Below are 57671 nucleotides of genomic sequence, written 5' to 3'. Positions count from 1 at the left end.
CCGGACACGGCCACGGTCATGGCCCCTGCCAGGGCGTCTGAAACGACCCCGGACGCCGAAACCGCGGACGGACCGGCCACGGCAAACGAAACAACCACCACGGACACCGAGACCGGCGATCCGGACGCCGCGGCCGCAGACGCCGACCCGGCGGACGGCGCCAAACCCGGCGCGGGACCCGGTGCGGGATCCGGCGGGGTTCCCGGTGGCGGTCCCGAGGTGTGCGAACTGGCCGGATACGGCCCGATCGACCCCGCCGCCGCCCTGCACCTGGCCCGGCTTGCCGCGACGTGGGCGACGCTCTACGCCTCCCCCGACGGCACCGCGATCGTCGCCATGGGACGGGCCCGCTACCGACCCACCGAACCGATGCGCCGGATGCTCACCGCCCGGGACCCCTACTGCACCCACATCGGCTGCGCGCGCGTGGACTCCGAAAACGACCACATCACCGAATGGCAGGACGGCGGAACCACCGACCTGGACAACCTCGCCCCGCGCTGCCCCAAACACCACAAGATGAAAACCGTCGGACTCTGGCAAACCCTCACCACCGGAAACGGCTCCGTCACCCACACCTCGCCGGCCGGATTCACCTACAACACCGACACCGAAATCCCCTGGCAAACCACCAAACCACCGCCGCCGCCCGGCGGCCGAAGCGATCGTGGCCCGGACCCCCACAACGGCGGAATCCGAACCGAGCACCAAGCCGAAGCCGAAGCCGAAGAATCCTGGCGACGATCACTGGCCGAACTCCGCCAAAAAACCGACACCAGCCAACCCCAACCACCGGACCCAGAACCGGACCCGGGGCCCGGGCAACCCAACGGCGCCGTCAACGACGACGGACCACCATTTTAGCGCGCGGTCGTTTCAGCACGGCCCCTATCAGAACCGTTAACGGGGACGAGCGACGCGAACCAAAGCGCTCGAACTAGGGCAAGTCCGCGGTGTCCACGATGAGCGTGAAGGGCCCGCTGTTCACGAGTGAGACCTCCATCATCTCGCCAAAGGCCCCAGTCTCCACGGTCGCGCCGAGCATCCGCAGACAGCGGACAAACTCCTCGTAGAGGGGTTCCGATTGCTCCCGGCCTGCCGCGATCGTCCACGATGGTCGACGTGCCTTGCGAACGTCGCCGTAGAGCGTGAACTGGGAGACCACCAGCAGGGGCGCACCCGCCGAATGGCACGACTGCTCATCCTGGAGCATCCGCAGGTGCCAGACCTTCTCCGCCAGTTTCAGAGCTTCGCCCGGTCCGTCACTCCGATTGACACCCAACAACACCAGTAGTCCAGCGACATCGATCCGCCCCACAGTTGCCCCGTCCACCGTCACCGATGCACTCGACACCCGTTGCAATACCGCTTTCACGTGTCAGTTCCTCTCGCTCCTCCCACCCGGTTGCCGCAGACCGGACGATCCTATTCGAAGCTCTGTCCTAGACCCCGCGGCGTGCACCCGCCGTGGACGGTAGGTTGGTGGGCGTGAATGATCTGTTCAGTCTCGAGGAGAACGACGACGGGGAACAGTCCGGCGACGACCAAGCCGACGGCGGTACCGCCCGCCGCCCTCGGGCGCCCCTGGCCGTCCGGATGCGGCCCCGTGCCTTGGACGAGATTGTGGGCCAGTCCCACTTACTAAGGCCCGGTTCCCCGCTCCACCAGCTTGCCGGTGCGGCGACCACCGGTCCCGCGGGCCTTTCGAGCCTGATCCTGTGGGGACCCCCCGGTACGGGAAAGACCACGCTGGCCCATGTGATCGCACGCGGAGCGGGACGCAAGTTCGTCGAGCTGTCCGCGATCACGGCCGGCGTGAGGGATGTGCGCCGGGTCATGGACCAGGCGCTGTCCGACCGCGACCTGCACGGCATGACCACCGTCCTCTTCCTTGACGAGATCCACCGCTTCAACAAGGCCCAGCAGGACGCCCTGTTGCCGGGAGTCGAGAACCGTTGGGTGGTGCTCGTCGCTGCGACCACAGAGAACCCCTCCTTCTCCGTCGTCGCACCCCTGCTGTCCAGGTCGCTACTGCTCACCCTGAAGCCTCTGGAGGAGCCGGACATCCGCGCGCTCGTGCTCCGCGCGGTCGAGGACGAGCGCGGACTCGCCGGAACCGTAAGGTTGGACGACGACGCGCTCGAGCACCTCGTGAAGCTTTCTGGTGGGGATGCGCGGCGCTCACTCACCGCGCTCGAGGCCGCAGCCGGCGTCGCATGGGGAGAAGCCGAGGGCGCAGAGGGCACCATCGCTGTTACCGCCTCCCACGCCGAGCGGGCCATGGACGCCGCCGTCCAGCGCTACGACCGCGCGGGCGACCAGCACTACGACGTCATTAGCGCATTCATCAAGTCGATCCGCGGATCCGACGTCGATGCCGCGCTGCACTACCTGGCCAAGATGCTGGAGGCGGGGGAGGACCCGCGTTTCATCGCGCGCCGCCTGATGATCAGCGCCTCCGAAGACATCGGCATGGCGGACCCCACCGCACTCCAGACTGCGGTGGCGGCCGCCCAAGCGGTCCAGCTGATCGGCATGCCCGAGGGCCGGCTCGTCCTGGGCCACGCCGTCGTGCACCTCGCGACGGCACCCAAATCGAACGCGGCCTACAACGGGATCAACGCCGCAGTCGCGGACGTTCGCGCTGGCAGGGGACAAGGCATCCCAGCGCATCTGCGCGACGCCCATTACCCCGGGGCAGGCCAACTCGGGCATGGAAAGGGCTATGTCTATTCACACGACGAGCCGCACGGGATCGCGCGCCAGCAATACGTGCCGGACGACCTCGTGGGACGCGACTACTACACTCCGACCGCCAACGGGGCCGAAAGGTCCATTGCCGAACGCCTCGAGAAGATCCGGCGGATCGTCCGCGGCAAATAGCCGATGGTAGGATGGATCCTTGGCTGGCAAGCCGTCCCCCTTTGGCGCCCTCGGGCGTTGCGCTCCGGCGTGTGGGGGTTCGCGCTGTAGAACACAGGGAAGCGGCTTCCCCTCACTCTCCATCATGGAGGCCAGACTCAACACAGCCGCCGACAGAAAAGAAGGACACCAGTGGCTAACAACACCCGTGCCCGCCGCAAGGTCCGCATTTCGCGTGCCCTCGGCATCGCCTTGACTCCCAAGGCAGAGAAGTACATGGAGCGTCGCCCGTATGGCCCCGGCCAGCACGGACGCGCCCGCAAGAAGCAGGACAGTGACTACGCGGTGCGTCTGCGCGAAAAGCAGCGTCTGCGCGCCCAGTACGGCATCCGCGAGGCACAGATGACGCGTGCCTTCGAGGAAGCCAAGCGCACCGCCGGCCTGACCGGTGAGAACCTGGTCGAGCTGTTGGAAATGCGTCTAGACGCCCTGGTCCTGCGTGCCGGCTTCGCCCGCACCATTGCCCAGGCCCGCCAGCTCGTCGTGCACCGCCACATCGTGGTGGACGGCCAGCGCGTTGACCGCCCGTCGTTCCGCGTGTCCGAGGGTCAGCTAATCCACGTGCACGAGCGTTCCGAGACCATGGTGCCTTTCCAGGTCGCCGCGGCCGGCGCCCACCGCGATGTTCTCCCCGCCGTCCCGGGCTACCTGGACGTCACGCTGGAGAAGCTTCAGGCGCGTCTCGTGCGCCGCCCGAAGCGCTCGGAGGTCCCCGTGACCTGCGAAGAGAACCTCGTCGTCGAGTACTACGCGCGCTAGTCCCGGGCCCACCGGGTCGACTGTGCGTCGATCGAACCAAAGAGCCCGCGGCCTTCCGGCCGTGGGCTCTTTGGTTCGCACCGCGGTTGGTAGTGTTGGGAACCGTTGTTAGCACCGAAACGAGGAGCAGTTCATATGACCGGATCCGACATCGCCGGCCTCATCGCCGCGGGAGTCTTCGCCGTGCTGGTAGCCCTTCTGGCGATCCCCGTCTGGAAGTTGGGAAAGGTATTCGACGAGTTGCGCCACGCCGTGCGCGAGCTCTCCGATGGCACCAGCCCCCTGCTGGAGGAAGTGACGACCACCGTCTCCACCACGAACGCACAATTGCGCAAGGTCGACGGCATTACCAACAACGTCTCGGACGCCTCCGCGAACATCACCGCGCTTTCCTCCCTGGTGGCGTCCACGCTCGGATCTCCCTTGATCAAGGTGGCTGCCTTCAGCCACGGCGTACGCGCCGCACTATCCGCAACCACCGACGGCAAGGGCCGCCGCAGCCGCTAGAAAGGCGACGTACGTACATGATCAAGAAGATCTTCTGGGTCGGCATCGGGATCGGCATCGGCGTTTTGGCCGTGGGCAAGATCAACCAGGTGCGCACCGCCACGAGCAAAGACGGCCTGAACCGTGCCGTGGGCCGCCTGGCCGACTCGCTAGCCGCCACCGGCGAGGCGTTCCGCGACGGGATGTCCGGACGCGAGTCCGAATTGCGTACTGCGCTTGGTCTCGCGTCCGATGCCCAGGGGGCTCAGGCCTCCCCGGCGACCGCACGCCGCTACTAGCACCCGCATTCCGGGCGCCAACCCCAACTCTCAGTTCCTCGAAGGGATCAACGACACATGAAATCGCAGGACATCGCCCGCCGGTGGGTGGACTTCTTCGTCGCCAAGGACCACACCGCCGTGCCAAGCGCCTCGCTGATTTCCAGCGACCCGTCGCTGCTGTTCACGGTCGCCGGAATGGTTCCCTTCATCCCGTACCTCACGGCGCGCGAGGAGGCCCCCTACGATCGCGCCACGAGCATCCAGAAATGCATCCGTACCGGCGATATCGACGAGGTCGGAAAGACCGTCCGCCACGGCACGTTCTTCCAGATGGCAGGCAACTTCTCCTTCGGCGACTACTTCAAGGAAGGCGCCATCGGCTACGCGTGGGAACTCCTGACGAGCCCGGTCGAGACCGGCGGCTTCGGGCTGCCGGCGGACCGCCTGTGGGTCACCGTCTACCACGAGGACGACGAGGCCCTGGCCATCTGGCGAGACGTGATCGGCGTCCCCGCGGACCGCATCCAGAAAATGGGCAAGGCGGACAACTACTGGTCCACCGGACAACCCGGACCCGCGGGCCCCTGCTCCGAGATCTTCTACGACCGCGGACCGGAATACGGCATCGAGGGTGGTCCCGAGGCCGACGACACGCGCTACATCGAGATCTGGAACCTCGTGTTCATGCAGTACCAGCGCGGCGAGGGTACCGGCAAGGACGATTTCGAGATCCTCGGCGAGCTGCCGAAGAAGAACATCGACACCGGATTGGGCCTCGAGCGGTTGGCCATGATCCTGCAAGGCGTCGAGAACATGTACGAGACGGACCAGGTGCGTCCGGTCCTGGACAGGGCGGCCCAACTCGCCGGACGGGAATACACCTCCACCGAGGATCCGGCAGACCCCCACCACACGGACGACGTCCGCCTGCGCGTCGTCGCCGACCACATTCGTTCCTCGCTAATGCTGATTTCCGACGGTGTCACGCCCTCGAACGAAGGTCGCGGTTACGTTCTGCGCCGCCTGATCCGCCGCGCGGTGCGGGCCATGCGCCTGCTTGGCGTGGACACGGCGGTCCTGCCCGAGCTACTGCCCGTCTCGCGGGACGCCATGAAGGGCGTCTACCCCGAGGTCGAATCCGACTTCGCGCGCATCTCGCGGATCGCCTACGCGGAGGAAAAGGCGTTCCTACGCACCATCGCCAGCGGCACGGCCCGTCTCGAGGACGCAGTGTCCGCCTCCAAGACCGCCGGACGGGCGCTTTCCGGCGAAGACGCGTTCGCCTTGCACGACACCTACGGGTTCCCGATCGACCTCACGCTGGAGATCGCCGGCGAGGCCGGCCTGGCCGTGGACGAATCACGCTTCAGGGCCCTCATGCTCGAGCAGCGCCAGCGCGCACAGAAGGATTCGCGCCAGAAGAAGGCCGGCCACGCCGACCTGACGGTCTTCGGCGAGCTCAACGCCGACGGCGGCACCCGGTTCACCGGCTACGACGAGCTCACCACCGAATCGAGCGTGCGCGGCATCATCCGGTCGGGCGAGCTCGTGCCGTTCGCCGCGCAGGGCGAGGAGATCGAGCTGGTCCTCGACGAGACACCCTTCTACGCCGAGGCGGGTGGCCAGGCGGCCGACGTCGGCCTCGTCACCGGCGACGGCTTCGTGCTGGAGGTGCTTGACGTGCAGTCACCCATCCGGGGGTTGAGCGTCCACCGGGCCGTGGTCCGCGAAGGCGAACTGCCGTCCGATGCCCGCGTCCTGGCGGAGGTCGACCGGCAGCGCCGCCGCGCGGGTGAGCAGGCCCACTCCGGGACTCACATCGTGCACGCCGCGCTGCACCAGATCCTCGGTCCCGAGGCGCTACAGAGCGGATCGTTCAACAAGGCCGGCTACCTGCGCTTCGACTTCTCCTGGGGCGAGGGCATCAGTGCCGCGGCGCGCAGCGAGATCGAAGAGGTGTCCAACCTCGCCATCCGGAACAACCATTCCGTCCTCACGCGCACCATGCCCCTTGACGAGGCCAAGACGCTCGGCGCCATGAGCCTTTTCGGCGAGAAGTACGGCCGAGAGGTCAGGGTCGTCGAGATCGACGGCGCCTGGTCGCGCGAGCTCTGCGGTGGCACGCACGTGGAGGGCACCGCGCAAATCGGCACCCTGACGTTGTTGGGTGAGCAGTCCGTCGGCTCCGGCAACCGCCGCGTCGAGGCGCTCGTTGGCATGGAGGCCTTCCGGCACGGTGCCGCCGAGCGCGCGCTGGTCACCGAGCTTTCCGAAATGTTCCGCGTGCCCTCCAACCAGCTTTCCGATCGCGTTCAGGCCACCGTCGCCAAGCTCCGCGCCGCGGAGAAGGAACTGGAGAAGCTGCGCAAGGAACAACTCGCGGCACGCGCCGGCAACCTGCTCGCCAATGCGGCAGACGTCGCCGGCATCCGGGTTTTGGCGCACGACGCCGGAGCGGTTGCCTCCGCCGACGACCTCCGGTCGCTGGCGCTGGACCTGCGAGGGCGCCTGGGGTCGTCGGCGGCAGCCGTCGCCATCGCCGGCGTCTCCAACTCGCGTCCGCTGATTCTCGTTGCCACGAACGATGCCGCACGCGCCGCAGGTGTCAAGGCCGGCGCTTTGGTCCGCACCGCGGCGGGGATCCTCGGCGGCGGCGGTGGCGGCAAGGACGACGTCGCACAGGGTGGCGGACAGGATGCCGCAAAAATCGACGACGCGCTGGCAGCAGTGGTTCGACAGATCTCGGAGCGGTCCTGAACACCCCGCCCGCGGCCGCGTTCCGGCGTGGCGTCCGACTGGGCGTCGACGTCGGAATGGCGCGGGTCGGCGTCTCCGTCTGCGATCCCGACGGGATGTTGGCGACGCCGTTGCGCACGCTCAAGCGCGATTCCAAACGGAACACCGACATCCGCCTGCTGACGGACCTGGCCGTTGAGCGCTCCGTCATAGAGGTGTTCGTCGGACTGCCACAGTCGCTTTCGGGCGGGGAAACCCAGTCGACGGCCATGGCGCGCGACTATGCGCGGACCCTGCTGGTGCGTTTGCGCGCGTCCGGTTCCCAGGCGGAGGTGCGTCTGGTGGACGAGCGTTTGACGACGGTTTCGGCCCACAGGTCGCTGCGGGACGCGGGGCTCGATGGTCGAAAACATCGACAAGTTGTTGACCAGGTGGCCGCAGCGGATATCCTGCAACATGCGCTAAACATGCAAAAAGCACTTCAGCGGGACGTGGGGATCGCTGTTGAGATCGAAGCACGTCCGGCGACGGACGACATCTAAAGGACGGCTACCGGTGAACGAGAATCACCCCGAGTACCCCGACCGGGCCCCCAGGCCCGCGCGGGAGTCTACTTCCGGGCCCGTGGAACCGGGTCAGGGCCCGCCGTTCCGGCGTCTGCGAACCGGGCGCCGCCGTGGCGAACCCACGGCGCCCCTGGATGACCGGTCCGCCCACGAGCCCGCGGCGGCGGGGCGGCCCGAGACCGAACGGCGCGCGGCGCCCCCGGCCCGAAGGGCCGCTGCGGACGCGCCCGCCGACGAAGACGCGCACGCGGATGTCCGTCCGGAATACGACTCCGAGGCGAACGACGTCGAAGTCCAGGACGACCCCCTCAACGACGGTTTCCTCCCCACCGGAGGCGCGAAGCCGTCCATCAGGAAACGTCGTCGGCGTCGGCGCAACATCGCGATGTTGATCGTTTTGGGCGTCTTCGCCGTGCTGGTCACCGCCATGGTCCTGTTTCTGCAGAGCCTGTTGGGTCCCGGCGAGCCGGAGGACTTCGCCGGACCGGGCGAGGGCGACGTGAATTTCACCGTGGAGCAGGGGTGGGGGCCTCTCCAGATCGGGCGTGAGCTGGAGGAAGAGGGCATCGTTTCGTCCCGGCAAAGGTTCCTCGAGGCCATCCAGGAGGTGGATGCCGCGGAGAAGGAAATCCATCCCGGCGAGTATGCCCTGAAGTTCAAGATGCCCGCCTTGGATGCCGCCACCATCATGGTCGGCACCGCGGGCGAGAAGGTGCACTATGTGGCCATCAAGCAAAACGTCCGCACCGACGCCGTCTTCGAGGAAATCAATAGAGCCACCGGCATTCCGATCGAAGACCTCGAGGGCCTGAACAGACAGCCCAAGGAGTTCGGGCTAGCGGATCCCGTCGCCACGCTGGAGGGCTACCTCCACCCCGGCGAATACCGTTTCCCTCTCGAAACCGACGCCAAGGGCATCTTGCAGCTGATGGTCGACGCCACGGTCGGGGAACTCGAGACCCAGGGAGTCACGGACGCGGAGGAGCAGTATCGCGTCCTCAAGATCGCCAGTATCCTGCAGGCGGAGGCCAGGCCCGACGACTATCGGACCGTCGCCGGAGCCCTCGAGAACAGGCTCGCGCCGGACAACCGCGAAACGGGAGGCCTGCTGCAGGTCGACTCCGCCGTCATCTACGGGCTCGGGCGGTACTCGCTGCAGTTCACCACCGCCGAGAAGGAGGACCGGGACAACGAGTACAACACCTACGTGCATCCGGGCCTGCCGCCCACACCCATTGGATCACCCGCGAATTCCGCGATCGAGGCCTCCGTCGACCCGGAGGACAACAAGTTCTACTACTGGGTCACGGTTGACACCACCACCGGAGAGACGAAATTCGCCGAAACGTACGCTGAGCACCGCAAGAACCAGGCGGAGTTCCGCACATGGTGCTCGGCCAACCCGGACATCTGCAAGTGACCCCAAGCGGACGCGCCGCGGTCTTCGGGCAGCCCATCGGACATTCGAAATCACCGGCGCTGCATGGTGCTGCGTATGCATCCCTCGGCCTCGACATCTCCTATTCGGCCGTGGAGGCCGGGCAGGAGGACGCCCCCACGCTGTCGGCCATGCTTCGCTCGGAACCGGGCTGGTTGGGCGCCTCGGTAACCATGCCTCTCAAGCGCGCACTGGTCCCCTTCATGGACTCCGTGTCCGAGCGCGTCTCCCGGCTCGGCACGCTCAACACCATCGTGGTGGACGGCGGACCCGACGGCGTTCGGCTCCACGGGGAGAATACCGATGTCGACGGAGTGGTCCGCGCCCTCGCCGACCTGGGGCTGACGTCGCCCGGACGTATCGCCATCCTGGGTGCCGGAGGTACGGCCACCGCCGCGACCGCCGCGGCGCACCTTCTCGGCGCGCACGGAGTGGACTTCGTGGTCCGCTCCGCCGCGCGCGCCGCCGAGTGCGTCGAGCTGGCCCGGAGCTTCGGCCTCGAGGCACGCGCACTCGACGCGCCGTCCGCCGGCGCTCGGATGGGGGAGTACGACGCCGTCGTCTCCACCCTTCCCGCAGGCGCGGCCGACGGGCTTCTCGCGGACCTCCGGGTGGATGCCATACGGCCGGATGCCGCACTGTTGGACGTCGTTTACGACCCTTGGCCCACCAAACTCGCCGAGGCCTGGTCGAAAGCCGGCGGGCGAACCGCCGGGGGATTGTCGATGCTGGTCCACCAGGCCGTCGAGCAGGTCAGGCTCTTTTCGGGCGGCACGGAGGACCAGCGGAAGCAAGTCACAAACGTGATGTGTGACGCAGTGGGCGTAGCCCGTCCCGTTCGGTAGGCCCGCGTCGTGGCAGTATGGAGGTCATGTTGCGTTGGTTGACGGCGGGCGAATCCCATGGGCCCGCCTTGGTAGGAATTCTTGAGGGACTGCCCGCGGGCGTACCCATCACCACGGACGCCGTGGGCGACGCGCTCGCCCGGCGGCGCCTGGGCTACGGCCGTGGCGCCCGGATGAAGTTCGAGCGTGACCAGGTGACGTTCGTCGGTGGCGTGCGCCATGGACTCACCCAGGGCGGCCCGGTCGCCGTGGAGGTCGGAAACACGGAGTGGCCCAAGTGGGAGCAGGTCATGTCCGCCGATCCCGTGGATCCCGAGATCCTGGAGGATCTGGCCCGTAACGCGCCCCTGACGCGTCCCCGACCCGGCCACGCCGATTTCACCGGCATGCAGAAGTACGGGTTCGACGACGCCCGCCCCGTCCTTGAGCGCGCCAGTGCCCGCGAGACGGCGGCCCGCGTGGCGCTGGGAACCATCGCGGCTTCGTTCCTGGAGACACTGGACATCCGCTTGGTCAGCCACACCGTGTCCGTCGGCACCGTTTCCGTGCCCGAGGGGTCGGACCTTCCCGGCCCGTCCGACGTCGTCGCACTGGACAACGACCCGCTGCGCTGCTTCGACCGCGAGACGTCCAACGCGATGGTCAGCGAGGTCGACTCCGCCCACAAGGAAGGCGAGACCCTCGGAGGGGTCGTCGAAGTCCTCGCCTACAATCTTCCGCCCGGATTGGGCTCCTACGTTCACTGGGACCGGCGGCTCGACGCCCGCCTCGCGGCCGCGCTCATGGGCATCCAAGCGATCAAGGGAGTCGAGGTCGGCGACGGTTTCCTCACGGCCGCCCGCCGCGGTTCGGCCGCCCACGACGAAATCGTCCGCGCCGGAGACGGCGTCATCGAGCGGGCCACCAACCGCGCCGGCGGCATCGAGGGTGGCATGAGCATCGGCCAGGTCCTGCGGGTCCGTGCCGCCATGAAACCCATCGCCACCGTGCCCCGCGCGTTGCGGACCATCGACGTCGTCAGTGGCGACGAGGCGAAGGCGCACCACCAGCGCTCCGACGTCTGTGCGGTCCCGGCCGCGGGCGTGGTCGCCGAGGCCATGGTGGCACTGGTACTCGCCCAGGCGGTCCTGGAGAAGTTCGGCGGCGATTCCGTCGCCGAAACCCGCCGCAACGTGGACGCGTACCTCGCCGCCATCCCCGAGTCATTGGGGACGGTTCGCCCGTAATGCGCGGTGGGATCTTCCTGGTCGGCCCCATGGCCACCGGAAAAACCGCGATCGCGCGAGAGCTTTCCCGACAACTGCGGGTGCGCTTCATCGATACGGACGCCGAAGTCGAATCCGCCCACGGCCCCATCCCCGGCATCTTTGCCGCGGGCGGAGAGGCCGCCTTCCGCGCCGCCGAATCCGAGGCCTTGCGGAAGGCCGCCGAGGCGGGGGATGCCGTCGTGGCCACCGGCGGGGGCGCCGTGTTGGACGCCGAAAACCGCGTCCTGCTCGCCGAGCGCTTCACGGTGTACCTCGAGACGGACATCGCCACCGTGGGCCCCCGGATCCGCCATGCCGGGGCGCGTCCGCTCCTGGCGGGAGATCCGCTGGCTCGCTGGACCGAGATCTTCACCGCCCGCGAACCGTTTTACCGCGAATGCGCCCGCCTGACGGTGGACGCGCGCGCCGGTACCCCGGCGCAGATCGCCACGACCATTGGCGACGTCTACCGGCGTCGCACCGCAGAGCACGGAGGCAAACCCTGATGAACACCACAGCGACGACGATCGCCGTCACCGGAACGACGCCGGCGGCGAACTACGACGTGGTCATCGGCAATGCGCTGCTGGGTAGGCTGCCGGAGATTCTCGGGGAGCGCGTGCGCAAGGTGCTTGTCGTTCACCCGCGCGCCCTGCGCGCCACGGGCGACACCGTCAAGGCCGAACTCGATTCGGCGGGCTTCCAGGCCCTCACCGCCGAGATCCCGGACGCCGAGGAAGGCAAGCACATCCAGGTTGCCTCCTTCTGTTGGCAGGTGTTGGGGCAGAACGACTTCACGCGGTCGGACGCGATCGTCGCCGTCGGCGGGGGAGCGGTAACGGACCTCGCGGGGTTCGTGGCCGCCACCTGGCTCCGGGGCGTCAAGGTGGTGCACATTCCCACCAGCCTCCTGGGCATGGTCGACGCGGCCGTCGGGGGCAAGACGGGCATCAACACGGCCGAGGGTAAGAACCTCGTGGGTGCCTTCCACCCCCCGGCCGCGGTGCTGGCGGACCTGGATACCCTGGATACCCTGCCGAAGAACGAACTCGTCACCGGTCTGGCCGAGGCGGTCAAGTGCGGCTTCATCGCGGATCCCGCCATCCTGGACATCATCGAGACGAATCCGGCGGCAGCGGCCACGGCCGGGACCGCCGAACTGCGCGAAATCATCGAACGCGCCGTGCGGGTGAAGGCTGAGGTGGTGTCCGAGGACCTCAAGGAGTCCGGCCGCCGGGAGTTCCTGAACTACGGCCACACCCTGGGCCACTCGATCGAACTAGCCGAGCGCTATTCGATGCGGCACGGCGCCGCCGTTTCGATCGGACTGGTGTTCGCGGCCGAACTGGCGCGGTCGGTTGGACGCATTCCGGATGAACTAGCCGACCGGCACAAGTCGGTGCTGGGCTCCCTGGGCCTGCCGGTGGCCTACCGCAGGGACCGTTGGGCCGCGTTGTTGGACGGCATGCGCCGCGACAAGAAGGCCCGCGGGGACCTGCTGCGCTTCGTGGTCCTCGACGGCCTTGCCAAGCCCGGCATCCTGGAGGTCCCCGATACCTCCCTGCTTTTCGCCGCCTACCAGGAGATCGCCGAGTGAGCGGCGGCACGGATTGGATCGAGACCAACGTCCCCGGCATCGGCCGCGATCCGGAGACGCTCCTGCCGCGGGTCGTCGACGAGGAACTCGCCGACGGACTGCTGGCGGGCGATGATCCCTGCGACAAGGTCGTCGTGCTGATAGCCCGTGGCGACCACCATGCGGCCGCCGAGGTCGTGGCCGAGACGCGCCTGGCCGACCCGAGCAACATCCGAATGCGCATGCTGGACGCCGACGTCATCCGCGCGTCCGGCGACACGGATCGCGCCATCCGGCGGTTGCGAAAGCTTCTGGAGGAGTTCGGGGGCACCGGACACGAGGCCATGCTCCACCAGTACCTCGGCATCCTGCAGTACACCGCGGGCGATCCGCGCGCCGCAATCCAGCGGTTCCGCACGGCGCTCGCGCTCCACACCGAGGCCGGCGCCCTTCCCCGCCGAATCGAACTTGCCCGGCGTTCCCTCGAGGCGGCCGAGAGCCGCGCCGCCACCGTGCGGTAGACTTGTAGATGGTTTTTTGACAATCTGCCCTCCGCCGTCTGTGGCGAGGCCGAACGCCAGCGCGGCTTCGGGTCCGGGCGACAACAGAGAGAGTTCTCGTGGCAACAACTAACGACATCAAGAACGGCACGGTCCTCAAGCTGGAGGGTCAGCTCTGGAACATCGTCGAGTTCCAGCACGTGAAGCCCGGCAAGGGTGGCGCCTTCGTCCGCACCAAGATGCGCAACGTCCGCTCCGGGAAGCTCGTCGACAAGACCTTCAACGCCGGACTGAAGATCGAGACCGCCACGGTCGATCGCGGCGAGTACCAGTACCTGTACCAGGACGGCGCCGATTACGTGTTCATGGACACATCCGATTTCGACCAGGTCACCGTCCCCGGCGAGATCGTCGGCGACGCAGCGAACTTCATGCTAGAGAGCATGATCGTCACCATTGCCATGCACGAGGGCTCCCCGCTGTACCTGGAGCTGCCGGCCTCGGTGGTCCTGGAGATCACGTACACCGAGCCGGGCCTGCAGGGGGACCGCTCCTCCGCCGGCACCAAGCCGGCCACCGTGGAGACAGGCTACGAGATCCAGGTTCCGCTGTTCGTCGAGCAGAACACCAAGGTCAAGGTCGACACCCGCAACGGCGACTACCTCGGTCGAGTCAACTAGTGAGCGCACGGACCAAGGCCCGGCGCCGGGCCCTGGACATACTGTTCGAGTCGGAGCAGCGCGACGTTTCGCCGCTGGAGGCACTGCGCTTTCGCCGTGAGGCCACCGACATCACCGTCAACGAGTACACCGTCACCCTGATCGAGGGCGTGATGTCCGAGATCGACCGCATCGACGAGATCCTCGGCACCTACGCCAAGGGCTGGACGCTCGACCGCATGCCGGCGGTCGACCGCACCGTGTTGCGCATCGGCGCGTGGGAACTCCTCTACAACGACGACGTGCCCGACGGCGTTGCGGTCGCCGAGGCGGTGGGCCTGGCCCGCGTCCTTTCGACCGACGAGTCGCCGGAGTTCATCAACGGGCTGCTGGGCCGCATCCAGCAGCTCAAACCGACGCTGCTGGCGTAGCCCGCGACACTGCTGACCTGGCGGGCCGGACCCCATGGGGTCCGGCCCGCGCTTTCGTCTCAGCGCGGGGCACCGACCTGGGCCAGCAACTGCTGGCGCTGGCGCAGTGCACGCTGCAGCAGCAGTTGCTCCTGACGCTGGGCCGCCTCCACCCCGTGCCCACGGACGATCCGGTGGCGCTCCGCGGCCAAGCGCACCGCCGTCGTCGTGAAGTCCCGCATCAGGCCGCCGGCGCCGTACCCGCGGGCCCACGAGGCGGCGGCCCTCCGGCCGGCCGCGGTTGAGAGCATCGCGACCTCGCGGTCCGTGAACCAGCCGGCTTTCCGGTAGTCGCCGAGACGGCGTTCGGTCAGGCGCCGTTCCGCGCGGCGCAGGAGCCAGACGGCAACCACCGCGCAGATGAAGAGCGGCACCTGCAGGAGCACGTAGAACGACCAGAAATCCGGGAAGAAGACGGCCAGCCCGCCGTTCCACAGGAAATGCCCGAGGATCGCGGGAACCAGGCCCACGATGAAATAGCGTACCCACCACCGGCGGTGCCCCCGGGACGCGGCCAGGCCCAGGGCGAACCCCGTCCACGCGGTGAACAGCACGTGCGCGAACGGCGAGAAGAGTCCCCGCATGACAAACATTTCAGCAACCGCGTCGCCGCCGGCCGCGGTGGCACTGGCGAAATAGAGGATGTTCTCCGTAAAGGCGAATCCGGCGCCAACGGCCCCTCCATAGACGATCCCATCCACCGGGCCGTCGAAGTGCGAGCCGCGCACGAGGAAGATCAACAGCACGCCCAGGCCCTTGGCCAGTTCCTCGACAACCGGCGCCTGGACGACGGCCCCGAAGAGGCCCGGTTCGGCGATGTCCGTCGCGGCGACGATCGGCGCGAAGACGAAGCGGCCCAGCAGCAGCGTGCCTCCCACGGACGCCCCTGCGCCCCAAATGAGGGCCAGCGCCACGGCGCTCTTCGGCTCCGGGTCCCAACGGTCCACCCACCAGAGCCCGGCCAGGCAGATGGCCAACGGAACCATCGCCAGGAACGCCAACGGTAGCAGAATGTCGCGGCCGAAGTTGTCGGCGAGGATGTTCCCCACGTAGACCAGTGCACCCACACACAGCACAAAGGACGCCGAGGCGCGGGAGTCCGCGAACCTGACCAGGCGGTCCATCAGCGGCGCCACCGGTTGCGCGGGCCGGGGACCGGGCCAGGGAGGGGGCACCGCGGGTACCGCCGAGCGCGAATCGTCCGGGGTGTCGCCGTGTGAGGAAAGGCTCATGCCACCCAGCTTAGGTCGATGCGGCCCTGTGGTAATTTTGACGAGGCAGTCACCCTTTAAATGCCGTCCTGTGAGGCGGGGAAGGAGGCGGCAACTTGGACACTGCAGGCGCAACACAGCGGCCCGGAGTCAACGAGCCGAAAAACGCGCGGACGGTATTGTCCGCGGGCGATATCGAACGCGTCCTCACGCGCGTCGCCCACGAGATCATCGAAGGCAACAAGGGCACCCGGGACCTGGTTCTGCTGGGCATCCCGCGTCGCGGTTATCCGCTGGCCCAGCGGCTGGCCCGCCGTATCGCGGAGGCGGAGGGCAACATCGACGCCGAGGCCATCGTCGGCCAGCTGGATGTGACCATGTACCGCGACGACCTGCGCCACGGAACCTCCCGGACGCCGTCGCCCACCAAGCTCCCGCCCGGCGGCATCGACGGCAAGGTGGTCGTCATAGTCGACGACGTGCTGTACTCGGGCCGCACGGTGCGCGCCGCGCTCGACGCCCTGGCGGACATCGGGCGCCCCCGCATCGTCCGCCTGGCAGTGCTGGTGGACAGGGGCCACCGCGAGCTACCGATCCGGGCGGACCATGTCGGCAAGAACCTCCCGACCGCCACCAGCGAGAAGGTGCGCGTCCGCCTGCAGGAGACGGATACGGAAGAGGGCCGGGCCATCAACGAGGTCGTCATCGAGGGACCCGCATGAGGCATCTCCTGTCCACGCAGGACCTCGGCCGCGAGGACGCCATCCGCATCCTGGACATCACGGAGGAAATGGCCGCCGTCGGGACGCGGGAAATCAAGAAGCTACCGGCGCTGCGCGGCCGCACCGTGGTGAACCTCTTCTTCGAGGACTCCACCCGGACGCGCATTTCGTTCGAGGCCGCCGCCAAACGGCTCTCGGCCGACGTCATCAACTTCGCGGCCAAGGGATCCTCGGTTTCCAAGGGCGAATCGCTGAAGGACACGGCCCAGACGCTGGAGGCGATCGGCGCCGACGCCGTCGTCATCCGCCACTGGGCATCCGGCGCGCCGGCAAGGCTCGCCGCCACCGACTGGATCTCCTCCGCCGTGGTCAACGCCGGCGACGGTACCCACGAACACCCCACGCAGGCACTACTCGACGCGTTTACGCTGCGCCGGCACTGGTCGCGTGTGCGCGGCGGGTCGTCGCTCGGTGCGGACCTGGCGGGAATGCGGATCGTCATCGTCGGGGACATCCTGCACTCGCGTGTGGCCCGGTCCAACCTGTGGTTGCTGCGCACGCTGGGGGCCGAGGTCACCATGGTCGCGCCCCCCACGCTCCTGCCCGTCGGGGCCGGCTCCTGGCCGTGCACCATCAACTACGACCTCGACGACGCCCTGGCCCAGGGACCCGACGCGGTCATGATGCTCCGCGTGCAGGGAGAGCGGATGAACGCTTCGTTCTTCCCCAGCACGCGCGAGTACTCCCGTCGCTGGGGTTTCGACGACACCCGCCTGGCGGCCCTCGACGAGCGCGGCTTGCACGACACCGTCATCTTGCACCCGGGCCCGATGAACCGCGGACTGGAGATCTCCTCCGGCGCCGCCGATTCGTCCCGGTCCACCGTGCTGGACCAGGTGCGCAACGGCGTCTCCGTGCGGATGGCCGTGCTCTACCTGCTTCTGTCCGGCGACAACAACCGCGGACCCACGACCTAGAAACCGGAGACACCCATGAACAACACCACCACCACCGGCGACTTCCTCATCCGTGGCGCCTCCATCCTCGGCGAGGGTGCCGCCGACCTGCTGCTCAGCGGCGGCACCATCGCGGCGGTCGGCGAAGCTGCATCGGCGGACCCGCGGGCGGCGTCCGCCATGGTGGTCGACGCGGCGGGCCTCGTCGCCCTTCCCGGCATGGTCGACCTCCACACCCACCTGCGCGAGCCCGGCCGGGAGGACGCGGAAACGGTCGAGACCGGGACGCGTGCCGCCGCGCTGGGCGGGTTCACCGCCGTACACGCCATGGCCAACTCCAACCCGGTCGCGGATACCGCCGGCGTCGTCGAGCAGGTCTGGAGCCTGGGTCGGCGCAGCGGCTGGGCGGACGTCCGCCCAGTCGGTGCGGTCACGGTGGGACTCGCGGGCGAACAGCTCTCCGAACTGGGCGCCATGGCCGACTCCCGGGCGCGCGTTCGCGTCTTCTCCGACGACGGCCTGTGCGTCCACGATCCCGTGATCATGCGGCGCGCGCTCGAGTACGTCAAGGCCTTCGACGGGGTGATCGCCCAGCACGCGCAGGAGCCTCGCTTGACCGAAGGCGCCCAGATGAACGAGGGCGAGGTTTCGGCCGTACTCGGGATGGTCGGATGGCCGGCCGTCGCCGAGGAGGCTATCATCGCCCGCGACGTGCTGCTGGCCGAACACGTAGATTCGCGCCTTCACGTGTGCCACGTCTCGACGTCCGGCAGCGTGGACATCATCCGCTGGGCCAAGGCGCGCGGCATCCGGGTCACCGCGGAGGTCACGCCGCACCACCTGCTCCTCACCGACGAACTCGTGCGCAGCTACGATCCGGTGTACAAGGTCAACCCACCGCTACGCCGCGAAGTGGACGTCATGGCACTGCGCGAGGCCCTGGCCGACGGAACGATCGACATCGTCGGCACCGACCACGCCCCGCACCCGAGCGAGGCGAAGGAATGCGAGTGGGCACAGGCCGCCATGGGAATGACGGGTCTGGAGACGGCCCTCTCCGTGGTCCAGCACGCCATGATCGAGACCGGCATGATGACATGGGCTGACTTCGCCCGCGTCACGTCAACCGCTCCCGCCCGGATCGGCCTCGTCGAGGACCAGGGGCGCCCGCTCGAGGCGGGCGAACCGGCCAACCTCGTCCTGGTTGATCCGGCCGCCCGCTGGACCGTGGACCCCGCCGCCATGGCCACCATGGGCCGCAACTCTCCGTTCGCCGGACTCGAACTGCCCGGCGCCGTCGTGGCGACGTTCTTCCACGGCTTCCCCACCGTGCTGGAAGGCGAACTGAACTCGCCACGCCCGGCGGAAGGCACCCTCTGATGAACCAGTACCTTCCCGCGATCCTGGTCACGGCGGCCATCTGCGTCGTGCTCGTGCTACTGATCGCGCTTGGGTGGCGGAACCGCCTCCGACGCCAGTCCGACGTCGCCGCGCCCGAGCCCGCGCCCGGCGACCTCGGGGCTCCCTCCGTGTCCGCCGAGGGACAGTACGTCAGCACGACGGCGGCGGGGGACTGGTTGGACCGGATCGCCGTCCATTCGCTCGGGCTTAAATCCAATGCGGTCCTCGAAGTCCACCCGGACGGACTGCTGTTCGTTCGGAACGGAGCGCCGAACCTCTACATCGGGCGGGCCGAGCTGTCCGGCGTCCGACGCGAATCCGGCATGGCCGGAAAGTTCGTGGAGAAGAACGGGTTGCTGGTCCTCTCCTGGCGGTTGGGAGACCACGAGGTGGACACCGGATTCCGTCCCCGCCGCCCCGCCGACATGGTGCCGCTCGCATCGGCCGTCACGGCCCTCGCGGGCACCGCCGCCGACACCATCACGACCACCCCCAAGATCCCCGCAGAAGAGAAGGACACCCAGTGAGTGCACAGACCACCACCGAACCCGCCGTCCTGGTGCTCGAGGACGGCCGCGTCTTCCGCGGAAGCCCCTACGGCGCCGTCGGAACCGCCCTCGGAGAAGCCGTGTTTTCCACCGGCATGACCGGCTACCAGGAGACCATCACGGACCCCTCCTACGCGCGCCAGATCGTGGTCCAGACGGCCCCGCACATCGGCAACACCGGCGTGAACGCCGACGACGCCGAGTCCCGGCGCATCTGGGTCGCCGGATACATCGTCCGCGACGCCGCGCGGCGTCCCTCCAACTGGCGTTCCGAGCGCTCGCTCGACAACGAGTTGGTGGATCAGGGCGTGGTCGGTATCCAGGGTGTCGACACGCGCGCGATCACCCGCCACCTCCGCGAACGCGGCGCCATGAAGGCCGGGGTCTTCTCCGGCGAGTCCGCGCGCCGCCCGGAATCCGATCTGCTGGCCGAGGTCCGCGCCCAAGCCGACATGAAGGGCGCGCGGCTCGCGGAGGAAGTCAGCATCGACGCCGCGTACACCGTGGAACCGGCCGACCGCGGGTGGGACGCCGAGCCGCTGTACACCGTGGCGGCGCTCGACCTCGGGATCAAGTCGATGACCCCCCACCGGTTCGCCGAGCGCGGGGTGCGCGTGCACGTGCTTCCCGCAACGTCGACCGTGGAGGACGTGCTGGAGCTCGCGCCGGACGGGGTCTTCATGTCCAACGGCCCGGGCGACCCGGCCACCGCCGACGCCCAGGTCCTCCTGCTCCGTGAGGTCCTGGACCGCGGCCTGCCGTTCTTCGGCATCTGCTTCGGCAACCAGATCCTGGGACGTGCGCTGGGCTTCGGCACCTATAAGCTGCCCTACGGACACCGCGGGATCAACCAGCCCGTGATGGACCGCACCACCGGCAAGGTGGAGATCACCAGCCAGAACCACGGCTTCGCCGTCGACGCGCCGCTGGACGGCGCGCTGGCCGCGCCCGAGTCGCGTTTCGGCCGGGTTGAGGTCAGCCACGTCAGCCTGAACGACGACGTCGTCGAGGGCCTGCGCTGCCTCGACATCCCCGCCTTCTCCGTCCAGTACCACCCGGAGGCGGCGGCCGGTCCGCACGACTCCGCGTACCTCTTTGACCGCTTCATCGACGTGATGGCCCAGGCCAAGAACGGCACCGCGTCCGACTCCAAGGAAGAGAACTAATGCCCAAGCGCGAAGACCTCAAGTCCGTCCTGGTCATCGGGTCGGGCCCGATCGTCATCGGCCAGGCGGCCGAATTCGACTACTCCGGCACGCAGGCCCTGCGCGTGCTGAAGGAGGAGGGCCTGCGGGTCATCCTCGTCAACTCCAACCCGGCCACCATCATGACCGACCCCGAGTTCGCCGACGCCACCTACGTCGAGCCGATCACGCCCGAGGTCGTCGAGATGATCATCGCCAAGGAGCGTCCCGATGCGGTCCTCCCGACCCTGGGCGGACAAACCGCGCTGAACACGGCCATCGCCCTGGACAAGAACGGCGTGCTGGAGAAGTACAACGTGGAATTGATCGGCGCGAACATCGAGGCAATCGAACTCGGTGAGGACCGCGAGAAGTTCAAGGGCGTCGTCGAACGTTGCGGTGCGGAGTCCGCGAAATCGGTCATCGTGCACACGATGGACGAGGCCTTCGCCGCGGTGGAGGAACTGAACTACCCCGTCGTCGTCCGTCCGTCCTTCACCATGGGCGGCCTCGGCTCCGGCATGGCCTACAACGCCGAAGACCTGCGCCGCATCGCCGGCGCCGGGCTCCAGTACTCGCCGACCACCGAGGTGCTTCTGGAGGAGTCCATCCTCGGGTGGAAGGAATACGAGCTGGAGATGATGCGCGACAAGAACGACAACGTCGTGGTCGTCTGCTCCATCGAGAACTTCGACCCGGTGGGCGTCCACACGGGCGACTCCATCACGGTGGCCCCCGCGATGACGCTGACCGACCGGGAGTACCAGAAGCTCCGCGACATCTCCATCGCGGTCATCCGCGAGGTCGGCGTCGACACCGGCGGCTGCAACATCCAGTTCGCGATCGAGCCGACCACCGGGCGCGTCGTCGTCATCGAGATGAACCCGCGCGTCTCGCGCTCCTCCGCGCTGGCGTCGAAGGCCACCGGCTTCGCCATCGCCAAGATCGCCACGAAGCTCTCCCTGGGCTACACGCTGGACGAGATCCCCAACGACATTACGAAGAAGACCCCGGCGTCGTTCGAGCCCACCCTGGACTACGTCGTCGTCAAGGTCCCGCGGTTCGCGTTCGAGAAGTTCCCGGCGGCCGACAAGACACTCACCACCACCATGAAGTCCGTCGGCGAGGCCATGGCCATCGGGCGCAACTTCACCGAGGCGCTGCAGAAGGCGTTGCGCTCGCTGGAGCAGAAGAACGCCGAACTGGCCTTCGACGCCCCCGACGCGGCCGAGATCCCCGAGATGCTCGAGTCCTCGCGCAAGGGAAGCACTGAGCGTCTCTACCGCGTTCAGCGCGCCCTGCTCGGCGGCGCGTCCATCGAGGAGGTCCACGAGGCGACGGCGATCGACCCGTGGTACTTGGACCAGCTGGCCCTGATCAACGAGACGGCGGAGACGATCCGCGCTTCGGGTGCGCTGACCGCGGACACGTTGCGCCTGGCCAAACGCCACGGGTTCTCCGACGCCCAGATCGGCGCCCTCACCAACACGCCGGAACCCGTGGTCCGCGGAGTGCGTCACGCCCTGGGTGTACGCCCGGTCTACAAGACGGTGGACACCTGCGCCGCCGAGTTCGAGGCCTACACGCCGTACCACTACTCCTCCTACGACGAGGAGACTGAGGTCGGCACGCACGAAAAGCCGTCGATCATCATCCTCGGCTCCGGCCCGAACCGCATCGGGCAGGGCATCGAGTTCGACTACTCCTGCGTCCACGCGACGATGGCCCTGCGCGACGCCGGCTACGAGACCGTGATGGTCAACTGCAACCCGGAGACCGTCTCCACTGACTACGACGTCTCCACCCGCCTGTACTTCGAGCCGCTCACCCTCGAGGACGTATTGGAGGTCATCCACGCCGAGCAGGAGACCGGCGGCGTCCTCGGCGTCTTCGTCCAGCTCGGTGGCCAGACCCCGCTGAAGCTCGCCCAGGACCTCGCCGACGCCGGCGTCCCCATCCTCGGCACGTCGCCGGAGGCCATCGAACTGGCCGAGCACCGCGGCGCGTTCCAGCGCGTCTTGGACGCCGGCGGCCTGACCGCCCCGAAGAACGGCACCGCCGTCTCCTTCGAGGACGCCAAGCGCGTCGCCGACGAGATCGGGTATCCGGTGCTGGTGCGGCCCTCCTACGTGTTGGGCGGCCGCGGCATGGAAATCGTCTACGACGAGCCCAACCTGCTGCGCTACATCACCAACGCCACGGAGATCACCGAGGACCACCCCGTGCTGGTGGACCGGTTCCTCGAGGACGCCATCGAGATCGACGTCGACGCCCTCTACGACGGCACCGACCTGTACGTCGGCGGCATCATGGAGCACATCGAGGAGGCCGGGATCCACTCGGGCGACTCCGCCTGCGTCCTGCCGCCGATCACGCTGGGCACGGACGTCTGCCGGCGTGTCGTCGAGGCGACGCGTGTGATCGCGGACGGCGTGGGTGTGCGGGGCCTGATCAACATCCAGTTCGCCCTCGCATCCGACATCCTCTACGTCATCGAGGCGAACCCGCGGGCTTCCCGCACGGTGCCCTTCACCTCGAAGGCGACCGGCGTGCAGTTGGCCAAGGCAGCCGCCCTGATTGGCATGGGCGTGTCCATCGCGGACCTGCGCCATGTCCACGGCCTGCTTCCGGAGACCGGCGACGGCTCCTCGCTGCCGGAGGAGGCTCCCTTCTCCGTGAAGGAGGCCGTGCTGCCGTTCGCGCGCTTCCGCACGCCGGAGGGCCGCGTCGTCGACTCCCTGCTCGGCCCGGAGATGCGCTCCACCGGCGAGGTCATGGGCATCGACAAGTACTTCGACACGGCGTTCGCGAAGGCCCAGGCGGGAGCGAACAACCCCCTGCCGACCAGCGGCAAGGTGTTCGTCTCCGTGGCCAACCGCGACAAGCGCTCCATCATCATCCCGGTCAAGCACCTGGCCGACCTCGGTTTCGAGGTGGTCTCCACGGGCGGCACCGCCGAGGTGCTGCGCCGCAACGGCATCTCCGCCACCGTGGTGCGCAAGGTGCGCGAGGGCAGCGCGGAGGGCGAGGACAACATCGTCGACCTGATCACCGACGGCAAGATCGACATGATCCTCAACACACCCTCCGGCGGGGACGCGCGCGGGGACGGCTACGAGATCCGCGCCGCGGCGACGTCCGTGGGCATCCCGGTGATTACGACCGTCGCCGAATTCGGGGCGGCGATCCAGGCCATCACGGCGATGCGCTCGTTCGACTGGACCGTCACGTCCTTGCAGGAGCACGCGGCGAACCTCAAGGCGGCCGTCGATGCCTAGCGGCCCGGCGGGCGGCGCGGACGGGCGGGTTCCCTTCGGGCAACGCCTGTCGGCCGCCATGGCGGAACACGGGCCGTTGTGCGTCGGCATCGATCCCCACGCGTCGTTGCTCGGCGCCTGGGGTCTGGCGGACGACGTCGACGGCCTCCGCGCCTTTTCACTGTCCGTCGTCGAATCGCTCGCCGGCGACGTGGCTGCCATCAAGCCGCAGGTCGCCCTGTACGAGCGTCACGGTTCGCGGGGGATGGCCGTGCTCGAGGAAACGCTTCGGGCGTGCCGCGAGGCGGGTCTGCTCACCATCGCCGACGCCAAGCGCGGGGACATCGGCTCCACCATGGCCGCCTACGCAGAGGCCTGGCTCGCCGACGGTTCGCCGCTGGCGGCCGACGCCGTCACGCTCAGTCCGTACCTCGGGTTCGGATCCCTGCGCCCTGCCCTGGACCTGGCCGCGTCCACCGGCCGCGGCGTCTTCGTGTTGGGGCTGACCTCCAATCCCGAGGGTGCGTCCGTGCAACACGTCGGCGGCTCCGATTCGGTGGCCCGCCGGATCGTCGAGTCCACGGGGGAGGAGAACGCCGGAGCCTCGCCGTTCGGCTCCACCGGGCTCGTCGTGGGTGCCACCGTCGGGGATGCCCTCTTACGCCTGGGGATCGACCTGGCGGCGTCCCGCGCCCCCGTGCTCGCACCTGGCTTCGGCGCGCAGGGTGCGACGGCGTCGGACCTCCGGACGGCGTTCGCGGATTGCTGGCCACAGGTGTTGGCGACCAGCAGCCGCGACGTGCTCCGCGCGGGTCCGGATCGGGACTCGCTGCGCGGCGCGGCGCTGCGTGTGCGGGACCAGCTTCTTTAGGCCCACGTCCGCCCGGCATTGATTGTGGCCCCATGGTTCGCTAGGTTCGGTTCAAGCAACGCCGAAATCGCGGTGAATTCCTAGTCAACCGGGGGTGCGCGCTATGGTACTAAAGTCATTGTCGGACGAGGACCGCGCCAGGGCGCGGGCCAAGGCCCTGACCTCCCGCACCCGGCGCGCCCAGGTGAAGGAGGACTTCGGGAAAGGCCGTCTGGACATCCAGCAGATCCTGGCGCTCGTGGCGGACGACGAGGCCGTGGGTCGCCTTCGGGTGGTCGACCTGCTGGAGTCGGTGCCGGGCGTCGGTGAAATCCGTGCGGCGGCCCTGATGGAGCGAATAGGAATTTCCCCCAACCGCAGACTGCGGGGACTGGGACGAAAACAGCGGGCGGCACTGGTCGGGCATTTCGCCGATTCGCCTCCCGCGGCAAAAACGAACTAAGGACACCATGCCGGCGCAGAGCCACCCGAACGTGACCGTACTAGCTGGCCCGACGGCTGTTGGCAAGGGGACGGTGTCCACCTACATCAGAGACAACTACCCGGAGGTCTGGCTCTCCGTCTCGGCCACCACGCGCGCACCTCGACCGGGGGAGCGCGACGGCGTGCACTACTTCTTCGTCCAGCCCGAGGACTTCGAGAGGTTCATTGCCGACGGCGACATGCTCGAATGGGCGGTGGTCCACGGACAGAATCGCTACGGCACCATTCGCTCGAAGGTCCAGGAGGCCGTCGACGCCGGACGCCACGTCCTGCTGGAGATCGATCTGCAGGGGGCGCGGCAGGTCCGCGAGAGCCTGCCGGAGGCCAAATTCGTGTTTCTGGCGCCGCCGTCGTGGGACGAACTGGTCCGCCGACTGACCGGCCGGGGCACGGAAACGGAGGCGGAACAACAGCGGCGCCTGGATACGGCTAAACTGGAACTTGCTGCCGAAGCGGAATTCGACGTCACCATCGTGAACGACGACGTCCGGCGGGCGGCCGACGAGCTGGTTTCCCACATGGGCCTCGCGCCGCACACGCGGTAGCGGCGGACCGGCACCGACGAACAACTCACAGAATTTGGAGGCTTCGTGTCCACGAACCTTGAAGGCATCATCAATCCGCCGATCGACGAATTGCTGACGACCACCGATTCCAAGTACGCGCTGGTCATCAACTCGGCCAAGCGCGCACGCCAGATCAACGCCTACTACTCGCAGCTCCACGAGGGACTTTTCGAGTACGTCGGCCCGTTGGTGGACACCAAGCTGAACGAGAAGCCGCTGTCGATCGCACTCCGTGAGATCAACGACGGCATGCTCGAGGTCACGCCCATCGCCGCAGAGCCCGCCGAGTAGCCCTCGCAACGATGGCAACCCAGCAGCGCATCGTCCTTGGAGTGGGCGGCGGCATCGCCGCCTACAAGGTCGCGTCGCTGCTGCGGTTGTTTAAGGAGGCCGGCCACGCCGTGGACGTGGTTCCCACGCGTTCCGCCCTCGAATTCGTCGGCAAGGCCACGTGGGAGGCGCTTTCGGGCCGACCGGTGACCGCCGACGTCTTCGACGCGGTCGACACGGTCAACCACGTGCGGCTCGGCCAGGAGGCCGACCTGGTGGTCGTAGCTCCGGCCACGGCCGACTTGTTGGCCCGGGCCGCCGCCGGACTGGCCAACGACCTCCTCACCAACACGCTTCTCGCGGCCAGCTGTCCCGTGGTCTTTGCCCCTGCCATGCACACCGAGATGTGGGAGCACCCGGCCACGGCAGCCAACGTCGAGACACTTCGTTCGCGCGGCGCCGTCGTGATCGATCCCGCCGTGGGCCGCCTCACCGGGAAGGATTCCGGCGCCGGGCGACTGCCCGAGGCACAGGAACTTTTCGACGCCGTCGCGCCGCTGCTCTCGGGCGGTCGCACCACGGCGTCCCCGGTGGCCGACGCGCCGTTCCCAGCGGCCGATCCCCACTCCCCACCGGAAACCGCCCCCGCGCAGGCACCGGGTCCGCGAGGCGGCGCCACTGGGCCGTTGGCCGGCCGCATCGTCGTCGTCAGCGCCGGCGGGACCCGCGAACCGCTGGACCCCGTGCGGTTCCTCGGCAACCGCTCCTCCGGCAAGCAGGGAAGCGCCATCGCGCGGGCCGCCCTCGCCGCGGGCGCCACCGTGCGCTTCGTCGCGGCGCACATGGATCAACCGGCCCCGGAGGGCGTGGAGTTGGCCACCGCCTCCACGGCCCTGGAGCTCCGCGACGCCGTCAACGCCGCTGCCGAGGGCGCGGACGTGCTCGTCATGGCCGCCGCCGTCGCGGACTTCCGGCCCGCCGCATACAACGGCACCAAAATCAAGAAGCAGGACGACGGCACTGCTCCCACCATCGAGCTGGTGCGCAACCCGGACATCCTCGCGGAGCTGGTGCGGCGCCGCGCGGACGAGTCGGTACGCACGCGACTGCCGCGCATGATCGTGGGGTTCGCCGCCGAGACCGGCGACGCCGAGGGATCCGTCTTGGAACACGGCCGCAGCAAGTTGGCCCGGAAGGGCTGTGAACTCCTCGTGGTCAACGAGGTCGGCGAGGGCCTGGTCTTCGGCACCGAGCACAATTCGGTGACCGTGCTGGCCGCCGACGGAGCGCGTCCGCGCAAATTCGAGGGCCCCAAGGGACGCGTCGCCACCGGGATTGTGGGCGTCATTTCGGACGTGCTGAACCGGTAGAGTGGTTCGGTGACTCGAGACAATTCCGCCCTGCGCCTGTTCAGCTCCGAATCGGTCACCGAGGGCCACCCCGACAAGATCTGCGACCAGATCAGCGACGCCATCCTGGACGCCATGCTGGCCCAGGACCCCGACTCGCGCGTAGCCGTCGAGACGCTCACCACCACCGGACTCGTCCATGTGGCCGGCGAGGTCACGACCAAGGGCTATGTCGAGATCCCGCAGCTGGTCCGCCAGACCCTACTTGACATCGGCTACGACTCCTCCGGAAACGGTTTCGACGGCGCGCGCTGCGGCGTCTCCGTCTCGATCGGACAGCAATCCCCGGAGATCGCCGACGGCGTCTTCAACTCCCTGGAGGCCCGGGAAGGCATCCAGGAGGATCCGCGGGACCTGCAGGGCGCCGGCGACCAGGGCATCATGTTCGGGTTCGCCTCGGACGAGACCGCCGTGCTCATGCCCACCCCCATCTTCCTCGCCCACCGGCTGTCCGAACGTCTCACCGAAGTCCGTAAGACCGGACTCCAGCCGCTTCTGCGCCCGGACGGCAAGACGCAGGTGACGATCGGCTACGACGGGGACAGGCCGGTGTCCGTGGAAACGGTCGTCGTTTCCTCCCAGCACGCAACCGAACTCCTGCTGCCCCAGCTGCAGGAGGACCTGATGGAGCTCGTGGTGAAGCCCGTGCTCGCCGGAACCGATCTGGACATCAGCGAAACACGCATCATCCTGAACCCCTCCGGACCGTTCATCATCGGCGGCCCCGTCGGGGACGCCGGCCTGACCGGACGCAAGATCATCGTCGACACCTACGGCGGCTTCGCCCGCCACGGCGGCGGAGCGTTCAGCGGCAAGGACCCGTCCAAGGTCGACCGTTCGGCCGCCTACGCCATGCGCTGGATCGCCAAGAACGTCGTCGCGGCCGGTCTCGCCCGGCGTGCCGAGATCCAGGTTGCCTACGCGATCGGCGTGGCCCGGCCCGTGGGACTGTACGTGGAGACGTTCGGGACGGAGACGGTGGATCCGCTGCGCATCGAGGAGTCCATCCGCGAGATCTTCGATCTGCGTCCGCTGGGCATCATCGAGGACCTGGACCTGAAGCGCCCCATCTACCAGCGGACCGCCGCCCACGGGCACTTCGGACGCGAGGAGCCGGACTTCACCTGGGAGCGCACGGACCGCGCGGACGCCCTGCGCAGCTACTTCAACGCCTGAGCGATCCGTTCGTGGAGGCGCGCCAGCCCTCGCTGCTGCAGGGGTTCGACGTCGGCAAGCCGTTGCCCGGCACTCCGGAGGCCGCGGCGGTCCTACCGGTGGCGCGCGTCCTGCTGGAGACCCAGGTGCCGCACCTGGATCGTTTCTACGACTACCTGGTCCCCGCCGCGCTGTCCGAGACGGCGCGCGCCGGCGTCCGCGTGCGCGCGCGTTTCGGCGGCCAGGACCTGCCCGGGTTCATCGTGGAGCGCCGCGCGGACGCGGAGCCGGGCGTCCGGCTGCAACCGCTGGACAAGGTCGTCTCCGCGGAGGTGGTCCTGACGCCGGAGGTGCTCCGGCTGTGCCAGACCGTAGCGGCACGCTACGCGGGCACCGTGGCCGACGTCGTGCGGAGCGCCGTTCCACCGCGCATGGCCCGCGTGGAGCGCGAGCCCCGCGACTCCGCCGCCGAAAGCCTCCCGGGCGCGGTCCCAGCCACCGTGCCCGACACCCCACCCGACACCGCGGCGAACCCTTTCGCCGCGTACGACGGCGGCACCGACTTCACGGCGGCCCTCGCCACCGGTGATTCGCCGCGCGCCGTCCTGAGCGTGCTGCCCAACCAGCCCGGCGGTTGGCCCGCGCTGCTGGCCGGCGCGGTCGCGGCCTGCGTGCGCTCCGGACGCGGCGCCGTCGTCGTCGTCCCCGATGCCCGCGACCTGCGCCGCCTCACCGACGCACTCGACGTGACGCCGGGCGCCGATTCCTACGCCCGGCTCACCGCCGACGACGGCGCGACGCCGCGCTACCGCAATTTCCTGCGCGCCGCGCGCAACGAGGTCAGGGTGGCCGTTGGCACGCGCTCCGCGGCATTCGCTCCGGTGGGCGACCTCGGTCTGCTCGTGCTGTGGGAGGACCACGACTCGAGCCACGCCGAACCCAGGGCGCCCTACCACCATGTCCGCGAGACGCTCCTGCTCCGGGCGGGGGAGGCCGGCTGCGGACTGCTCATCGCCGCGCACGGCCGTAGCGCCGAGGCCCAGCGGCTGGTTCTGACCGGGTGGGCGTCCGAGCTCGCCGCGCCGCGCGCGGCCCTGCGTGCGGCCGCGCCCCGGGTGCTCGCGTCGTCGGATTCGCACCAGGCCGAGCGCGACCCCCTGTTGCACGCCGCGCGTCTGCCCCAGGTCGCATGGAAGGCCGCCGCCGACGCCCTGTCCACGGGGCCGGTGCTGGTGCAGGTGGCGCGTACCGGTTTCGTTCCCGCCCTGCGTTGCGAACGGTGCCGGGAAAGCGCGCGATGCGCGGAATGCGCCGGCCCGCTGGGATACGGCGATGCGCGTTCGGTCCCCGCCTGCCGCTGGTGCGGCGTCCAGGTGCCGGTGTGGACCTGCCCCGAATGCGGGGGACACCGCCTGCGCGCCGGCACTATCGGGGCCGACCGGACCGCGGAGGAGCTCGGCCGGGCCTTCCCGCGCGCGCCGGTGGTCAGCGCGACGGGCGCGCAGCCCCGAGAGCGGGTGGGTCCGGGCCCCGCCGTCGTGGTGGCGACCCCGGGCGCCGAACCGGTCGCCGAGGGCGGCTACGCCGCCGTGTTGTTGCTGGACGGAGACCGGATGTTGGCCCGCGACGGCCTGCGCACCGGCGAGGACGTGCTCCACCGCTGGCTTGCAGCGGCCTCGTTGGCCCGATCCTCCAAGGACGGGGGAGTCGTGGTGGTCGCCGCCGTCGCCTCGGATCCCCTCAGCGCGATGGTGCGCTGGGACCCGGCGGTCTTCGCGGAGCGCGAGCTGGCCCAACGACGCGAACTGGGGTTGCCGCCCGCGGTCCGCACCGCCGTCGTAACGGGCCCGGCCACGGCGACGGACCGCTTCGTGGCCTCGCTCGACCTTCCCCCGTCGGCGCGCACGAACGGCCCCGTCATCGAGGAGGACGGGGACCACCGGTGGATCATCTTCTATCCCTACGCCGACGGGGCGGCCGTCACGGCCGAACTGCGCAAGCAACGGGCCGTCTCCTCCGCCCAGCGCGATCCGGTGGTCAACGTGCGCGTGGATCCCGACGGTGTCCTCTAACGCGTCAGGAACTCGCGGATGTGGCCGGCGGCCTCCAACGGTTTCTCATAGTGGATCAGGTGGCCCACCCCCTCGATGACCCGCAGGTCCGCGGAGCGGAAGCCCGCGGCCAGCCTCCTTTGGCCGGCGACGGACCCCAGTTCGTCCAGCGCGCCGGCGACCAGGAGGGTCGGCACGGGGATCTGGGGCGCGACTTGCAGCACCGTGCCGCTGATGGAGGACGCATAGGCTTCGCGCAGCGTGTCCCGGCCGTTGAAGCGGCTGAAGTAGCGGCGGTGCTGGTCCTTGACGTAGGAGCGCACCGCTCGGTGGCGCGACTTGGTCATGGCCAGGCTCATGAGGTCCGAGATGAGTCTCCAACGCAGAAGCGGTTCGCCGAGCGCGGCCGGGAGCATGGAACCGACGGCGTAGAAGACGCCGGCCGCCTTGGACATCAGTGCGTTGGACCCTTCGAGCGCGGGTTCGCAGATGGGGTTGACCAGCACCAGCCGGCGGAAGGACCCCGGATGGTCGGCCAACAGGCGGGCGGCGACGAGGGTTCCGAACGAATGCCCGAGCAGGGTCGTCGAGGGCCCCAGCCCGAGCTGTCCGGCCAGTTCCCTGACGGCTACGGCGTACCCCGCCGCGTCGTGCGCCGTGCCGCGCATCGGCGTCGAGTACCCGAAACCGGGCAGGTCGGGCACGACGACGGCGTACTCGGGCAGCGCGTCGACGAGGAGCTGGAGCCCATGGTGGTCGCCACGGAATCCGTGGACGGCCAGGATGGTTCCCGCGGGGGCGCCAGCGGCGGGGTAGGTCCAACACCTGAGGTCCGCCCCCAGGATGCGGTGTGTGCTGACCAGTGTTGCGTCCGGGCGGGAAGACATGGAATCCACCCTATCGGGAGCCGGGGCCGTGGCCGTGGTCGCCATCGTCGTTGTCGTTGTCGTTGTCGTTGTGCCGATCGTCGGCGATCTCCGCGAGCTCCGCGGCCGCCGCCTCGTCGAGGACCAGATCCGTGATCAGCCCCATGCCGAGTGCCGCCGCGAGGGCCGGTACCTTCGAGCGGCCCGCCACGGCGCACACCCTGCGGGGGACACGACGCAGGACCTCGAGTGGAGGCCCGGTGGATCGCCGGTTCAATTCGATGGCATCCGTCGCCCCGTCCGCCGTGAAGAACGTGGTGGCGACGTCGCCCACGACGCCCCGGGCGCGGATTTCCTCGAGGTCCCGCGGAGTGAGGTAGCCGCCCCGGTAGACGTGGCTGGGGACATCGGCGTCTACGGTGCCCAGCCCGAACAGGACGAGCCCCATGTGCCGCTGCAGATCCAAGACCCTGGTGATGGACCGTTCCCGCCACATGAGTTCACGCGTGTGCGCGTCGTCGAAGAACGTCGGGACGGGAAACTGTTCGATACGGGCGCCGTATGCCGCGCCGAACCGTTGCAGGATGTCTGAGGCGTAGGCGATGCCGGACGACTGCACGTTTCCGGATCCGTTGAGTTGCACCACGACCGTTCCGCGGGTGGGATGTGGCTTGAGGTGGCGGCTGATCGCGCTGACGGTAGAGCCCCAGGCCACACCGATGATCATGTCGGAACCCACCAGCCGCGTCAGGATCCCTGCGGCATGCACCGCGACCCGTTCCAGGACGTCCGCCTCGCTCAGCTCCCGATCGGTGGGCACGGCATGAACGGTGATCCCGTACCGCTCCGCGAGCCGACGCTCCAACTCAGGCGTCGGCGAACTGGCCTTGTTGACCACGAAACTCACGACCCCGGTTTCGCGCGCCCTGCCCAGGAGCCGCGACACGGTGGACCGCGACACGCGCAGCTCGCGGGCGATGGCGTCCATGGTCAGGTTCTGCATGTAGTAGAGCTGGGCGGCACGCAACACATCGGCGTCCTGTCCCTGGCTGCGCGGGTGCCGCCGCCCGTGGTCGATCCGTCCACTTCCGACGTCGTTCATGGTGTGTCGCCGCTCATAATCTGTCCCGTTCCTGGAATTAGTGCACATTCGTGCATACGCATTGACGTGTTGGTCCACCTTTCCCAAGACTACTCATGCGGGACGGGAACACGTCCCCCGCCAAGAACCCCAAAGCCATGTCAGTGAGGACCCAGCGTGCCCAAAAACACCCGAATCCGCCAGCAAGTACAGGACTTCAAGGACCGTCCCGAGGCGGCCGTGCTCGTCATCGGGGGCGGAATCAACGGCGTCGCCACTTTCCGCGATCTGGCGCTGCAAGGCGTCGACGTGGCGCTGGTGGAACGCGGCGACTACTGCCAAGGGGCATCGGGCGCCTCGTCCCACATGATCCACGGCGGCATTAGATACCTGGAGAACGGGGAGTTCAGGTTGGTGCGGGAGTCCGTTGCCGAAAGGAACGGGCTGCTGTCCATCGCGCCGCATTATGTCAAACCGCTGCGGACCACGATTCCCGTCTTCTCCACCTTCTCCGGGATCCTCAGCGCGCCGCTTCGATTCCTGACGCACCGCAGCGGACGTCCCACCGAACGCGGCGCGGCGCTGATCAAGGCCGGCCTGGTGATGTACGACTGCTTCGCCGGCCTGTCCACGGCCCGCAACACGCCGTGGCACACATTCCACGGACGCAGGAAATCCCTCGCGGCGCTACCCCAGCTGCGCCGGGACGTGAAGTACACCGCCACCTACTTCGACGCCTCCGTGCACAACCCCGAGCGGCTCACACTCGACGTTCTGAGGTCGGGGTTGGAGGCGAATCCCGCTGCGCGTGCCAGCAACTACCTCAGTCTGGCCCGCCACGAAGCCGAGGGAGTGGTCCTGCGAGACGAAATCACGGGGGAGGAGTTCAAGTTCCGCGCCGGAACGGTCGTCAACGCGACCGGGGCGTGGGCGGATGCGACCAACGCGTCGGTCGGCAAGCCCACGACCCACATGGGCGGAACCAAGGGCAGCCACATCGTTCTGGACCACCCGGCACTGCTGGAGGCGACGGGAGGGAACGAGATCTTCTTCGAGCACAGGGACGGACGGATCGTGCTGATCTATCCTTTGGGCGACCGCGTCCTGGTGGGCACGACGGACATCGAAGCCGACATCAGCCGGGACGCCGTGTGCACGGATGCGGAAATCGACTACTTCCTCGACCTCGTCCACCATGTCTTCCCCGCCCTGGAAGTCAGCCGCGATGCGATCGTCCACACCTTTTCGGGCGTCCGGCCGCTCCCGCGCCACGATGGCACGCAGCCCGGATTCGTCTCCCGGGACTACCGCATCGAGAGAAGCACGCTCGGCGACGGAGTGCCGATGCTGACCCTCGTCGGCGGGAAGTGGACCACTTTCCGGGCGCTTGCGGAGCACCTGGCCGACGACGTCCTCTCGGAGTCCGGCCAGCGGCGTTCCGTGTCGACGAAGGACCTCGCCATCGGCGGCGGACGCGGGTACCCGAAAGACGCGGCGTCGCTGGGGGAGTGGTTCGCCGCCCGGGCCTCCCTGGCGGAACGCCGTCGGCTGGAGATCCTCTTGGAGCGGCACGGAACGCGCGCCGACGCCGTGCTGGAGCATTGCGGCCCGAACGACGCCCCGTTGAACGCCACCGATGAATTGACGGTCGGCGAACTCGGCTACTTCGTGGCCCAGGAGCAGGCCACCCGCCTGATCGACATCTTCATCCGCCGCACCTCGCTGGCTTTCCGCGGGCTAGTGACCAGGGAAATGCTGGAGGAGACCGCGGGCGTCCTGGCGCGCTATCTCGCGTGGGACGACGAAACGACCCGGGATGAAATCAAACACGCGCAGGACACCCTGCTCCGGTTGCACCGCACGCAGCTGGGCGGGAACGGCACGCGTCGGGGGCTGGCCCCGCACCAGGGCAGCCACCAACCGGCATAGCGCCCCGAAACGCCGGGGTCCGCGGAGTCATCCGCGGCACCCGCACGCCCGCCCCACATCCGGTGGCCGCGGGAAAAACCACGAGGAGTCAATGATGTCTCTACACATATTCAGCGCCGAGATGTTCGGCACCGCCATGCTCCTGCTGCTCGGTTGCGGCGTCGTCGCCAACGTCGCGCTCGCGGGCACCAAGGGAAACAGCGGAGGATTCCTGCTGGTCAACTTCGGCTGGGGGCTCGGAGTCTTCGCGGGCGTCTACATCGCGGCGGCATCCGGAGCCCACCTGAACCCGGCGGTGACCGTGGGCCTCATGGCGAACGGCGACGCCGCCGAGTTCGCACCCGGCGTGGACAAGACCATGCTGAACATGTTGGCCTATTTCGGCGCGCAGCTCACCGGCGCCATGTTCGGAGCCGCCGCGTGTTGGGTCGCGTACAAGCAGCACTTCGACGCCGAGCCGGAAGCCGCCAACAAACTCGCCGTCTTCTCCACGAGCCCCGGAATCCGGAACCCCGGCTGGAACCTGGCCACCGAGGCGATCGGTACCTTCGTGCTGGTCTTCGTGATTGCTTCCTTCGGGCAGACGCCTTCGGGCTTGGGTCCGCTGGCGGTGGCTCTGCTGGTCGTCGGGATCGGCGCCTCCCTCGGCGGGCCCACCGGATACGCCATCAACCCGACGCGCGACCTCGGCCCGCGCATCGTCCACGCGCTGCTGCCCATCAAGGGAAAGGGCAGCAGCGATTGGGGATACTCATGGGTCCCCGTCGTCGGACCGCTCCTCGGTGGCGCGGCAGCCGGACTCGCCGCCGGTGCCCTCTACTAACACCTCCCCAACACAACGAAGTGACAACGAAAGGTGAAGCACATGAGTGAGAAATACGTGATCGCGCTCGACCAGGGGACCACCAGCACACGGGCCATCGTGTTCGACCACGAGGGCCGGATCGCCTCGACCGGACAACTGGAACACGAGCAGATCTTCCCGAAGGCCGGCTGGGTGGAGCACGACCCATCCGAAATCTGGGCAAATACCCGGGAGGTCGTCGGAAGCGCGCTGTCCAAGGCCAACCTGACGCGGCACGACATCGTCGCGGTGGGCATCACCAACCAACGCGAAACCACGGTGGTCTGGAACAGGACCACGGGCGAACCCGTCTACAACGCCATTGTCTGGCAAGACACGAGGACCCAGCCGATTGTCGACGAGCTTGCCGGGGACGCCGGCGTTGACCGCTACAAGGACCGGGTCGGACTGCCGCTGGCGACGTACTTCTCCGGAACGAAGATCAAGTGGATCCTCGACAACGTCGACGGCGCCCGCGGGCAGGCGGAACGTGGGGAGCTCCTGTTCGGAAACACGGATACGTGGGTGACGTGGAACCTGACGGGCGGCACCGACGGTGGTGTCCACATCACTGACGTGACCAACGCGTCACGCACCCTGTTTATGGACCTGAAGACCCTCGATTGGGATGATGAGATCCTCGCCGACTTCGGCGTTCCACGCTCGATGATGCCGGCCATCAAGTCCTCGTCCGAGGTCTATGGGGAGGTCCACGGTTCACAGTTGCTGCGCGAGGTTCCCGTCGCCGGCATCCTCGGCGATCAGCAGGCGGCAACGTTCGGGCAGGCCGCGTTCGGGAAGGGCGATGCCAAGAACACCTACGGCACCGGCTGCTTCTTGATCTTCAACACCGGCGAGGAGCTCGTCCGCAGCGAAAACGGGCTCCTCACCACCGTTGCCTACAAGCTCGGCGACGGGAGGCCCGTCTATGCGCTCGAGGGCTCCATCGCGGTCACCGGTTCGCTCATCCAGTGGCTGCGCGACAACATCGGCATGATCTCGACGGCTCCGGAGGTCGAGACCCTCGCGACCACGGTGGAGGACAACGGGGGCGTGTACATCGTCCCGGCCTTCTCCGGATTGTTCGCGCCCTACTGGCGCCCGGATGCGCGCGGCGCGATCGTGGGCCTGACCCGTTTCGCGAACAGGGGCCACATCGCCCGCGCGGCGCTGGAGGCCACCGCCTTCCAGACCCGCGAGGTTTTGGACGCCGTGAACGCCGACGCCGGAGTCGCGCTGACCGAGCTCAGGGTCGACGGCGGCATGGTCGCCAACGACGCGCTGATGCAGTTCCAGGCCGACCTTCTCGGGGTGCCCGTGGTCCGGCCCAAGGTGATCGAGACTACGGCGCTGGGCGCCGCGTATGCCGCCGGCCTCGCCGTCGGGTTCTGGAAGGACCTCGGGGAGCTGGAGAGCTACTGGGCGGAAGACAAGCGGTGGGAACCCCGCATGGACCCCGAGGAGCGGGATCGCCAGATGCGACTGTGGAAAAAGGCCGTGACGCGCACCTTCGACTGGATCGACGACGACGTGCGCTGACGTCCGCCTCCGCGACTGGGGTAAGATTCCTACATGGAACGGAAGTCCCTACTTACCCCGCCGTACGGGGTGCGCTGAGTACACCGCGCGCCCCGTACGGCAGCCCCTTGCATGCAAGGGGCTTTTGTTTGTCCTGAACGCCCCGCGGGTAGGCCCGGGTCGCCGAGGCACCGATTCAACGAGGAAGACCACCAGTGACCAGCGAGAACAGCACCACCAGCCGGCAGTCCGAGGAGGCCGGACAGGCCTACGACGCCGCGGCCATCGAAGCGACCTGGGCGCCGGTCTGGGACAAGCTCAATGTCTTCGCCCCGCTCGACGACGGAAGCCGCGAGCGCCGCTACGTGCTGGACATGTTCCCCTATCCCTCCGGCGACCTGCACATGGGCCACGCCGAGGCCTTCGCCATGGGCGACGTCGTGGCACGCTACTGGCGCCAGCTGGGCTACGACGTTATGCACCCGATCGGCTGGGACTCGTTCGGCCTCCCGGCGGAGAACGCCGCGATCAAGCGCAACGCACACCCGAGCGAGTGGACGTACGCGAACATCGAGACGCAGGCGGCCTCTTTCAAGCGCTACGCGATCAGCGCCGACTGGTCCCGCCGCGTGCACACCTCCGATCCCGACTACTACCGCTGGACCCAGTGGCTGTTCGTCCGGTTCTACGAGAAGGACCTGGCCTACCGCAAGGACCACCCGGTGAACTGGTGCCCCACGGACCAGACGGTGCTCGCCAACGAGCAGGTCGTCAACGGCGCCTGCGAGCGTTGCGGCACCCCGGTGACCAAGAAGTCGCTGAACCAGTGGTATTTCAAGATCACGGACTACGCCGACCGGCTGCTCCAGGACATGGAGCAGCTCAAGGGCCACTGGCCGGAGCGCGTGCTCTCCATGCAAAAGAACTGGATCGGCCGGTCGGAGGGCGCCCACGTCCACTTCGCCATCGAGGCCGTGGGCAACAAGCCCGCGGCGATGACCACCGTATTCACCACCCGCCCCGACACCCTGCACGGCGCCACGTTCTTCGTGGTCGCCGCGGACGCCGCCTTGGCCGCCGAGCTGGTCACGGACGAACAGCGCCCGGCGCTGGAGGAGTACCAGGAGCAGGTCAAGGCGCTGAGCGAGATCGAGCGCCAGGCCACCGAACGCGAGAAGACCGGGGTGTTCACGGGCCGCTACGCCGTGAACCCGCTCAACGGAGAGAAGCTGCCCGTCTGGGCCGCGGACTACGTGCTGGCGGAGTACGGAACGGGCGCCATCATGGCCGTGCCCGCGCACGACCAGCGCGACCTCGACTTCGCCACGGCCTTCGGGCTGCCGGTTCGCGCCGTGCTCGACACCGGCGAGGAGGACCCGGCCGCCACGGGCGTTGCGACCACGGGCGAGGGCACACTGATCAATTCCGGCGAACTGGACGGCCTGAGCAAGACCGACGGAATCGCCCGCGCGATTGAAATCGTCGAGGCCGCCGGAACGGGTGAGCACACCGTCAACTTCCGCCTGCGCGACTGGCTCCTGAGCCGCCAGCGGTTCTGGGGCACGCCGATCCCCATCATCCACTGCGCCGACTGCGGCGAGGTCCCGGTTCCGGACGACCAGCTCCCAGTCCGCCTGCCGGACAACCTGCGCGGCGAACAGCTCGCCCCGAAGGGGACTTCCCCCTTGGCCGCGGTTCCCGAGTGGGTCAACGTCGCGTGCCCGAAGTGCGGCGGCGACGCGAAGCGGGATACGGACACCATGGATACTTTCGTGGACTCCTCCTGGTACTTCATGCGGTTCGTTTCCCCGCACTACACCGAGGGCCCGTTCGATCCGCAGGCGATTAGGGACTGGATGCCGGTCGGACAGTACGTCGGCGGCGTGGAGCACGCGATCCTGCATCTGCTCTATTCGCGGTTCTTCACCAAGGTGGTCCACGACCTCGGCCTGATCGAGGCGTCCGAACCCTTCAGCGCCCTCCTCAACCAGGGTCAGGTCCTCAACGGCGGCAAGGCCATGTCCAAGTCCCTGGGCAACGGCGTGGACCTCGGGGAGCAGCTGGACAAGTTCGGGGTCGACGCCGTTCGTCTCACCATGATCTTCGCGTCGCCGCCGGAGGACGACGTCGACTGGGCGGACGTCTCGCCGTCGGGCTCCTCCAAGTTCCTGGCCCGTGCCTGGCGCCTGGCCGGAGACGTCGCCAGCGCGGTGGGCACCGATCCGTCCGACGGCGACAAGGCGCTGCGCAGCGCGACGCACCGCACAGTCGCGGACGCGCGCGAACTCCTCGACGCCGGGAAGTTCAACGTCGTCGTGGCCAAGGCCATGGAGCTGGTCAACGCGACACGCAAGGCGATCGACGCGGGCCCCGGCGCGGAGGATCCGGCCGTGCGCGAGGCCGTCGAGGCCGTGGCGGTGATCCTCAGCCTCTTCGCTCCCTACACGGCGGAGGACATGTGGGCCCAGCTCGGCCACGAACCGTCCGTCGCCAATGCCGGATGGCCCGCCGTCGAGGAAGCGCTGCTGGTCCAAGACACCGTCACCGCCATTGTGCAGGTGCAGGGCAAGGTGCGCGACCGTATCGAGGTGCCCGCCGACATCACGGAGGACGCCCTGCGCGAACTCGCGTTGGAGTCGGCCGCCGTCCGGCGCGCCGTGGACGGCCGGGACCTGCGCACCGTGATCGTCCGTGCGCCTAAACTCGTGAACATCGTCCCGGCATAGGATCCGCAGCCGGGTCCGCCACACCGGCCGATCAAGAGGACGGACACGACCATGGAGCAGAACGGGGCGCTCGCCCAACCTGGCCGACCGGACCGGCTGCCCGGCTGGCTTGAACGGCTGCGCCGGCGCGGGCGCGAAGTGGCGAACGGCCGAGCCGCAACGGCCCCGGGGCACCGCGTCGCGGTGGTCACCGATTCGTCGTCGGCCATTCCCATCGACTGGGCCGCGGCGCACCGCGCGGTCCTCACCGTGGTGCCCATGCCGATCATGATCGACGGCCAGATGTACACGGAAGGCACAGCCGACGTCGAAACCGAGTTGGCCATGGCACTGGCGCTCGGAAAGTCGGTCAAGACGTCCCGGCCGGCTCCCGGATTGTTCCTGCGCACGTACCGGGCGTTGGCCGACGCCGGATTCGAACACGTCGTGTCGATCCACCTGTCGTCGAAGCTTTCGGGCACCGTCGAGGCGGCACATTGGGCCGCGGAGCAGAGCCCGGTTCCCGTCACCATCGTCGATTCGGAGACGGTGGGACTGGCCTTGGGCTTTTCGGTGATGGACGCGGTGTCCGCGTCCGAGGTCGGGGCCGACGAGTCCGGCGTGGCCGCGGTTGCCGGCCTCGCGGGGGGCAACACGATCGGATTCGTCGTCCCCAGCCTTGAGCAATTGCGCAGGGGTGGCCGGATCGGTGCCGCCGCCAGCGTGCTGGGTACCATTTTGGCCGTCAAACCCCTTTTGGCGGTGAGCGAGGGCCAGGTGGTGGTGAAGGAGAAGGTACGGACACTGCCGCGCGCCCTCGTTCGACTCGTCGCGCTGGCCCGTGAGGATGCCGGCCGACACCCGGCCGGGGCACGCGTGGCCGTCCACTATTTCGGCGACAGCGGTCCCGCGTACGAACTCGCGAACGAACTGTCCGGATCCTCCGTCCAGCCGGTCAGATGCCAGCCGCTGCCGGCGGTCCTCGCCGCCCACACGGGGGCAGGCGTCTTGGCCGTGGTGGTCTCGGCGATACCCAAGGATCCGGAGCCACAGGAGCAATAGGACGCGGAGAGCCGCCCTCCACAACCGGTCACCAGACCCCCGGATTCCACACCGGCCTCAGCGTCGGTCGCCCCGGCCCGGCGAATCCCTAGCGTGGGGGCATGGTCCGTCACCGGTGGGAACTTCGCGGGGACACCGCCCGTCCGGTGGCCCCGGTCCGGCGGCTGCGCTTGCGCGTCGGACGCGGGGCCACACTATGCCTGTTGCTGGGTGCCCTGGCATGGATCTGCATCAGCCTCCTCTTCCACCCGCCGAATGGTGGGGGAGAGCGCCTCGGGGAGGTCCAACTGGTTCCCAGCGCCGCGACGGGCGTTGCCTCCGGACCCGCCGCGGGTCCGACGGATGAGAAGCCCGGCGACGGGAAGGACGCGCCGGGCGGATCCCCGGACGTCCCTTCCGCGGACACGTCTGCCGGAAGCCTGGTGGTCCACGTGGCCGGCGCCGTCAAGAAGCCAGGCGTCTACACGTTTCCCGTCGGCACGCGCGCCGCCACGGCGGTGGAGGAAGCCGGGGGCTTGACGGCGCAAGCCGACCAGTCGGCCGTCAATCTGGCTTCCGTGCTGAACGATGGCCAACAGCTCCTGATTCCCACCACGGGTGACGGGCGTCCCGCCGGGGCTGCCGGAACCGGCGTCCCGGATTCCGCCGGTTCCCACGGTGCCGGGGCCGCGTCGGCCGCCGTGGCCGTCAACGTCAACACCGCGCCCGCTGCCGAGTTGGAGAGCCTTCCCGGCGTCGGCCCCGTCATGGCCGCCAAGATCATCGACCATCGCGGCCGCAACGGACCCTTCTCCTCGCTCTCTGAGCTGGATTCCGTCCCGGGCATTGGACCGGCCATGATGGAGCGGCTCGAGGGGCTGGTGGCCTTCGAATGAGGAAGATCCCCGCCCTGCTCGCCGACACCGCGAACCGGGCCCTGTCTCCGCCTCCCACGGGGAGCACACAGGAAGAACTCGCGGGCTTGGACGCCAGGGCGTTGTGGTGCGCCGCAGGCGCATGGCTTGCGGCCACGGCCTTGGTGGGGCTCGACGTCCCGTCCACGGCGCTGGTTGCGTGCGCCGGAAGCGCACTGCTGGTTGCCCTGGCGTGGGTCCTCTTGCGCAACAGGGGACTGCTCGCCTGGAGCCATCCCCTGTGGGCGCCGCTGGCGTTGTTCGTAGCCGGGGGGACGCTGGCCGCGGTTTCGGTCGCCGGACACGGACTGTCCACCACCGATCCGGTTTTCGACGCTCATCTGGCCGACGGGGATTCCCTGCGTTTCAGCGTCCGGCTGCTGGAGGATCCCCGCGCGGTGGCGAACCCCGACCGCTTCGGCGCATCGGACGAGAACGAGAGGGACGACGGCACCGGCCGGACAGGAAAGCCCCGAGTCACGACGCTGATCGCGTCTGCCGCCCTGGAGCGGTATGCCTTGGCGGGGCAGTGGCGTGGGACAAACACGGAAGTCGTCGTGGCCGTGTCACCGGACCATGTCGGCGGGCGCCCCCTCCGGAACGGGGACGTGGTCGAAGGCCTGGGGCGCGCCTCTCCGGCGTCGCCGGAATCGCGCGAAACACTTTGGATCCGCCCCACGGGACCGATCAGCATCCGTGGAGTGGACGACGCGCCAGGGCCGGCCCACACTCTTCGATCCCGCTTCCTGGACCTGACACGAGTGCTGCCCGCCGACGGGGCCGCGCTCCTGCCCGGCATGGTCATGGGGGACCGCAGCGGTCAGGACGAGGGGCTGTCCGCGGCCATGAAGGCGTCGGGTCTCGTGCATTTGACCGCGGTCAGCGGCGCGAACTGCGCCATGGTACTCGGCGCCGTGCTGTGGCTGGCTCGTGCCACGGGACTGGGGCGAACCGCCGCCTACGCGGGCTCGCTGGCCTGTCTGGTGGGCTTCGTGGTCCTCGTCCGTCCCGAACCCAGCGTCGTCCGGTCCGCGGTCATGGGAGCCGTCGCCGCCACGGCCGTCTATGCCGGGCGCGGGCGGCAGGCGTTTTCCTCCTTGTGTGTTTGCGTTGTGGCGTTGCTGGTGTGGAACCCCTGGTATGCCGGTGAGCCCGCGTTCCAACTGTCCGTCCTCGCGACCACCGGGATCGTGGTTCTCGGCCGTCCGCTGGCCGCGGTTCTGATGCGGATCATGCCGGGTTGGCTGGCCAACGGATCGGCCATCTGCATCTCCGCCCAACTGTTTTGCCTTCCCGTGCTCGTTGATCTGAGCGCGGAGCTTCCCGTCTATGCCGTGGCCGCCAACATCATCGTGGCTCCGCTGGTGCCGATCGTCACCGTCGTCGGGACTTCCGCCCTGCTGTTGGCCGCACTTCCGGCACCCTGGGTGCTCCCGCTCGTATGGGCCTCTGGATTGCCTTCGGTCCTCGTGGCCGGCGTCGGCAGGGCGGTGGCTTCCCTGCCCGCCGCCACCGTTCCCTGGCCCGAGGGGGGAAGTGGCCAGCTGGCCGCCGCCGTCCTGGCCGCGTTGGCCGTTTCTTCAGCATGGTTGGCCACGGTCCGGCGCCGGTCCGTGGACCAGCCAACGGATCCCGCGCCGGAGGTGCCGGGAGCGCGTCGGTTCCCGGGTACGCGAATCGGTGCGCGGGGATGGGCCATCGGTGCCGCCATCGGTTTCATCGCGCTCCTCGCGGGCATCACGTTGCCGGCGACTGCCGTGTTCCCGACGAAGTCCGGTCCATGGGAAGTGGCGGTGTGCGACATCGGTCAGGGTGACGCGCTGGCGCTGCGTACCGGGGATCGAAGCGCCGTGGTCGTGGATACGGGTTTGGACCCGGGCGCGGTCGACGCGTGCCTGTCCGGCCTCGGCGTGGACACCGTCGACGCACTCTTTGTCACGCACCTGCACGCGGACCACGCAGGCGGGATCGCCGGCGTCTTCCGCGGGCGTAGCGTCGGCGAGCTGTACTATTCCGGCGCGGACCCGGACGAGAGCCCACGTGGAATGCCCGATGCCCACCAGGCGCGCCGGATCGGGGCCGGTGAAAAGGGACGGGAGCGGACCCTGGAGTGGTCCGCTATCTCGCCCTCCGCCGGCGCCGTGTCGACCAGCGAAAACGACGCGTCGCTGGTCGTGCTCTTCACCCTCTCCACCGGAGCAACGCTTCTGGCAACGGGTGACATTGAAGAGGACGCCATGCTTCGGCTGCTCGGGGAGCACCCAGGCCTGCGGGCGGACATCCTCAAGGTCAGCCACCATGGCGCCAGAAACGGGGGAACCGACGTCATCGAACGGGTAGGGGCAAGGATCGCGTTGATTAGCGTTGGAGCGGACAACGGCTACGGACACCCGGCGCCGGAAATCCTGGCCGCTCTGGACGCCGCGGGCATGGCGACGTTCCGCACGGACCTCAACGGCACGATCCTCCTGCGCACCACTGGGCGGGGCACCGTGGAATTGGTCGGAACGCCGACGGGGGAAGCCACCGGACGGTCCCGGCGGAGGGGATAGGATTCAGAGTCAAACAAGCGTCGGAAGGTGGTCGGACATGGCGGCAGCAAAGTCGGCTCCCACAAGGAGTCAGGCCAAGACGGCATCGGCGGTGGGCTGGCGCACCGTTGAACCGGCCCCCTTGGTCCTGCTCCTCGGACCAGAATCCCATCTGGCCGGGAGGGCCGTCGAGCGGCTCCGCACCCTTGTGCGGGAACGCGAGTCCGGAGCAGAAACCACGGAGTTCGATGCGGCCGCCTACCAACGCGGCGAACTGCTCATGGCCGCCAGCCCCTCGCTTTTCGGCGAGGCCAAAGTGGTGGTGGCGCGAGGGCTCGCCACCATGAACGAGGACTTCCTCGAGGACGCCTTGGTCTACTGCAAGTCGCCCGCGCCGGACGTCGTGGTGGCGATGCACCACTCCGGGGGCAACCGCGGCAAGAAGCTCCTAGACGCGCTGAAGGCGGCCGGAGCACACGTCATCGACTGCCAGCCGCTGAAGAAGGACGCGGAGAAGCTGGACTTCGTGGCCCAGGAGTTCCGCCAGGCCAAGCGCCGCATCCAGCCCGACGCCGCGCGGGCTCTCGTGGCCGCGGTCGGCTCGGACCTGGCCGAACTGGCGGCCGCCTGCACGCAGTTGGTTCAGGACACCACGGGCGAAGTCGTCAAGGAGTCGGTCGACGAGTACTTCGGTGGGCGGGTCGAAGCGACCGGTTTCAAGGTCGCAGACGCCGCCCTCACCGGGCGTGGGGCCGTCGCACTCAGCACTTTGCGCCATGCGCTGGCCACCGGCACCGACCCCGTCCCGATCGTCGCGGCGCTGGCCATGAAGCTCCGACAGGTGGCCAAGGTCGCAGGGCAGCGCAAGTCGGCCGGGCAGCTGGCGAGGGAATTGGGGATGGCACCCTGGCAGGTCCAACAGGCCCAGGAACAGGCACAATACTGGACGCCGGACGAGCTCGTGAACTGCCTACGACTGGTCGCGGAAGCCGACGCACAGGTCAAGGGCGCATCGCGGGATCCCGAATACGCGGTGGAGCGCGCCGTCACCGGAATCGCCCTGGCCGCACGCCGCTGATGCACGCCGCGGACCGTCGACGTGTGCGCGACGGTCCGGTGGCGGGGCGGCGCGGGTCCTTGCTCCAACACAAAAAAAGGATGGCCACCCCGTTGCCGGGGCGGCCATCCTCCGCATGCTCGTCCTGCCTAGAGGGCGGCGACCTTCTTGGAGATCGCGGACTTGCGGTTCGCGGCGTTGTTCTTGTGGACGACACCCTTGCTGACGGCCTTGTCCAGCTTGCGGCTGGCCGAGGCCAGCGCGGTGCCGGCGGCATCCTTGTCGGCGGAGGCCACGGCCTCGTTGACCGAGCGGATTGCGGTCTTCAGCTCCGACTTGATGGCGGCGTTGCGAACGCGTGCCTTCTCGTTGGTGAGGATGCGCTTCTTCTGGGACTTGATATTTGCCACTGGTATAAACTCTCTTGCTTCTCGCGGATGGGTCGGTGAGGGTTCACTCCAGAGCCATCGACTGAGCGGCGTGGGGATACCTATGGCGACTCGGGAGAAGTGCCCGTCGACCTGCCCGGACACACAGCAGTCAATGTTAGCAGTAATGCACCCGCCCCGCGATTCCGGCACGAACACGGCGCGTCGGCGGGCGCCGTCTAGGCCGTGAGCCGGCTCGCCACGACGTCGAACCTCGACTTGTCCAGGACCGCCCCCTCGCGCCTGATGCCGCCCGGCTCGAGGCGCACGACACGATCCAATTTCACTTCGCTCTCCCGCCCCGCGGTGTCCCAGCGGCCGCTGCCGATATCCACGTAGTTGGGATCGGCGTTCCTGCCGTTGTTGCGGTCCTTGGATGTCAGCATCAGCCCCAGGAGGTAGGGCCCGTCGTGACCCACCAGCAGGACGGGTCGGTCCTTGCCCTGGGCGTGGTCCTCTTCGTAGGGCACCCAAGCCCACACCACCTCGCCGGGATCCGGCTCCCCGTCGGGCTCGGGCCGGTAGGTGGGACGCAGCGAGCCGGTGAAATCCCCCGGATAGCCGCCGGCCTGCCACCCGCCCGACGCGTCGCCCGCCCGCGGCGGCGGCGGGTTTCCGCTTCCGCCGTACGACGCCGGCCCGCCGCTACCGGCGCTTCGGGTGGACCGGACCAGGCGCATCGCCATCCGGATGATCTTCACGGCCATGCGTCCATTGAATTGCATGCGCACACGGTACCAGCCGGACCCGCGGCCCTCCGCGCGGGGAGCGCACGCCGCCGGAAGCATGGGATAATGGCTTTTTGCGGTCCGCCCGCGCCCAGTTCACCTGCCTTCCGTACAGAGCGAGGTCACCCACGTGTCTCCCATGGCCCGCACCGCACCGGTGCCCGCCGCCACCGATCCGGCGATCATCAGGAACTTCTGCATCATCGCCCATATCGACCATGGCAAGTCCACCCTGGCCGACCGCATGCTGCAGTCCACCGGAGTGGTGCAGCAGCGCGACATGAAGGCGCAGTACCTGGACCGGATGGACATCGAGCGCGAGCGTGGGATCACGATCAAGAGCCAGGCCGTACGCATGCCTTGGGAACTCGACGGCACCGCATACGCCCTGAACATGATCGACACGCCGGGACACGTGGACTTCACGTACGAGGTCTCCCGCTCGCTGGCCGCCTGCGAGGGCGCCGTCCTCCTGGTTGACGCGGCGCAGGGCATCGAGGCCCAGACCCTGGCCAACCTGTATCTGGCCATGGAAAACAACCTGGCCATCATCCCCGTGCTCAACAAGATCGATCTGCCCGCCGCACAGCCGGAGAAGTACGCCGCCGAGCTCGCCAGCCTCATCGGGGGAGACCCCGACGACGTCCTGCGGGTTTCGGGCAAGACCGGCGCCGGCGTCGAGGTCCTGCTGGACAAGATCGTGCGCGACCTACCCCCACCGGTCGGCGACCCGAACGCGCCGGCGCGCGCCATGATCTTCGACTCCGTCTACGACACCTACCGCGGCGTCGTCACGTACGTGCGGGTCGTCGACGGTCAACTCCACCCGCGCGAGCGCATCCAGATGATGTCCACCCGCGCCAGCCACGAACTCCTCGAGATCGGCGTCAGTTCCCCGGAGCCGACGCCGAGCAAGGGCCTGGGCGTTGGCGAGGTCGGATACCTGATCACGGGCGTGAAGGACGTGCGGCTCTCCAAGGTCGGCGACACCGTGACAAACCTGTTGAAGCCGGCCGCCGACTCCCTCGGCGGCTACGAGGACCCCAAGCCGATGGTCTTCTCGGGCCTCTACCCCATCGACGGCTCCGACTACCCCGTACTGCGCGACGCGTTGGACAAGCTGCAGCTGAACGACGCCGCCCTCACCTACGTGCCCGAGACCTCCGTTGCGCTGGGATTCGGCTTCCGGGTGGGGTTCTTGGGCCTGCTCCACCTAGAGATCGTCCGCGAGCGCCTCGAGCGCGAGTTCAACCTGGATCTGATCTCGACTGCCCCGAACGTGGTGTACGAGGTCATGACGGACGACCGCAACATGGTCACGGTCACCAACCCCAGCGAGTTCCCCACGGGAAAGATCCTCGAGGTCCACGAGCCGATGGTCGCGGCGACCATTCTGGCTCCCAACGAGTTCGTTGGCGCGATCATGGAGTTGTGCCAGTCCCGGCGCGGTCAGATGCGCGGCATGGATTACCTTTCCGAGGAGCGTGTGGAGCTGCGGTACTGGCTTCCCCTCGCCGAGATCGTCTTCGACTTCTTCGACGTGCTCAAGTCCAAGACCCGCGGCTACGCGTCCCTGGACTGGAAGGCGGACGGCGAGCAGATCGCCGATCTGGTGAAGGTGGACATCCTGCTCCAGGGGGAGCAGGTGGATGCGTTTAGCGCCATCACGCACAAAGACAAGGCCTACTCGTACGGCACGTTGATGACGTCCAAGTTGCGCGAGCTCATCCCGCGCCAGCAGTTCGAGGTTCCCATCCAGGCCGCCATCGGCTCCCGCATCATCGCCCGCGAGAGCATCCGGGCCATCCGCAAGGACGTTCTGGCCAAGTGCTACGGCGGCGACATTTCGCGCAAGCGCAAGCTGTTGGAAAAGCAGAAGGAGGGCAAGAAGCGCATGAAGATGGTCGGCCGCGTCGAGGTGCCGCAGGAGGCCTTCATCGCCGCACTGTCCTCCGACGAATCCAAGGACAAGGGCAAGAAGTAGCCCGATGCCCTCAGTTTTGCCGTTGGGAGATCCGGCCCCCGCCAATGGGCTGCTTCCGGCGTCGTCCGGCGAGGGCGCCGCGGAGCGTCCCTTCTGCGTCTACGTCCACATTCCCTTCTGCGCGGTGCGCTGCGGATACTGCGACTTCAACACCTACACGGCGCACGAACTGGGCTCCGGCGCCACCCAGGACACCTACGCCGCCGCCGTCGGATCCGAACTGGCGTTCGGCGCACGCGTCCTGACCGGCTCCGGACTGCCGGACCGCCGGGTCGAGACCGTGTTCTTCGGCGGCGGGACTCCGACGCTGTTGCCTGCCGAGGACCTTGCGTCCGTACTGGAACGCATCTCCGTCCTCTGGGGGCTGGCCCCGGGCGCGGAGGTGACCACGGAGGCCAATCCGGACTCCGTCACGCCGGAATCCCTGCGGGTTCTTTCCGACGCCGGATTCACGCGCGTCTCGTTCGGCATGCAGTCGGCGGTGCCCCACGTGCTCAAGACGCTGGACCGCACCCACCGTCCCGAACGCGTGGGCCGCGCCGTGCAGTGGGCACGCGACGCCGGGCTGGCCGTCAGCGTCGACCTGATCTACGGCACGCCGGGGGAAAGCATCGACGACTGGCGCTCCAGCCTGGAGACCGCGCTCTCCTACGAGCCGGACCACATTTCCGCCTACGCCCTGATCATCGAGGATGGCACGCGTCTCGCCGCCCAGATCAAACGCGGAGAAGTGCCAGACATCGACGACGACGACCACGCCGACAAGTACCTGTTGGCTGAATCCATGCTCACGGCCGCGGGCTTCGGCTGGTACGAAGTCAGCAACTGGAGCCGCTCGGAGGAAACCCGCTGCCGCCACAACATGGCCTATTGGACCGGGGCGGACTGGTGGGGCGCCGGTCCCGGCGCGCACTCCCACGTCGGCGGCCTCCGGTGGTGGAACGTGAAGCATCCCGCGGCCTACCAGCAGCGGATCGATGCGGGCGTTTCCCCGGCCGCGGGACGCGAAACCCCCGACGACGACGCGCGCTACCTCGAACGCGCGATGTTGCTGACACGCATTGTCGATGGCATGCCCACCGCGGAGTTGCGCCCGGCGGGAAGGAAGGCGGTGGCAGGCCTGATCGCCGACGGCCTGATCGAAGGGCCGGCGGCCGTGCGCGGGACGGTGGTTGCGACCCTGAACGGCCGGCTGCTGGCCGACGCCGTTGTCAGGCGCCTTCTGGACTTCTGAGTCCAACGCCGCCGGCTAGTGGATCAGCCGCAGGTTCAGTGGATAGCGGTATGGCCGGCCCCGGTTGACCTCGATGCCCGCGACGACCCCGCTCACCGTCAGGTAAACCCAGATGGCCACCGCGATCACCGCGAAGACGCTCCCGACCACCGGGATCAACGTGAGGATGTTGGACAGCATCGCCAAAACCGTCAACGGCACCGTGAAGTTCAGGGCCTCTTTGGACTCCTGCGCGGTGAACGGGCCGCGCCCGCGGTACACGAAATAGATCACTGCCGACGGAATGAAACCGAGGATCGATCCGAAGTGGGCGATCGTTGCCCATTGCCGGTCCTCCGAAGGAGACAACGGCAACGGCGAGGGGGAGGAGGCCTCGTAGTGCCTGCGGTCCCCGGAATCGTTCCGTGCCTTTTCGCTGAACCCGTGGGTCACGCCCGAGTCTCCATTCATGGTCGCCTATTGCGGCCAGTTTATCCCGTGAAGTCGGTGGTTCGCGCACGACGGGCCGGTGGTTCGGCGCGGATCCGCTCCGCGCGCCGGGCCTGTCCCGTGTCACTACCCGCGTGGGCCACCCTCGGCCGTCAGGAAATCGATGACCTCCTCCACGCGGCCCAGCAGGCTGGCCTCCAAGTCCGCGTAGCTCGTGACGCTCGCCAGCAGGCGCTTCCAACCCAGCGCCACGTCCGCTTGGGTTGCATGCGGCCACCCGAGGCCCCGAAGGATCCCCGTTTTCCAGTCGGTCCCGCGGGGCACAACCGGCCAGGCGCGAATGCCGAGCACCGAAGGGCGGATGGCCTGCCATACGTCGACGTAGGGGTGGCCGACGATCAGGACGTTGCCACGCGCACCCGGCACGGCCATGGACTCGGCGGCGATCCGGGCTTCCTTGCTGCCCGGCACCAGATGGTCCACCAGAATGCCGAGCCGCCGCCCCGGCCCCGGGGCGAATTCCCGCACGGCAGACGCCAGGTCGTCGACGCCGTGCAGGGGCTCCACGACAACACCCTCGACGCGCAGGTCGTGGCCCCATACCTTCTCGACCAGCTCCGCGTCGTGCTTGCCCTCGACCCAGATGCGGCTCGCCCGAGCCGTCCGCGCCCTGAGGTTCTCGACCCGCACCGAACCGGACGCCGTACGCGCCGGCCGCGGCGGCGTGCCGCCCCGAACCGGCTCCACGATCTCGACGGGCTCGCCCTCGATCAGGAATCCGAAACCGGTCGGGAAGGACTTGGTTTTTCCGCGCCGGTCCTCAAGGACCACGATCCGCATGCCCCCGGACTTTTCGACCCGGACTACTTCGCCCACCCATTCCGTCTGCACGTCCTCGAGGACCAGACCCAACGCGGCGGGGACTTGGCGAAGTTTCCTCGGTCGCGGGGCCGAGATCTCGCGGGCGCCCCATTCGTAGTTGTTCACAGTGCCTGACACAGCCTTTCGTGGTGCGCCCACGGGGGCGGCGGTGCGATCCGGCCATCCGGCGCGCAGCCACCATGCTAACAACCTCGAAACGTATTAGACTTGGCACTTGACGGCGTCGAGTGCCAAACCGCCCCGTCGTCCAACCATCGCCCACGAGACGGAATCGGGAGGGAAGGGATGTCCGAACCACGACGCCTCGAGGTGCTCCGGGCCATCGTCGAGGACTATGTGCACTCCCGCGAGCCCGTGGGGTCGAAGGCTCTTGTCGAGCGCCACCAGCTGGGCGTGTCTGCGGCGACCATCCGCAACGACATGGCGGCGCTGGAGGACGAGGGTCTGATCGCCGCGCCGCACACCTCTTCCGGGCGTGTCCCCACCGAACAGGGGTATCGGCGTTTCGTCGACCGCATCGAGGACGTGCGGCCGCTTTCCGCCGCGGAGCGCCGCGCCATCCAATCCCTCATCGAAGGCGCGGACGACGTCGACGACGTCCTCGAGCGCACGGTTCGCCTTTTGGCGCAATTGACCCACCAGGTCGCCGTCATCCAGGTTCCGCAGTACAGCGACGCGGCTGTCCGCCACATCGAACTGGTGGGGCTCGGCGCCGGACAGGTGCTTGCCGTCCTGATCAGCACTTCGGGCAAGGTCGAGCAGCGTGTTGTGCTCACTCCGGCGGAGACGAACGAAGACGACCTGCACACCATCAAGGCGGCGTTCATGGCGATGGCGGCCGGCGGCAAGCTGGCCGAGCTGTCGCCGCTGGCGGGCGCCGCCGTGGAGAACGTGCCCGTTCGGCTCCGCCCGGCCGCACGGATACTCGCCGGCGCGCTCGGCGGGCTGGGCGACAACAGCGTGGTCGATCGAATTGTGATGGCCGGTACGGCCAACCTCGCGCGCTCCACGGGCGACTTCCCGCTCACCATTACCCCGGTCCTCGAGGCCCTCGAGGAGCAAGTCGTGCTGCTGCGGTTGTTCTCGGAGATGGAATTGGATGCACGGGGCATCGCGGTTCGGATCGGCAGCGAAAACGCGTACGGTGGTTTGGTTGAGACCTCACTGATCGCCACGGCCTACGGGCCGGGCCAATCGTCCAAGATGGGCATCCTCGGCCCCACGCGCATGGACTACCCCAGCAGCATGGCCGCCGTCCGCGCGGTCGCCCGCTATCTTTCCCGGATCCTGGCCGGCTAACGCCGACCCACCGGTTAACCAAGCATCGAAAAGCAGGAAAGGACACAGCGAACACTGTGAGCAACCACTACGACGTACTCGGCGTCGCGCAGGGCGCGACGACCGAGGAGATCAAGAAGGCCTACCGCAAGCTTGCGCGTAAGCTGCACCCGGACGTCAACCCGGGAGACGGCGCCGCGGACGAGTTCAAGCTCGTCACCCGCGCCTACGAGGTCCTGTCGGATCCGGAGAAGCGCCGCAATTACGACACCACGGGCAACGAGAACGGCAACGCCGCGGGACCCGGCCCCGGAGCGGGCTACGGCTTCAACGACATCTTCGAGCAGTTCTTCGGCGGGACGGGGCAGGCCGCCGGGCCCGCTTCGCGGACCAGCCGGGGCCGCGATGCGCTGATCACCGCGCCGATCGACCTGAAGGACGCCGTCCAGGGCGTCGTCTACCCGTTGGAGATGGAAACCGCCGTCACGTGCACCGCCTGCCACGGGACGTGCTGCCAGCCGGGAACCTCGCCGGAGACCTGCAACATCTGCAGGGGGCGCGGACAGGTGCAGCGGCCGGTTCGCTCCTTCCTCGGCCAGATGATGACGGTTGAGACGTGCAGCGCCTGCCGCGGTTTCGGAACGACCCTTCCCAGCCCGTGCAACGAGTGCATGGGACAGGGCCGCGTGCGTGAACGCGTCAGCAAGCAGCTCAAGGTGCCCGCGGGCGTGGCAACCGGCACCCGTATCCACCTCGCGGCGCAGGGCGAGGCCGGCCCCGGCGGCGGACCCGCCGGCGACCTCTATGTCGAGATCGAGGTCAAGCGCCATCCGGTCTTCGAACGCGAGGGCAACGACCTGCACGCCACGCTGACCGTGCCGATGACGGCAGCCGCCCTCGGCGCGGACCTGGACCTCGACACGTTCGATGGAAAGCAGGAGATCCGCGTGGAGTCGGGCTCGCAGTCCGGGGACACCGCGCGGCTCTCGCAGCTCGGCGTTCCACGGCTTCGCGGCGGTGGGCGCGGCGACCTGATCGTGCACATCCAGGTCGAGACACCCACGAAGCTGGACGCCGAACAGCGGGACCTGTTGGAGCGGCTCGCGACGCTGCGCAGCGAGGAGGTCGCCGAGGGGCGGCTCTCCGAGCGTGGCGGCGTCTTCTCCCGCTTCTTCGACAAGCTTGGCCACCGCGGCTAATGAGCAACCAGGCCTTCCTCGTCGATCCGGGTGCCCTGGCCAACGCGGCACCGGGACAGACGGTGACGCTGGATGGCCCCGAGGGGCACCACGCCGTGTCGGTCAAGCGCGTGCGGGAGGGCGAACGGATCGATCTCGTCGACGGCGGGGGCCGGCGCGCCGCCTGCGTCGTGGTCACCACGGCCAAGGGGTTCCTCGAGGCCCGCGTCGAAACCTTGGAGGTCGAGCCGTCTCCCGCCCTCCGTACTGTCCTGGTTCAGGCGCTGGCGAAGGGCGATCGGGACCTCCAAGCCGTGGAATCCGCGGTGGAACTGGGCATTGACAGGGTGGTCCCATGGCAGGCCGAGCGTTGCGTCGTGCGTTGGACGCCCGATAAGGCGGCCAGGGGCCGCCAGAAGTGGGAGTCGACCGTCCGTGCAGCGGTGAAGCAGTCGCGCCGGTCCCGGGAACCGTCGGTGGGAGAGCCCGTCAACACGAACCAGCTGGCGGCGATGGCCCGCACCCATGGTACGCAAGGAACCGGCGGCGGTACGGAAGTGCCCGGCGGCCGCCTGACCGTGGTGCTCCACGAGACCGCCACGGAGCCCCTGTCGCGGGTCGTCCAGATGCGGCTGGCGCAGGGGAAGCCGCCTGTGGAAATACTGCTGGTGGTCGGCCCCGAGGGTGGCATCGCGCCCGGGGAGCTCGACAAACTGGTATCGGCCGGCGCCGCGACGGCATCACTGGGAACAAACGTCCTCCGGGTGTCCACCGCCGGTCCCGCTGCCCTGGTGCTGGTCCGGCACCTCGCCGGCCTGCTGGACGGTTCCGTCCGGAACTAGTTGACGGTCAGCGCCTTGGTGTCCTCGCTCAGGCGCTCCGCATCCTGCGCCGTCTGGCCCCACACGGACAGCCGGTATTCGCCCGGGCGCATGTTCAGGACGATTTCGAACGCATCCTCCGGAAGTTCGCCCGCGCCCAATGCAAGCGCCCCCTGCGAGACGACTTCGCCCGGTTCCCCGTCGCGGGTGCGGCGCACCTCCCACCGTGTGCCGCCGGTGAATCCCGCCGAAACACCGCGGACGGTCAGCTTGCCGGCGGGACGCGTCGCGCCGTCTTGCGGATCGATGACCCAAATGGGCGCCCGGAGACTGGCGACTCGTTCGATCGGTCCATCGAGCGGGATGTGGCCGAAGGCCTCGTAGCCCGTGTGCCCGTCGACCAGCACGGCGACCCGCGACGGAGTCGTGCCTGTCAGCAACCCTGCGTTGGCCGCCGCGGCCGTGGCCGTGTACACCAATTGCTGGATGGCGCGTTCGGCAAGCCCACGGTCGAGTTCGCGGGAGAACGCGTCGTCCGAAAGATCGACGGTGATCACATTGTTCGTGTCGATGGAGGTACCGATGCGCGCGGCGGGCGACCAGACGTTGAAATAGTCGGTGTCGGTCGGCGTGTGCTCCAACATGTATTTGATGGCCGAGGTGATCGGGTCGCCCTGATCCTCGGCCTTGAGGTATTCGCGGTACAGGTAGACGGTCAAGTCCCGCTCGCCGAGCCAATACACGGGCGAGAGGCGGTGGCTGCTCAACTTCTCCAGCGGTTCGGCGTCCTGCGGCGGCGGCGTGACCCGCGCCGTCGTCGAGGATCCTTCCGGCATCGTCGTCGTGGGCACACCCATGCCCCCAGCGCAGGCCGACACGGCGCCCAGGGACGCGACAAGCACCAGGACGGCCACGCGGGAACGCGTGCGTCTACGGTGTTTGGGGGTCGTCAAGGTCGTCCTTTTCAGGGGGGATAGCGGGGTGGCCACCATCGGCCGCCCAACAAGCTTGGCATAGCACTCGCCCGGGGGCGCACCCCGGACCGGGGATGCGGCAGGACTGTTGTACGACCGATATGTCCCGCGTGTGCACTAATTCCTGCGGCCGCCGCCCCCGCGGGGCTGTTCAAGTAGGATGGGAGAGCGCCGGAAACGGCCCGGGACCCGGGCCCGGATACGCCGGCGCCCAGCCACGGGAGGCGACGCCGACAGCATGATTCAGGACGCCGAGAAGCCACAACAGGAGAGCGGCGAGGCTGAAGTGGTCCACTTCGACTCCACCGACCAGATGGTTGCCACGCTCGGCGCCCACGACGAGGTTCTGCGGATCGTCGAAGGCGTCTACCCCGGGGCGAAGTTGCACGTTCGCGGCAACGAACTCACGGTGGGGGGCGAACCCGGAGATGCCGCCAAGGCGTTGCGCGTCGTCCACGAAGCCCGCGGCCTCGCGGGCCGCGGAACACGCATTTCCGCGCACCTGGTCGAGCAGCTCGTCCGCATGGTCGATGGTCCGTCCACCGTCCCGGGCAGCGCAAGTGGCGTCTTCGGCCTCAACATCCTGACGGGCCGCGGACGAAGCATCCGCCCCAAGACGGTGAACCAGAAGTCCTATGTCGACGCGATCGACGACAACACGGTGATCTTCGGCATCGGGCCGGCGGGGACGGGCAAGACCTTCCTCGCCATGGCCAAGGCCGTGCAGGCCCTCCAGGCCAAGGAGGTCAGCCGCATCATCCTCACGCGGCCGGCCGTCGAGGCGGGGGAGAAGCTCGGATTCCTACCCGGCACGCTGACGGACAAGATCGATCCCTACCTGCGCCCCCTCTACGACGCGCTGCACGACATGGTCGATCCCGAGTCCATTCCGCGCCTCATCGCCGCCGGCACCATCGAGGTGGCCCCGCTGGCCTACATGCGCGGACGCACGCTCAACGACGCGTTCATCATCCTCGACGAGGCGCAGAACACGACGCCGGAGCAAATGAAGATGTTCCTGACCCGCCTCGGTTTCGGGTCCAAGATCGTCGTCACGGGCGACATCACGCAAATCGACCTTCCGGGTGGCACCAAGTCGGGGCTCAAGGTCGTCAGCGAAATCCTCGACGACGTCGACGACATCGCCTTCCGGATGCTCGACGCCACCGACGTTGTCCGCCACAGGCTCGTCGCCGACATCGTCACCGCGTACGAGACGTGGACCGCGCGCGAGTCCGAGCCGCCGATCGACTGGCGCACGAGGCGCACCAACCGGCGTCCCGGGCGTCCCTCCGGCACGTCCGTTCCGCCCGCCGACGCCGGGAAGGGCTAGCCATGTCCGTCGAGGTGAACAACGAGTCGGCCATGTCCGCGGACCTCGAGGCGCTGAGCCGCCTGGGACGCCACATCCTGGACTCCCTCTATGTGCACCCGGAGGCGGAGGTCTCCATCATCCTGGTCGACGAGGACGCCATCGAACGGTTGCACGTCGACTGGATGGACTTGCCGGGGCCCACGGACGTCATGTCCTTCCCGATGGACGAGCTCCGCCCCGGGAGCCCCGGAAGCCAGACGCCAGCCGGCATGCTCGGCGACATCGTCATCTGCCCCCAAGTCGCCGCCCAACAGGCCAAGGGCGGCGGTCACAGCACGGCGGACGAGATCCTCCTGCTGGCCACCCACGGCATGCTCCACCTTCTCGGCTACGAGCACGACGATCCCGCGGACAAAGAAGAGATGTTCGGGTTGCAGCGGAGCCTGCTCGAGGCCTTCCTCGGACGGCCGGCCCCGCGCGAGACGACCGAATGATCCTCACGCTTCTCGCGCTCCTCGCCGTGGCCTTCATCTGCTGCGCCGCGGTGTTGACCGCCGCGGAGTCGGCGTATCTGTTCCTGCCGCGTTCCGAGGCGGAGCAGATGCTGGCGGACCGCCCCCGGAAGCGACTCCGGCAGATCCTGTCCGAACCGACGGCGCATACGCACGCCGTGCGGTTCTGGCGCATCTGGTTCGAGACCGCGTCCGCGGTGGCCATTGCCATTCTCTACCACGACCTTCTGGACAACGTGTGGCTCGCGGGCCTGTTGGCCACGGCCACGATGGCCGCCATCGGCTTCGTTCTGGTTGGTGTGTCGCCGAGGCGTCTTGGAAGGGACCGCGCCTCCGGCGTCGTCGTCTTCACGGCACCGCTCGTCCGGTTCCTCCGCGTGATCCTGGGTCCCATCCCCGGTTGGCTGGTGCGGGTGGGCTCGGCGATAGCCCCCGGGACACCGGTCCGGGAGGACGCGTTCTTTACGGAGGAACAATTCCGGGACATGGTGGACCGCGCCAACGAGGCGGACATGATCGAGGACGTCGAGGCGGACTTCATCCACTCCGTCTTCGAGCTCGGTGACACCCGTGTCCGGTCCGTCATGGTGCCCCGAACAGACATGGTGACGGTCGACGTCGGCACGTCGCTGCATAGCGCCATGACGCTCTTCCTGCGTTCGGGGTGCTCCCGGATACCCGTCATCCGGGAGAGCGCCGACCAGATCGTCGGAATCGTCTACCTTAAGGACGTCGCGGCCCGGTTGCACACCAACCAGGCGGATGGACGCCCGGTCGAGGCCGTCTGCAGGGACGTCCGGTACGTTCCCGAGTCCAAGTCGGTCGCCGAACTGCTGCAGGAACTCCAGCGCGA

Annotated in this window: 53 protein-coding genes (2 of these 53 only partly in view); 44 read left to right on the top strand and 9 right to left on the bottom strand. The window is 68.4% G+C overall.

The features are described from left to right. Window positions 1–864, top strand: the 3' portion of a protein-coding gene (locus tag AC0QSG_RS03165; RefSeq protein ID WP_475376627.1) for an HNH endonuclease signature motif containing protein. Its footprint begins 570 nt before the window's first position; 864 of the gene's 1434 nt are visible here — the last part of the coding sequence; its start codon lies beyond the left edge, outside the window; it ends in the stop codon at window positions 862–864. A 73-nt stretch (window positions 865–937) separates the two neighbouring features. Here the strand turns inward: AC0QSG_RS03165 and dtd are convergent, their stop codons facing one another. Next, entirely contained in the window at window positions 938–1375 is a 438-nt protein-coding gene (gene dtd / locus AC0QSG_RS03160) for a D-aminoacyl-tRNA deacylase (RefSeq protein WP_475376626.1), read from the bottom strand. A gap of 113 nt (window positions 1376–1488) precedes the next feature. Here dtd and AC0QSG_RS03155 point away from each other — a divergent pair, with 113 nt between their 5' ends. The 14 genes from AC0QSG_RS03155 (at window position 1489) to nusB (ending at window position 14446) form a co-directional block, all read left to right on the top strand. Beyond that, on the top strand, window positions 1489–2883 hold the full coding sequence (locus tag AC0QSG_RS03155; protein WP_475376625.1) for a replication-associated recombination protein A: 1395 nt from the start codon (window positions 1489–1491) through the stop codon (window positions 2881–2883). A 171-nt stretch (window positions 2884–3054) separates the two neighbouring features. Continuing rightward, on the top strand, window positions 3055–3681 hold the full coding sequence (rpsD, locus tag AC0QSG_RS03150; RefSeq protein WP_435726210.1) for a 30S ribosomal protein S4: 627 nt from the start codon (window positions 3055–3057) through the stop codon (window positions 3679–3681). A gap of 135 nt (window positions 3682–3816) precedes the next feature. Beyond that, window positions 3817–4188, top strand: coding sequence for a DUF948 domain-containing protein (locus AC0QSG_RS03145; protein WP_435726209.1), 372 nt, complete (start codon window positions 3817–3819; stop codon window positions 4186–4188). A gap of 17 nt (window positions 4189–4205) precedes the next feature. Then, window positions 4206–4466, top strand: coding sequence for a hypothetical protein (locus AC0QSG_RS03140; protein ID WP_435726208.1), 261 nt, complete (start codon window positions 4206–4208; stop codon window positions 4464–4466). 57 nt (window positions 4467–4523) lie between these two features. Then, complete coding sequence (gene alaS / locus AC0QSG_RS03135; RefSeq protein WP_475376624.1) at window positions 4524–7205, top strand: alanine--tRNA ligase; 2682 nt, start codon at window positions 4524–4526, stop codon at window positions 7203–7205. Window positions 7206–7261: 56 nt separating this feature from the next. Continuing rightward, complete coding sequence (ruvX, locus tag AC0QSG_RS03130) at window positions 7262–7726, top strand: Holliday junction resolvase RuvX (RefSeq protein WP_475376623.1); 465 nt, start codon at window positions 7262–7264, stop codon at window positions 7724–7726. A gap of 13 nt (window positions 7727–7739) precedes the next feature. Beyond that, complete coding sequence (gene mltG, locus AC0QSG_RS03125; protein WP_475376622.1) at window positions 7740–9170, top strand: endolytic transglycosylase MltG; 1431 nt, start codon at window positions 7740–7742, stop codon at window positions 9168–9170. Beyond that, a complete protein-coding gene (locus tag AC0QSG_RS03120; protein ID WP_435726205.1) occupies window positions 9167–10033 on the top strand; it encodes a shikimate dehydrogenase in 867 nt (288 codons plus the stop codon). The genes mltG and AC0QSG_RS03120 overlap by 4 nt, the downstream gene beginning before the upstream one ends. Window positions 10034–10059: 26 nt before the next feature. Beyond that, complete coding sequence (gene aroC, locus AC0QSG_RS03115; RefSeq protein ID WP_435726204.1) at window positions 10060–11259, top strand: chorismate synthase; 1200 nt, start codon at window positions 10060–10062, stop codon at window positions 11257–11259. Further along, on the top strand, window positions 11259–11786 hold the full coding sequence (locus AC0QSG_RS03110; RefSeq protein ID WP_435726203.1) for a shikimate kinase: 528 nt from the start codon (window positions 11259–11261) through the stop codon (window positions 11784–11786). The genes aroC and AC0QSG_RS03110 overlap by 1 nt, the downstream gene beginning before the upstream one ends. Beyond that, window positions 11786–12877: a 3-dehydroquinate synthase gene (gene aroB, locus AC0QSG_RS03105; RefSeq protein WP_475376621.1), complete on the top strand. Its 1092-nt coding sequence runs from the start codon at window positions 11786–11788 to the stop codon at window positions 12875–12877. The genes AC0QSG_RS03110 and aroB overlap by 1 nt, the downstream gene beginning before the upstream one ends. Next, entirely contained in the window at window positions 12874–13377 is a 504-nt protein-coding gene (locus AC0QSG_RS03100; RefSeq protein ID WP_435726201.1) for a tetratricopeptide repeat protein, read from the top strand. Before aroB ends, AC0QSG_RS03100 begins: the two co-directional genes overlap by 4 nt. Window positions 13378–13475: 98 nt before the next feature. Beyond that, window positions 13476–14036 (top strand): elongation factor P, encoded by a 561-nt coding sequence (gene efp, locus AC0QSG_RS03095; protein ID WP_435726200.1) that lies wholly within the window; start codon window positions 13476–13478, stop codon window positions 14034–14036. Further along, window positions 14036–14446: a transcription antitermination factor NusB gene (gene nusB / locus AC0QSG_RS03090; protein WP_435726199.1), complete on the top strand. Its 411-nt coding sequence runs from the start codon at window positions 14036–14038 to the stop codon at window positions 14444–14446. The genes efp and nusB overlap by 1 nt, the downstream gene beginning before the upstream one ends. Window positions 14447–14505: 59 nt before the next feature. Here the strand turns inward: nusB and AC0QSG_RS03085 are convergent, their stop codons facing one another. Next, window positions 14506–15717: a PrsW family intramembrane metalloprotease gene (locus AC0QSG_RS03085; RefSeq protein WP_475376620.1), complete on the bottom strand. Its 1212-nt coding sequence runs from the start codon at window positions 15715–15717 to the stop codon at window positions 14506–14508. Window positions 15718–15812: 95 nt separating this feature from the next. Between AC0QSG_RS03085 and pyrR the strand changes: the two genes are divergently transcribed. The 13 genes from pyrR (at window position 15813) to AC0QSG_RS03020 (ending at window position 30590) form a co-directional block, all read left to right on the top strand. Next, complete coding sequence (gene pyrR / locus AC0QSG_RS03080) at window positions 15813–16418, top strand: bifunctional pyr operon transcriptional regulator/uracil phosphoribosyltransferase PyrR (RefSeq protein WP_435726197.1); 606 nt, start codon at window positions 15813–15815, stop codon at window positions 16416–16418. Further along, entirely contained in the window at window positions 16415–17395 is a 981-nt protein-coding gene (locus AC0QSG_RS03075; RefSeq protein ID WP_475376619.1) for an aspartate carbamoyltransferase catalytic subunit, read from the top strand. The genes pyrR and AC0QSG_RS03075 overlap by 4 nt, the downstream gene beginning before the upstream one ends. Window positions 17396–17410: 15 nt before the next feature. Continuing rightward, window positions 17411–18754: a dihydroorotase gene (locus tag AC0QSG_RS03070; RefSeq protein ID WP_475376618.1), complete on the top strand. Its 1344-nt coding sequence runs from the start codon at window positions 17411–17413 to the stop codon at window positions 18752–18754. Then, window positions 18754–19302: a PH-like domain-containing protein gene (locus AC0QSG_RS03065; protein ID WP_475376617.1), complete on the top strand. Its 549-nt coding sequence runs from the start codon at window positions 18754–18756 to the stop codon at window positions 19300–19302. The genes AC0QSG_RS03070 and AC0QSG_RS03065 overlap by 1 nt, the downstream gene beginning before the upstream one ends. Next, window positions 19299–20489, top strand: a complete 1191-nt coding sequence (gene carA / locus AC0QSG_RS03060) for a glutamine-hydrolyzing carbamoyl-phosphate synthase small subunit (protein WP_475376616.1) — start codon at window positions 19299–19301, stop codon at window positions 20487–20489. The genes AC0QSG_RS03065 and carA overlap by 4 nt, the downstream gene beginning before the upstream one ends. Next, window positions 20489–23785: a carbamoyl-phosphate synthase large subunit gene (gene carB / locus AC0QSG_RS03055; protein ID WP_475376615.1), complete on the top strand. Its 3297-nt coding sequence runs from the start codon at window positions 20489–20491 to the stop codon at window positions 23783–23785. Before carA ends, carB begins: the two co-directional genes overlap by 1 nt. After that, window positions 23778–24635 carry an orotidine-5'-phosphate decarboxylase gene (pyrF, locus tag AC0QSG_RS03050; protein WP_435726191.1) on the top strand — a complete coding sequence of 286 codons (858 nt, stop codon included), beginning with the start codon at window positions 23778–23780 and terminating at the stop codon, window positions 24633–24635. Before carB ends, pyrF begins: the two co-directional genes overlap by 8 nt. 103 nt (window positions 24636–24738) lie before the next feature. Then, window positions 24739–25077, top strand: coding sequence for an integration host factor, actinobacterial type (gene mihF, locus AC0QSG_RS03045; RefSeq protein WP_435726190.1), 339 nt, complete (start codon window positions 24739–24741; stop codon window positions 25075–25077). A 7-nt stretch (window positions 25078–25084) separates the two neighbouring features. Continuing rightward, entirely contained in the window at window positions 25085–25663 is a 579-nt protein-coding gene (gene gmk / locus AC0QSG_RS03040) for a guanylate kinase (protein WP_475376614.1), read from the top strand. A 45-nt stretch (window positions 25664–25708) separates the two neighbouring features. Further along, the gene (rpoZ, locus tag AC0QSG_RS03035; RefSeq protein WP_435726188.1) at window positions 25709–25975 is read left to right on the top strand and encodes a DNA-directed RNA polymerase subunit omega; all 267 of its coding nucleotides are present in this window, start codon (window positions 25709–25711) and stop codon (window positions 25973–25975) included. 11 nt (window positions 25976–25986) lie between these two features. Further along, window positions 25987–27324: a bifunctional phosphopantothenoylcysteine decarboxylase/phosphopantothenate synthase gene (locus AC0QSG_RS03030; protein WP_475376613.1), complete on the top strand. Its 1338-nt coding sequence runs from the start codon at window positions 25987–25989 to the stop codon at window positions 27322–27324. A gap of 9 nt (window positions 27325–27333) precedes the next feature. Next, window positions 27334–28539 (top strand): methionine adenosyltransferase, encoded by a 1206-nt coding sequence (gene metK / locus AC0QSG_RS03025; protein ID WP_435726186.1) that lies wholly within the window; start codon window positions 27334–27336, stop codon window positions 28537–28539. 11 nt (window positions 28540–28550) lie between these two features. Further along, the gene (locus AC0QSG_RS03020) at window positions 28551–30590 is read left to right on the top strand and encodes a primosomal protein N' (protein ID WP_475376612.1); all 2040 of its coding nucleotides are present in this window, start codon (window positions 28551–28553) and stop codon (window positions 30588–30590) included. On the opposite strand, the gene AC0QSG_RS03015 is transcribed toward AC0QSG_RS03020, so the two are convergent. Beyond that, window positions 30587–31456 carry an alpha/beta fold hydrolase gene (locus tag AC0QSG_RS03015; RefSeq protein WP_475376611.1) on the bottom strand — a complete coding sequence of 290 codons (870 nt, stop codon included), beginning with the start codon at window positions 31454–31456 and terminating at the stop codon, window positions 30587–30589. The two genes, AC0QSG_RS03020 and AC0QSG_RS03015, sit on opposite strands and share 4 nt — an antisense overlap. 10 nt (window positions 31457–31466) lie before the next feature. Beyond that, entirely contained in the window at window positions 31467–32537 is a 1071-nt protein-coding gene (locus AC0QSG_RS03010) for a sugar-binding transcriptional regulator (RefSeq protein WP_475376610.1), read from the bottom strand. 156 nt (window positions 32538–32693) lie between these two features. Here AC0QSG_RS03010 and AC0QSG_RS03005 point away from each other — a divergent pair, with 156 nt between their 5' ends. From AC0QSG_RS03005 to holA, 8 genes are all read left to right on the top strand, one after another. After that, a complete protein-coding gene (locus tag AC0QSG_RS03005; protein ID WP_475376609.1) occupies window positions 32694–34445 on the top strand; it encodes a glycerol-3-phosphate dehydrogenase/oxidase in 1752 nt (583 codons plus the stop codon). Window positions 34446–34539: 94 nt separating this feature from the next. Beyond that, the gene (locus AC0QSG_RS03000; RefSeq protein ID WP_435726181.1) at window positions 34540–35268 is read left to right on the top strand and encodes an MIP/aquaporin family protein; all 729 of its coding nucleotides are present in this window, start codon (window positions 34540–34542) and stop codon (window positions 35266–35268) included. Between the two features lie 42 nt (window positions 35269–35310). After that, the gene (glpK, locus tag AC0QSG_RS02995) at window positions 35311–36828 is read left to right on the top strand and encodes a glycerol kinase GlpK (RefSeq protein WP_475376608.1); all 1518 of its coding nucleotides are present in this window, start codon (window positions 35311–35313) and stop codon (window positions 36826–36828) included. A gap of 194 nt (window positions 36829–37022) precedes the next feature. Next, a complete protein-coding gene (gene leuS / locus AC0QSG_RS02990) occupies window positions 37023–39533 on the top strand; it encodes a leucine--tRNA ligase (RefSeq protein WP_475376607.1) in 2511 nt (836 codons plus the stop codon). Window positions 39534–39584: 51 nt separating this feature from the next. Then, complete coding sequence (locus AC0QSG_RS02985) at window positions 39585–40574, top strand: DegV family protein (protein WP_475376606.1); 990 nt, start codon at window positions 39585–39587, stop codon at window positions 40572–40574. Between the two features lie 101 nt (window positions 40575–40675). Beyond that, window positions 40676–41449 carry a ComEA family DNA-binding protein gene (locus AC0QSG_RS02980; RefSeq protein ID WP_475376605.1) on the top strand — a complete coding sequence of 258 codons (774 nt, stop codon included), beginning with the start codon at window positions 40676–40678 and terminating at the stop codon, window positions 41447–41449. Then, window positions 41446–44019: a ComEC/Rec2 family competence protein gene (locus AC0QSG_RS02975; protein WP_475376604.1), complete on the top strand. Its 2574-nt coding sequence runs from the start codon at window positions 41446–41448 to the stop codon at window positions 44017–44019. Before AC0QSG_RS02980 ends, AC0QSG_RS02975 begins: the two co-directional genes overlap by 4 nt. A 37-nt stretch (window positions 44020–44056) precedes the next feature. Then, entirely contained in the window at window positions 44057–45076 is a 1020-nt protein-coding gene (gene holA / locus AC0QSG_RS02970) for a DNA polymerase III subunit delta (protein ID WP_475376603.1), read from the top strand. Window positions 45077–45204: 128 nt separating this feature from the next. On the opposite strand, the gene rpsT is transcribed toward holA, so the two are convergent. After that, on the bottom strand, window positions 45205–45465 hold the full coding sequence (gene rpsT / locus AC0QSG_RS02965; protein ID WP_435726174.1) for a 30S ribosomal protein S20: 261 nt from the start codon (window positions 45463–45465) through the stop codon (window positions 45205–45207). Between the two features lie 197 nt (window positions 45466–45662). Then, window positions 45663–46208 carry a type II toxin-antitoxin system PemK/MazF family toxin gene (locus tag AC0QSG_RS02960; protein ID WP_475376602.1) on the bottom strand — a complete coding sequence of 182 codons (546 nt, stop codon included), beginning with the start codon at window positions 46206–46208 and terminating at the stop codon, window positions 45663–45665. A gap of 133 nt (window positions 46209–46341) precedes the next feature. On the opposite strand from AC0QSG_RS02960, the gene lepA reads away from it, so the two are divergent. Both lepA and hemW read left to right on the top strand, forming a co-directional pair. After that, window positions 46342–48195: a translation elongation factor 4 gene (lepA, locus tag AC0QSG_RS02955; RefSeq protein ID WP_435726172.1), complete on the top strand. Its 1854-nt coding sequence runs from the start codon at window positions 46342–46344 to the stop codon at window positions 48193–48195. 4 nt (window positions 48196–48199) lie between these two features. Then, a complete protein-coding gene (hemW, locus tag AC0QSG_RS02950; protein ID WP_475376601.1) occupies window positions 48200–49429 on the top strand; it encodes a radical SAM family heme chaperone HemW in 1230 nt (409 codons plus the stop codon). A 15-nt stretch (window positions 49430–49444) separates the two neighbouring features. Here the strand turns inward: hemW and AC0QSG_RS02945 are convergent, their stop codons facing one another. Then, window positions 49445–49879, bottom strand: a complete 435-nt coding sequence (locus AC0QSG_RS02945; protein WP_435726170.1) for a DUF4870 domain-containing protein — start codon at window positions 49877–49879, stop codon at window positions 49445–49447. Window positions 49880–49984: 105 nt separating this feature from the next. Continuing rightward, window positions 49985–50845, bottom strand: a complete 861-nt coding sequence (locus tag AC0QSG_RS02940) for a DUF3097 domain-containing protein (RefSeq protein WP_475376600.1) — start codon at window positions 50843–50845, stop codon at window positions 49985–49987. 180 nt (window positions 50846–51025) lie between these two features. Here AC0QSG_RS02940 and hrcA point away from each other — a divergent pair, with 180 nt between their 5' ends. Genes hrcA through AC0QSG_RS02925 form a run of 3 tightly spaced genes read left to right on the top strand, consistent with a single transcriptional unit; the run spans window position 51026 to window position 54038 of the window. Then, entirely contained in the window at window positions 51026–52039 is a 1014-nt protein-coding gene (gene hrcA, locus AC0QSG_RS02935) for a heat-inducible transcriptional repressor HrcA (protein WP_475376599.1), read from the top strand. A gap of 56 nt (window positions 52040–52095) precedes the next feature. Continuing rightward, entirely contained in the window at window positions 52096–53217 is a 1122-nt protein-coding gene (gene dnaJ, locus AC0QSG_RS02930) for a molecular chaperone DnaJ (protein ID WP_475376598.1), read from the top strand. Then, window positions 53217–54038, top strand: a complete 822-nt coding sequence (locus AC0QSG_RS02925) for a 16S rRNA (uracil(1498)-N(3))-methyltransferase (protein WP_475376597.1) — start codon at window positions 53217–53219, stop codon at window positions 54036–54038. The genes dnaJ and AC0QSG_RS02925 overlap by 1 nt, the downstream gene beginning before the upstream one ends. On the opposite strand, the gene AC0QSG_RS02920 is transcribed toward AC0QSG_RS02925, so the two are convergent. Then, window positions 54035–54970, bottom strand: coding sequence for a GerMN domain-containing protein (locus AC0QSG_RS02920; RefSeq protein ID WP_435726165.1), 936 nt, complete (start codon window positions 54968–54970; stop codon window positions 54035–54037). The genes AC0QSG_RS02925 and AC0QSG_RS02920 overlap by 4 nt on opposite strands. A 259-nt stretch (window positions 54971–55229) precedes the next feature. Here AC0QSG_RS02920 and AC0QSG_RS02915 point away from each other — a divergent pair, with 259 nt between their 5' ends. The 3 genes in view from AC0QSG_RS02915 to AC0QSG_RS02905 are tightly spaced (at most 2 nt apart) and all read left to right on the top strand, a layout consistent with a single transcriptional unit that may run on beyond the window. Continuing rightward, entirely contained in the window at window positions 55230–56324 is a 1095-nt protein-coding gene (locus AC0QSG_RS02915) for a PhoH family protein (protein ID WP_475376596.1), read from the top strand. Between the two features lie 2 nt (window positions 56325–56326). Beyond that, the gene (gene ybeY, locus AC0QSG_RS02910) at window positions 56327–56800 is read left to right on the top strand and encodes an rRNA maturation RNase YbeY (RefSeq protein ID WP_435726163.1); all 474 of its coding nucleotides are present in this window, start codon (window positions 56327–56329) and stop codon (window positions 56798–56800) included. Then, on the top strand, window positions 56797–57671 hold the 5' portion of the coding sequence (locus AC0QSG_RS02905) for a hemolysin family protein (RefSeq protein ID WP_435726162.1). It continues 454 nt past the right edge of the window; only the first 875 of its 1329 coding nucleotides appear in the window; the start codon lies at window positions 56797–56799; its stop codon lies beyond the right edge, outside the window. Before ybeY ends, AC0QSG_RS02905 begins: the two co-directional genes overlap by 4 nt.

This window comes from Arthrobacter sp. LT660, from assembly GCF_056172845.1.
This window is presented reverse-complemented; position numbering and strand designations above follow the sequence as displayed.

Bases quoted from the DNA above. Each gene is read 5' to 3' on its own strand.
- AC0QSG_RS03145 (WP_435726209.1), top strand. From the start codon at position 3,817: ATGACCGGATCCGACATCGCCGGCCTCATCGCCGCGGGAGTCTTCGCC.
- AC0QSG_RS03140 (WP_435726208.1), top strand. From the start codon at position 4,206: ATGATCAAGAAGATCTTCTGGGTCGGCATCGGGATCGGCATCGGCGTT.
- alaS (WP_475376624.1), top strand. From the start codon at position 4,524: ATGAAATCGCAGGACATCGCCCGCCGGTGGGTGGACTTCTTCGTCGCC.
- ruvX (WP_475376623.1), top strand. From the start codon at position 7,262: ATGGCGCGGGTCGGCGTCTCCGTCTGCGATCCCGACGGGATGTTGGCG.
- aroC (WP_435726204.1), top strand. From the start codon at position 10,060: ATGTTGCGTTGGTTGACGGCGGGCGAATCCCATGGGCCCGCCTTGGTA.
- AC0QSG_RS03110 (WP_435726203.1), top strand. From the start codon at position 11,259: ATGCGCGGTGGGATCTTCCTGGTCGGCCCCATGGCCACCGGAAAAACC.
- aroB (WP_475376621.1), top strand. From the start codon at position 11,786: ATGAACACCACAGCGACGACGATCGCCGTCACCGGAACGACGCCGGCG.
- AC0QSG_RS03085 (WP_475376620.1), bottom strand. From the start codon at position 15,717: ATGAGCCTTTCCTCACACGGCGACACCCCGGACGATTCGCGCTCGGCG.
- AC0QSG_RS03075 (WP_475376619.1), top strand. From the start codon at position 16,415: ATGAGGCATCTCCTGTCCACGCAGGACCTCGGCCGCGAGGACGCCATC.
- AC0QSG_RS03070 (WP_475376618.1), top strand. From the start codon at position 17,411: ATGAACAACACCACCACCACCGGCGACTTCCTCATCCGTGGCGCCTCC.
- AC0QSG_RS03065 (WP_475376617.1), top strand. From the start codon at position 18,754: ATGAACCAGTACCTTCCCGCGATCCTGGTCACGGCGGCCATCTGCGTC.
- carB (WP_475376615.1), top strand. From the start codon at position 20,489: ATGCCCAAGCGCGAAGACCTCAAGTCCGTCCTGGTCATCGGGTCGGGC.
- pyrF (WP_435726191.1), top strand. From the start codon at position 23,778: ATGCCTAGCGGCCCGGCGGGCGGCGCGGACGGGCGGGTTCCCTTCGGG.
- mihF (WP_435726190.1), top strand. From the start codon at position 24,739: ATGGTACTAAAGTCATTGTCGGACGAGGACCGCGCCAGGGCGCGGGCC.
- gmk (WP_475376614.1), top strand. From the start codon at position 25,085: ATGCCGGCGCAGAGCCACCCGAACGTGACCGTACTAGCTGGCCCGACG.
- AC0QSG_RS03030 (WP_475376613.1), top strand. From the start codon at position 25,987: ATGGCAACCCAGCAGCGCATCGTCCTTGGAGTGGGCGGCGGCATCGCC.
- AC0QSG_RS03015 (WP_475376611.1), bottom strand. From the start codon at position 31,456: ATGTCTTCCCGCCCGGACGCAACACTGGTCAGCACACACCGCATCCTG.
- AC0QSG_RS03010 (WP_475376610.1), bottom strand. From the start codon at position 32,537: ATGAACGACGTCGGAAGTGGACGGATCGACCACGGGCGGCGGCACCCG.
- AC0QSG_RS03000 (WP_435726181.1), top strand. From the start codon at position 34,540: ATGTCTCTACACATATTCAGCGCCGAGATGTTCGGCACCGCCATGCTC.
- glpK (WP_475376608.1), top strand. From the start codon at position 35,311: ATGAGTGAGAAATACGTGATCGCGCTCGACCAGGGGACCACCAGCACA.
- AC0QSG_RS02985 (WP_475376606.1), top strand. From the start codon at position 39,585: ATGGAGCAGAACGGGGCGCTCGCCCAACCTGGCCGACCGGACCGGCTG.
- AC0QSG_RS02980 (WP_475376605.1), top strand. From the start codon at position 40,676: ATGGTCCGTCACCGGTGGGAACTTCGCGGGGACACCGCCCGTCCGGTG.
- AC0QSG_RS02975 (WP_475376604.1), top strand. From the start codon at position 41,446: ATGAGGAAGATCCCCGCCCTGCTCGCCGACACCGCGAACCGGGCCCTG.
- holA (WP_475376603.1), top strand. From the start codon at position 44,057: ATGGCGGCAGCAAAGTCGGCTCCCACAAGGAGTCAGGCCAAGACGGCA.
- AC0QSG_RS02960 (WP_475376602.1), bottom strand. From the start codon at position 46,208: ATGCAATTCAATGGACGCATGGCCGTGAAGATCATCCGGATGGCGATG.
- hemW (WP_475376601.1), top strand. From the start codon at position 48,200: ATGCCCTCAGTTTTGCCGTTGGGAGATCCGGCCCCCGCCAATGGGCTG.
- AC0QSG_RS02945 (WP_435726170.1), bottom strand. From the start codon at position 49,879: ATGAATGGAGACTCGGGCGTGACCCACGGGTTCAGCGAAAAGGCACGG.
- hrcA (WP_475376599.1), top strand. From the start codon at position 51,026: ATGTCCGAACCACGACGCCTCGAGGTGCTCCGGGCCATCGTCGAGGAC.
- AC0QSG_RS02925 (WP_475376597.1), top strand. From the start codon at position 53,217: ATGAGCAACCAGGCCTTCCTCGTCGATCCGGGTGCCCTGGCCAACGCG.
- AC0QSG_RS02915 (WP_475376596.1), top strand. From the start codon at position 55,230: ATGATTCAGGACGCCGAGAAGCCACAACAGGAGAGCGGCGAGGCTGAA.
- ybeY (WP_435726163.1), top strand. From the start codon at position 56,327: ATGTCCGTCGAGGTGAACAACGAGTCGGCCATGTCCGCGGACCTCGAG.